Consider the following 44,902-nt stretch of genomic DNA (forward strand, 5'->3'; position numbering starts at 1 on the left):
ATAGACACCGGGCTAATTTACCATAGGGATTATTTTGAGGTTTTGCGTGGCGAGGTAGTTCCTTTGTTGGTAGCCAATACGGACGGTCATCGTGACCTCACCCGAGACATTCTATATGTATGCGGTAAACTAAACGGTGAAACGCTCCACATTTTTGTGAACCACTGGCCATCCCGTCGCGATGGAGAGGAGGCCACGGCCTATAAAAGGCTGGCAGCTGCAAAGGCAATTATAAGTAAGGTGAATCAACTAAAAGAGGAGGAAAAGGCACCCCATATTATTATCATGGGCGATTTTAATGATGACCCAGATTCTGCGAGCATCAAATTGATAATGGAAACAGGGCTTTTTATCAATCCTATGAAAAAATTGTTATCTCCGCATACCGGCAGTGCCAATTATAGGGGAGAATGGAGCCTGTTTGATCAAATCATCCTTTCCCATAGTTTTATCAATGTGGCACCGGGAACGCATAGCTTTCAGAAAGCCGCTATTTTCTCGCCCAAGTTCCTGAAAGAATGGAAAGGCCGTTATCAAGGTAATCCATACAGAACCTATGCGGGCAAAAAGTACATAGGAGGATATAGCGATCATTTTCCCGTATACGCGATCTTAAAATTCCACCCATAAAAAGAAAGAAATATCTTACACAACGAAAATTAAACTGTTCACAACAAGCGAATAGGTAATAAGCTGCCTTTCATCGAAATAAATGCATTTTTCATCGATGTTATTTTGATTCTCAAATATATTTGTAGTCCAAATCTTACTTATTTGAACTATGAATTGCATTTCAAATACCCAGAAATATAGTATCTTTTTACTCATCCTCATATGTTTTGGAAGTGTTTTGTCATTAAAAGCCCAGACTTTTAGAGAAAAACAGGAAATCAAAAAGAACACCAACCAAATGCAATTACAGGCACTCATCCAAGATTTTGAGAAAGAACAGGGTCAACTCCGCTCCAAGCTAATTGCCTCAGGAATGGAAAACGATTGGAAGGCCAACCAAAAGGTACTGGATGGAACCGTAGTAGCACCCAACGGTTTGGAACCGGATGGGACCTTGTTGTATTACAGCACACAGCTTAGCCATAGCGGAGAGGTTACCCGTGCCAACCAATTGTATAGCGGTGGTTCCCTAGAAGCAGCGGTTACCGGTAAGGGAATGCAAATTGGGATTTGGGACGCGGGTGTTGCCCTAGAGACCCACCAAGAATATAAAGGACGCCTCCAAAATGCAGACCAAAGTACGCTGGTAGACCCTCATGGCACCATGGTAACAGGGGCCATTCTTTCTGTGGGGATACAACCAAAAGCACAAGGCATAGCCTTTGATGCAAACGCATTGGGACATGATTGGACCCGTGATAAGATTGAGGTGGCGGAGGCCGCTGCCAATGGCCTTTTAGTATCTAACCACTCCTATGGCATTGCCACGGATCGGGTGCCAGATTGGTACTTTGGCAGCTATATAAAAGTGGCGCAGGATTGGGACAACATCATGTACCATGCGCCCTACTATCTTATGGTGACCGCAGCGGGCAACGCCCAACGCTCCAAAGACAATGAAGTACCCAACTACGGAAAATCGGTCGATGGTTTTGATCTACTGGTAGGTTTTACCACGGCTAAAAATGGTTTGGTGGTTGCGGCCGCCGATACGGACATAGACACTAGTGGGGATTTAAAACGTGCCATTGTAAGCAATTACAGTAGTCTGGGCCCAGTAGATGATGGCCGTATAAAGCCCGATATTGCAGGTGATGGCGGCATGGTAATGTCTACGGCAGCAACAGGTGACCAAAATTATCATAGTGCCATGGGAACGTCCATGGCGGCCCCAGGCGTGTCCGCCACCTTACTTTTGCTCCAACAGTACCATAAGGAACTCCATAACGGCTATATGCGCGCCGCCACCCTAAAGGGGCTCGCGTTGCACACTGCTGACGATGTTGCCTCCCCAGGTCCCGACTATAATATGGGCTGGGGGGTCATCAATGCCAAACAAGCAGGGGAAGTACTTAAAAACAAGGATTTTAGCTCCCTCATACGGGAGCAATCTATTGATGACGGCAAAACACTGTCCTTTAAGGTAAAGGCCAATGGGAAAGAACCGTTGTCCATTTCCCTTTCTTGGACCGATGTTCCCGGAGAAGTGGTGGCCCGTGGTGCCGTGAACAACCCAGCTCCCGTTTTGGTCAACGATTTGGATGTCCGGGTAGTCAAAGAAGGAGAGACCTATTATCCTTGGAAATTAAATCCTATGGACGCTACCAAGGCTGCAGTAAAGGGGGATAATAAGGTGGACCCTTATGAACGCATAGATATCCCAGAGGCCAATGGGGAGTATACCGTTATTGTTTCCAACAAAGGACGTTTGGCCAAGGGCACCCAAGATTTCTCCCTTATTGTTTCTGGAGTTGCCGTTACCGCCTGTACCTTGGATGCCCCCCACAATTTTAAGCTAGGTGAGGCTAATATGGAAAGCTTACAGTTGCAATGGGATGGCCTCCCAGAAACCTTATATGAAGTTCAAGTACAATCCATAGCTTTTGATGAATGGCAAACCTTTTACACCTGGGACACCTCCTATGAATTGGATGCTTTAGAACTTGGGGAGCGCTATGCGGCCAAAGTACGTGCGGTCTGTACTCCTAATGTAGTTTCTACATTTACGGAAACCATACATTTTGAGTTCAAGGGAGATGTTACCGAGGCAGAAACATACCAAACCTATACAGCGGAAGAATCCCTTAGGCTCCAAGTTTTTCCCAATCCTGCCATGAATGAACTTTATATTGATAGCACAATTGCGCCCAACAGTCCATACCAGATTACCAATACCAGTGGCGGTACGGTTGCCCAAGGTATGCTAAACGGCGGCATTGAGGTCTCCAATTTGGCAACAGGGCTGTATACCCTTGCCATTGGTGATGGACAAAAGCTTAGACGGGCTAAGTTTATTAAAAGATGACCACTAAGGAGGACTATTGATAGAAGCAGGTTTCCCCGCTACACTTTTTTAATGGCATCATGGGGCAGGAGCGCATCACCACGTAAACGCAGAAAGACCTGTGCGGTGGTCACTACGTCTAACTCGCAATAAGTAATGATCCTGTCAATATCCCCTTCCTCATAATAGACCTGTCTTACCATGCTGCCTTCCATATCATCTTTGGGAGAAGGGATACCCAACACATTTGCCATAAGTTTTAATGAGGTATAATGCTTGTAATCTCCAAACTTCCATAGCTCCATGGTATCCAAATGTGGAATTTCCCATGGTTTTTTGCCAAATAAGTCCAGTTTATAGGGCAGTTGAATGCCGTGGATAACCATCCGCCTTGCGATATAGGGAAAATCAAATTCTTTTGCATTATGGCCACAGAGCAGGTGCTTGGGTTGGTTAAAATGGGTTTCCAGTAGCTGTTTAAATTCCTTGAGTAGTTTGTCTTCCTCCCCATAAAAGGTAGTCACCCTAAAATTTCTGTTTTCCCCGGTATAGGTTAGATATCCAACAGAAATACAGACAATTTTACCAAACTCTGCCCAGATTCCCGCCCGCTCATAAAATTCAGCCGGTGTAAACTCATCTTTTCTGGCATACTTGGTTTTCTGTTCCCAAAGCAATTGCTTTTCTTCAGAAAGGGCATTAAAGGCCTCCTTTTCCGGTACGGTCTCTATATCTAGAAAAAGAATGTTGGAAATGTCTAAACGATAAAGCATATTACAAAATACAAATTCAATTTCATTTGCTGCACATTAGCATTTAATATGTATATTCAAGGGCTATGAAAAAACACTATCTCCCATGCCTATTGACATTTGTAATCTTGGTTTCCTGCGCCGGGGACGACACTGACTTTGAATTTGCAGAGGAAGCGACCCTACCTAGTTTTGTTGCCATTGGTGAGGACTTGGAAACCGTTTGGCAGCTCAATTATAACGGAGCCTCCCAAAATGCCCAAATAGAAGATATTGGCACCCAGTTAGCTATTGATCCAAATTACCTGACCCTAAGGCAGACCGGCAATCAGTTGTCTTTTTATTCGTTCGATTCTGGTTTTTTTGATCTTTCCCAGAAAGATGTGGTGACGGGGGACATTCAAATATTCGACCGGTTTTACCAAAATACGGACCAGCGTTCCGTGGTCTGGGGCATCAATAATGAGACCCAGGTGTTTTTTGGTTTTTTTGCGCCATTAGGGAGTACAAATTTGGCTATTCGGCAAATTGGACTCCAAGATTTGCAAGGACAAGACCTTTTATTGGAAGCGGACATCACAAGGTTATACCAACCAGTATATGAACGGAACAAGCTATTTATACCTTATGAAGATGGAAGTAATATCTTTAAGGTGGGCGTGTATGAGACCAACACCCAACAGCTTAGGGTCACCCTAAATTTTGGTACGGCGAGACCAAGTATTTTTATGAATGCCGATGGTAACCTGGCCGTATTAAAGTTCGATTCCAATACTGGGCTTTCGCTGGATATTTTTGATTTTGACAGCATTCAGTTGTTGCAGACCACTCCTTTGGATTTAAACCAAGTCTTCCCCGTAGGTGCCCTTGAGGCAGAACTGCAGGGCGATGCGCTTTATTACGAATATACTTTTGTACAGCCCTCTGCACTAAATTCCGGTCCTGCCATATTTAATTTGGGCAGCCAACAAAACCAAATTTTGGACCTCAGGGGCATTATTGAACAATTGGAAACGGAACCTACCAACGATTTCACCCTAACCACTCAGCGGTTTAGCCCAAAGGATAATGTGTTTTATGTTGGCTACGCCAATCTTGCGGAGAACAGAACGGATGAGGGTGGGATACTCATTTTATCTAGGGAAGGGGAGCTACTGCAAGACATAAGGTTGGACTTTGTACCTACCTATATCCTTAAGGATTAAAATAGGCTTTGCTGTTTTGCTGGGCTTTCATGCTCCAATAGCCATTTTTTTCGGTGAAGCCCTCCGGCATATCCGGTCAACCCGCCATTGCTGCCAATCACCCGATGACAGGGAACCACAATCCATAGTGGATTTTTACCATTGGCCGCAGCTACGGCGCGTATGGCTTTAGGATTTCCCAGCGTTTTGGACAGTTCTAGGTAGGAACAACTTGTGCCGTACGGAATTTGCAGAAGTGCCTCCCAAACACGTTTTTGAAAATTGGTCCCTCTAGGGTTTAATTTTAGATTGAATCGGGTTCGTTTTCCCTCAAAATATTCTTGAAATTGGGCAACAGCATCCTTTAGCACCTCAGGAACCATATCTATCGGCTGTTCCTCATCATGCACGGTAACGGAGACTAGGCCGTATGCATCCCCTTGCAGGTGGGCATACCCAATAGGGGTTTTGATGTAGGTGGATTCCATAAGTTACTCCACCTCATTAGAGCCTTCAATAATGCCCAATCTTTTGGCACGCGACTCCCAATTTTTACGGGCCAGTACTTGTAGGTCTTCCACGTTATCGGACTCGTCCATGATTTCAAGGCCCAAAAGGGTTTCAATCACATCCTCCATGGTCACCAGGCCGCTAACGGAACCGTATTCATCCACCACCAAGGTAAGATGTTCGTTTTTCTCCACAAATTTGGCCAAAAGCTCTGGAATGGGCTTAGATCTGTTGGTCACCAAAATTTCGCGCTTGATGGAACCTAAAGTTTCGGAGCCATTTTTATTGATGATGGCCTCCAACATTTCATCCTTGAGCACAAAGCCAGTAATGTTATCTGCACGTTCATGGAAAACCGGTATCCTAGAAAAACGCAGCGGCCTATTGGCCTCAAAAAAGTCTTTGATCAAGGTTTCCTCCGAGGCAATTTTCATCACCGTTCTTGGCGTCATAATGTCCTTGGCCTGTATCTCATCAAAAGAAAGTAAATTGCGTATTACCTTGGATTCCGATTCTTGGAACACCCCCTCTTCTTCCGCAATGTCTGTCATTGCCGTAAAATCTTCTCGGCTTAATACACTTCCATGCCCTCCTTTTTTACCGATCAGTTTGGTGAACAACTGCAAAATCCATAACAAGCCCGTCCATCTCATAAAGAAGACCATGGCATTTAAGGCTTTTGCCGTAAAATTAGATAGTTGTTTCCAATACGTAGCCCCAATGGTTTTGGGAATAATTTCTGAGGCCACTAATATTAAAACGGTCATTACGGTAGACACCACACCTACCATAAGGTCTTCTGTGAAAGTAATGCCAAGAACCGTTTTTGTTTCACTGCCATACAGTTCTGCATAGGCCACTTTTGCCTGGACCCCCACCAAGATGGCACCAACGGTATGGGCTATTGTGTTTAAGGTTAAAATGGCAATTAATGGCTTGTCCACATCCTTTTTAAGTTCCTCCAATTCCTTTGCGTAGGCCTTACCCTCATTTTTTTTGACATTTAAAAACGTTGGGGTTATACTTAAGAGCACCGCTTCCAAGATGGAACACAGAAAAGAGAAGAAGATGGAGATTACCGCATAAAAAATAAGAAGTCCCATAGGTTATATCTAGTGCATACTAAGGTAAACAATACCCGCAAAACTAAACAAACTATTATTCAAGGGCTTGGAAACAAACATTTGATTGGTTTTTGGATACTGGTAAATTTAAGTGGAGTTGCGTTGTTAAGACATTAACGCTACCGCTTCTTTGGCAAAATAACTGGCTATAATGCTGGCCCCCGCCCTTTTAATGCTGATCAATTGCTCCATCATCACGGAATCATGGTCCAGCCAGCCTTTCTCTGCGGCTGCCTTTAGCATGGCATACTCCCCCGATACCTGGTACACTGCAACCGGAACATCCACTTCATTTCTAATTTCCCTCACGATATCCAAGTAGGCCAATCCTGGCTTTACCATCACAATATCTGCGCCTTCTTCAACATCCATTTGGGTTTCCCTTAGGGCCTCAAAACGGTTGGCGGCATCCATCTGGTAGGTTTTTTTGTCCTTGGGGACGTCAAGGGCATCAACCGGGGCAGAATCCAGGGCATCCCGGAAAGGGCCATAAAAAGCACTGGCATATTTGGCGCTATAGCTCATGATGCCAGTATCCGTAAACCCCTCGTCCTCCAAAGCTTCACGGATGGTCAAAATACGTCCATCCATCATGTCGCTTGGTGCCACAAAATCAGCCCCTGCCTTGGCGTGGCTTACGCTCATTTCAGCGAGCACTTCTGAGGTTTCATCATTTAGAATGGTACCCGCACCTACAATGCCATCGTGGCCGTAGCTGGAATAGGGATCCAAGGCCACATCGGTCATTACCAACATATCTGGACAGGTATTTTTTACCGTCTTAACGGCACGTTGCATCAATCCATCCTTATTGAGGGCCTCGGTACCTTTGTTGTCCTTTAGGTTGTCCGGTACTTTTACAAAAAGGAGTACGCCGCAAAGTCCCATGCCCCAAAGTTCCAAAACTTCTTTTTCCAATTGGTCCAAACTCATCCGGTAATAGTTGGGCATGGACGGAATTTCTTCTTTAATGCCTTTACCCTCTACCACAAACAAAGGCACCAAAAAATCACTCGGGGTTAAGATGGTTTCCCTGACCAAATGCCTAATGGCATCGTTCTTACGTAATCTTCTATTTCTGATTAGTGGGTACATTGTCCTGAATCTTTGTAGCAAAGATAAAATAAGGTAAAGAATAGCTCGCGTGGTTTTACGTATTCTTTTATTTTAGTAGCACACAATAACCCGTGGAAAAAAAGACCTCACCACCTCTATTAAGTGCGTTAAATTTTTCGCTGGTTTGGCGGGACTATCAGCAGCGGTTTTTAGCGCACTTTAAGGAACACATAACGGACAACCACCTGCATGTGGTTGCGCCACCGGGTTCTGGCAAGACCATTTTGGGTCTGGAAATGCTGCTGCGCATCGGTGAGCCAACCTTGGTGCTGGCTCCAACGCTTACCATAAGGAACCAATGGAAGAACAGGCTCATAACCTTTTTTAACCAAAACAGGGAATATTCAGGGATATCCTTGGATATCAAAAAACCAAATCTACTTACTTTCTCAACATACCAGTCGTTATTTTCATTACATAAGTCTTTTGGTGAAGCTGCGGACCAACAACTGTTGGCCTACGTGAACCAACACAACATCAAAACTTTAGTGCTAGATGAAGCGCATCATTTAAAGAATGGCTGGTGGAAATCTTTATTTGCCCTTAAGGCAATACCTAACCTAACCATTATTGCACTTACCGCAACACCGCCATACGATAGTTCTGCACATGAAATTGAACGTTATTTTAAACTTTGTGGTCCCATAGATGATGAAATTGCCGTTCCTGACCTGATAAAGAATGGAGATTTATGCCCGCATCAAGACTACATCTATTTCTCAAGACCACAAGAGTCGGAAATACGATATATTGTTGCATATCGGGAAAAAATCATGGTTTTTTTAAACGGTATTTTAGAGCATAGGGGTTTCATCGAGTTTATTAAAAATATGCCCATGTTTATTGATCCCCAGAATCATTTGGAGGAAATCTATAAGGACCCTGCTTTTTTTTCAGCAATTCTGATTTATTTAAAAGATGCAGGTGAGGTCATACACGAAGCAAAATTGGAATTGCTTGGATTTGGTAAGGATGATGTAAGCTTTCCGAGCTTTGGTTATGAATGGGCAGAGGTATTGTTGCAAAAAATCGTGGTAGATGACCGTGAATCTTTTGCAACTAGGGAAACTTTGCTGGAACCGATTGAAAAAAACCTTCGTGCTATTGGTGTTTTGGAAAAAAACCGAATCAATTTTATCGGGGATGCCAACCTTTATAGAAATTTGGCAAGTAGCCCTAGCAAATTTGAAAGTATTTACGCCATACTGGATGAAGCGTCCACCAGTTTACAATCGGATTTAAAAGCTGTGGTATTGACAGATTTTATAAGGAAAGAGTACCTAACGTTTAAAGGAAAAGATACTAGTGGCTTAAGTAAAATAGGGGTGGTATCCATATTCCAATATCTTTTGGCCAAGAGCCAATTAGGGCATCAGTGCGCCGTGCTTACCGGCTCCTTGGTGATTTTGCCCAATGCTGCAATTACCTATTTTAAACAGTGTCTTGGAAACGAAGGCTTAAAGTTGGATGGTGTTGTTTCCAGTGAGGCACACCAAAGTATTAGGGTACGGTCCGGTATTAAAAATAAAATGGTGGCGGCGGTGACCAAATTGTTTGAGGAAGGCAAAATAAGAATATTGATAGGCACCAAATCATTATTAGGGGAAGGATGGGATGCCCCAAGCATCAACACGCTGGTGTTGGCATCTTGTGTGGGCTCTTTTGTCTCTTCCAATCAGATGCGGGGCCGTGCGATACGGATAGACCCAAACACAAAACAAAAAGTGGGTGCCATTTGGCATTTGGTATGTCTAGATCCTACAGTAAAAGATGGTGGTAGGGATTATGCGATGATGAAGCAACGCTTTCAGGCTTTTACTGGGGTTTCCCTACAAGGCAAACCTTATATTGAGAATGGTATATCACGTATGCAACTACCAGAAAAATGGGATGATGTATCGGATGTTTCCAACATGAACAATAACATGCTTTACATAGCAAAAGCCCATTACAATCTTAGACAACGTTGGCAAACTGCCATTGCAAATGGTGAGTATTTAGTGCAGGAACTAAGGGTGCCTTTCGCTAGGGAAACTTCCTTTGGGAAAAGAAATCGATTAAATGCGGTAAATATTGTCAAATACTTATTAGTTCAGATTATAGCTGGGATTGGACTGTTCTTGCCAGAAGCGATGGTAAAAAACTGGACCGTTTTGCTGCGTAAGGGTTGGTTGGGTATGGTATACATTATTCTGGCCGGTATATTTTTAGGTTTTGGCCCTGCCACTTTTAAAGCCCTAAAAACTTATTTCCTATTTGGTAATCAATTTAAGCGATCAAGGAAAATCGCCTCAGTACTTTTTAACTATCTTAAAGCATCTGGGCAGTTCACTTCAGTTGATACCATAACTGGCATTGTGGCAAATCAAAAGACCAACGGCACCTATTCCATTTATTTGGATGGTGCCAACCAGCATGATGGAAGTCTATTCATTTCTTATCTTGAAACTATTATAGCACCAATAGACAACCCGCGATATCTTATTACAGTAACCAGTTTCTTTAAACGTTTTTTAGGATATCGAAATTACTATCCCGTACCTCAAGAAATCGGAAGAAACAAAAAGGAGGCTTCCACTTTTTTTAAATTATGGCAACAAGAGATAGGAGGTTCCAAATTGTGGTTTACCAGAACAGTGGGGGGCAGAAAATTATTGTTAAAGGCACGGTTCTCGCACGTGCGCTATCTTTTTGAGGAAAAACCGGAAAAGACCAATGCTTGGAAGTAGAAAAAAGTGCGTATTAAATTTCAATCTCCCCCTTCAAATAAAGTGCGGCCTGCCCAGAAATCTTTACCCGTTCTCCCAAATAGGTGCATTTAAGGGTCCCTTTTCGTTTGGATAATTGCATGGCCGTCATGCTGGCCTTCCCCAATTGGCGCGCCCAATAAGGAATCAAGGTCGTATGTGCGGAGCCTGTGACCGGGTCTTCTGGGATACCGCATTGGGGCGCAAAGAAACGGGATACAAAATCTACTGAATCCCCTGGTGCTGAGACAATAATGCCGCGGCAGTCCAATTGATGTAAGAGGTGGAAATTAGGACTAATTTTCTCAATCTCAAGCTGTGAATTGTAAATTAAAAGGTAATCCGTCGCGCCCTTGTAAATCCTATTTGGTATTAAACCTATAGCTTCAATAAGCGCTGTATCTTCTTTAACTTGAGAAATATGGTCCGATGGAAAGTCTAAGGTGAGCCAGCCATCTTGCTCTTTTGTTACCCTAAGCTCACCACTTTGGTTTGAAATAAAACGAACGGTATTTGTATTGTACTTAAAGTAGTTGAAAAGTACAAAGGCCGATGCTAGGGTTGCATGCCCACAAAGGGCTACTTCTACTTCCGGGGTAAACCATCTGATGTGGTAACCATCGCCATGTGGTATTACAAACGCTGTTTCGGCTAGATTATTCTCTTGGGCAATACGCTGCATCAATCCCTCCTCCAATGTATGGTCTAATATACACACAGCTGCGGGGTTGCCCCCAAATACCTCAGCGGTAAAGGCATCTACCTGATAAAGGGTTAATTTCATGATGGGATAGATACTGGCTTAAAAGTTAGGTTGGGTGCTGCCCCGGAAAACAATACTATCATTTTTAAAATGTTTTGGATGGGACAATTCCTTTGCCAAAAATTCCAATAGGGTACTCCTATTGTCTTTGATAGCAACGGAATCAAGACTTACCTCGGTATTCCCTACGGTAATATGGTCCTGTAACTCCTCTAAGGTTTTGCTGGATGCAACAGTGGTAAACAACGCCTTGTTGTACCCATAAAGTAATAGGCTGGAATCATTCAGGAATTTGCCGTAGACCAGTGATATTTCCCGTTGTCCATCCTCCCAAGAGGTGATTTGTATAAGTCGTTTATCATGCGCCACCTTTTTGGTCCTGATGTATATAGGAAGGTCTTTTTCGGTTTTTGGATACGAATCCATCAACCAAATTTTTTGTTGTCTTCCTTTTTTAAAACCCCTGAATTCAAGGATGCTTCCGCCTTTTTCGTCCAGTTCCGCCGATTGCCAATAACGGTATTTTGGGGCAAAAAGGTCTGCATTATCATCGGTAAGCATGTAATCCCCAGTAGTAACTGTATTGCAGGCGGTAATCAACACGATAAAAATCAAATATAAAGCTGCTTTCTTCATAAGGCATAGGGTTTTCCTTAAAGTTAGGGGTTTAAACCCATTCCCGTGGTGTTTTTAACACCTGCAACAAGGTATCCTCTTCGCTTCCCTTCTCTGGGTGGTGGTCATACCTCCATTGCACATGTGGTGGTAAGCTCATTAAAATGCTTTCTATACGTCCATTGGTGCGTAAACCAAACAAGGTGCCTTTATCGTGAACCAAGTTAAACTCCACATAGCGACCCCGCCTTATTTCTTGCCAATTGCGTTGTTCTTGGGTAAAGCTAAGGCCTTTTCGTTTTATAACAATCGGTATATAGGCGTTTAAAAAACTATTGCCCACTTCAGATACAAACTTGAACCAAGCTTGCATATCCATCTCCTCGTTGGCTTTGCAGTAGTCAAAAAAGAGTCCTCCAATACCCCGGGCCTCTTGGCGATGTGTGTTCCAAAAATAGTCGTCGCAGCGTTTTTTATAGGTGTTGTAAAACTGGGGATGGTGCTTGTCACAAGCCGCTTTACATACTTGATGGAAATGTTGGGCATCCTCTTTAAAAAGATAGTAGGGCGTTAGATCCTGCCCACCACCAAACCATTGGTCTACAATGGCCCCTTCTTTATCATACATTTCAAAATAGCGCCAATTGGCGTGTACGGTAGGTACAAAAGGATTTTTAGGATGTAAAACAAGGCTAAGGCCGCAGGCAAAAAAATCGGCATCCTTAACCCCAAAATAGTCCTGCATGCTTTGCGGGAGTGCTCCGTGGACCGCAGAAATATTCACCCCACCCTTTTCAAAAATATTCCCGTTTTCAATGACACGGGTCCGTCCGCCGCCGCCTTCGGGCCTTTGCCAAATATCTTCTTGAAATGTAGCGAGGCCATCAATCTCTTCCAATTTGTTGGTAATCCTGTCCTGTAATTGTTGGATATAGGTGTAAAAAGTGTCTTTCATCAATCGTCCTTTAAATGCACCAATGCATTAGGGTGCCTTGTCGTTTCCATTACTGTTCTTATTCTTACGGATTGGGCCGTCATTTTCAAAAGTAGTTCCAGGATATTGTCCAGGGAACTGGTGCGATGTTCCTTAAATAAGGCCCTTCCTATGGCGTTGTTATGAAAATCCATCACTCGCGCCATTTCACGGTTCCTAAACGCATTTTCATGCCAATCGGTTATCAGTTTGGTCCATTGTAGAATTCTGTCCTCATTTTTAGACCAATAGGTACATTCTTTGGCGATGGCATAGTTCCAATAGGCATGTCTAAAGGCATTGGCTTGCCCATTCAGATAGTGTTTTCTGTCAAAATATGCTGTTGCCGTTCGCATACATTTCTTGGTCGCTTTATATGTTGGGTACAAAAAAAGTGGATGTTGCACCCCTAAGGTAAGCAATAACCAAAAGGCCTTGACATCTATTCGTTTGAGGGTCTTTAGGATATTCAAACTGTGATGTTGGATTTATAACGTTGGTACAACTGCATATTCACCAGCTCACCATTAAACCTCCTATGGGATTTGGGCAATTCTTTCTGATAAACAAAACCGTTCTTTTCCGCAATACGGATACTGGCCGTATTGGTTTCATGGGCGATGATCTGCAAGGCATGTAGTCCTAAATCGTTAAAACTCCAGGCGGTAATCTCTGAAACCACCTTAGAAGTGATGCCTTTTCCTTCATGGTCATAACCGATGCAATACGCCAATTCTCCTTGGCCTTTTACCTTGTGAAGCTCCTTCACGTACACCAGACCAATAATGGCACGATTGGTATTTTCCTTGACCGTAAATAGAAATTCTGTTTTGTTTTGAAAAGAATTCACCTGGTCATTGACAAAAATCCGAGACAAGGTAGGATTTAGGTTTTGCTTTAAGGTTTCAGGAAAATCTTGTTGAAACCTACGTTCATTGGCCACCATAAAATCACATAAGCGCCATGCATCTTTATGATGAATAGGGGCAATGCTATAGTTGTCAAAAGCTATTTGCATATATAGGGCTTTGGTGGCCAGTGCTGTGTATTGTTGAAGTCTTGGTTTAAGAAGGTCTAAGCACTACTTTGGTTAATGGAACTTATATTTATTCCTTAAACTCCTTTACCGCTTCTACAAATGCGCCTGCGTTTGCTATAGGGATATTGGGCAAAATCCCGTGTCCTAAATTTACAACATACCTATCTTTCCCAAAAGCCCTAATCATATCATGGACCATTCTTTTGATTTCAGCAGGTGGGGAGAGTAGTCTGGAAGGGTCAAAATTACCTTGCAGGGTAATGTTGCCACCACTTAAATACCTCGCATTTTTTGGAGAGCAGGTCCAGTCTACCCCTAAGGCAGAGGCTCCTGATTTGGCCATGTCTCCCAACGCAAACCAACAGCCTTTACCAAAAACGATAACGGGTACCTGCTCTTTAAGGGCATCAATGATTTGCTGAATGTATTGAAAAGAAAATTCTTGATAATCAGTGGGAGATAGCATCCCGCCCCAAGAATCAAAAACTTGGACGGCATTGACGCCGGCCTTTACCTTGGCTTTTAGATAGGCAATGGTGGTGTCCGTAATCTTTTGTAGCAGTTGGTGCGCTGCTTTTGGCTGCGTAAAGCAGAAGCCTTTGGCCAAATCAAAATTTTTGCTGCCCTGTCCTTGTACACAATAACATAGAATGGTCCAAGGGGAGCCAGCAAAACCAATTAGGGGAATGTCATCGTTTAGTTTTTCCTTGGTCATGGCAATGGCATCCATTACGTAGCCCAAAGTGTCCTGGATGTCCGGAACTATGACCCGGTCTACATCTTTTTGGCTTCGGATGGGCGCAGGAAGGTAAGGCCCAAAATTGGGTTTCATCTCTACGTCTATAGCCATGGCTTGGGGGATTACCAAAATATCACTAAAGAGTATGGCGGCATCCATCCCATACCGGCGTATGGGCTGCACCGTTATTTCAGAGGCCAGTTCTGGGGTTTGACATCTTGTGAAGAAATCATATTTGGCCTTTATCTCCATGAACTCTGGCAAGTAACGCCCTGCTTGGCGCATCATCCAAACGGGAGGCCGTTCCACGGTCTCTCCTTTTAAGGCTCTTAGAAATAGATCGTTTTTAATCATAGGTTGATATTTTCATGGTTCACGGAAGTAGAAAAATTCATGGGTTTTTAGCTGTACTAGAATACTTTACCGCTTGTACAATGACATTTTCCACCGTTGGTTTTGTTGCTTGTATTACCTTATGGGTATATTTTTTTGCTTCTGCCAAAGTGGTAGGCCCAATACAAACAGCGGTGGTGTTCGCCAGAGCGTTCAGGGCTACATAGCTTTGCACCCCACTGGGGCTGTAAAACAGGATGGCATCAAATTTTCGTTTAAATAGCCTTGGCCGTAAAGTGGTTTCATATGCTACTACTTCTTTATACCGAATGTTATGTTTTTGAAATAAACAAGGCAAGTACTCCCGCCTTAAATTTCCACATACAAATAAAAAGGAAGTATCTGGAAACTTTTCTAAAATAAGTTGCCCTAATGTTTTGGCATTCGCTGCGCTGGCCAGCACTTCCACTCCATTCCGCTCCAGTAACAAGGCTGTTTTTTCACCAACGCAAACGGCCCTATTCCCAACTGTCCCTTTTAAGGTGGGTGTTGCCAATTTCTTACGTCTTACATAGCTTAGAACCGCATTTTGGCTGGTAAAGACAAGGCAGTCATATTGGCCATTGAAATTAAAATCCACCAAGCGAATGTGTATGGCGTCATATTCCACTAAACCTAGGTTTCCGTGGAGCACCAATTCTTTTTGCGCTAGGCTCAAGCGTTTAGTGGACAGTATTGTTGAGCTCATTTTTTATGTCTTCCATCAATTGTTTGCCACCGCGCTCCAATACCTCATAGGCACAGCTTTTGCCAAAACCAGCTACCTTACCCAATGGGCGTTCTTTAATGACCTCTACAAAGGTACTGCCATCCAGTGCGTGAAGGCATCCCTTAAAATATACCGTATCGTCTTTTATAGTGGCCAAAGCCCCAATAGGTGCCGTACAGCCACCTTCCAGGGTTCTTAAAAATTCCCTTTCTATGGCAGTGGCGATGTCACTGGCTGTATGGTTGAGGCTAGCGGTGGCTGCTACAACTTCAGTGTTCTTTTCCAGTGCTACCACCAACATGGCACCCTGCGCGGGTGCGGGTACCATCCAATCCAGGGCAACTGCGTCCTTGGGCAATAGTTTTATGCGTTCTAAACCTGCCTTGGCAAAGATGGCTCCGTTCCAATCATTTTCAATGAGTTTAATCAAACGGGAATTTACATTGCCCCGCAAATCTACCATTTTGTGTTTTGGATATTTGGCTAGCCATTGTGCTTTTCTTCTAAGGCTACCTGTAGCAATGGTGCCCTTTCCTTCTAAAAAATCCGTTCCCTTATGCACCAAGATATCGGTGGATACCGCGCGTTCCAAAACAGCGGTCTTCACCACTCCTTTTGGGAGTTGGGTAGGGACATCCTTCATGGAATGGACGGCGATGTCAATATCACCCTTAAGGAGCGCAATATCCAAGCTTTTGGTAAAGATACCGGTGATTCCCATGTCATAAAGGGGTTTGTCCAACACTAAATCCCCAGCGGATTTTACCGGAACCAAGGTGGTATTGTGCCCAAGTGTTTCTAACTTTTCCTGTACGGTGTTGGCCTGCCACAGCGCCAATTCGCTATCGCGTGTACCTATACGAATCACCTTGCTCATTTTTCTTGAAGTTCTAATTGAAATACCCGTTGTATCAGTGCCAAACTATCTTCTGTGTCCATTTCGGAAGTGCGTAGGTGATTGGCAAATTGTTTGGTTATCTTTTGGATGATGCGCTCAGAGACCAATGCGGCCTGTTCTTCGTTAAAATCTTGGAGCTTTTTGGACTGAAAATCCAACTCCTCATCCTTCATTGTCATTAATTTGGCCTTTAGTGCATTGATTACCGGTGCAAATTTTCTGGTTTCCAGCCATTTTACAAAATCTGTTTTCACATCTTCAATGATGGCTCGCGCTTTGGGGATATAGGCTTTGCGTTTTTTTAGATTGTTATCCGTAATTTGGGAAAGCTCGTCTAAATGTACCAAGGAGACATTGGGTAACTCCCTCACGTCGTCGGAAACGTTTTTTGGAATGGAGAGGTCTAAAATCAACAAAGGTTTTTTGGTATGGAGCAGGGATTTGGATACCGTTGGCAGCTGCGCTCCCGTTGCGACCACTAAAATATCCGTTTTGCGTATCTCTGTTTGTAAATCCCCGTAATCCTTAACGATCAATTTAAACTTCCCTGCAATGGCCTCTGCTTTTTCCTTGGTTCTATTGATGAGGGTAATATGGGAATTATCTGTATGTTTTACGAGGTTTTCACAGGTGTTTCTGCCTATTTTGCCCGTCCCAAACAACAAAATGTTCTTTTTGGACACCTCCTGTACTTCATTGAGGATATACTTTACAGAAGCAAACGATACCGAGGTTGCGCCGGTAGAGATTTCCGTCTCGTTTTTAATGCGTTTACTGGCTTGTATGACAGAGTTGCAAAGGCGTTCTAAAAAAGGGTTGGTCATCCCATGTTTTTTGGAGCGTGAAAAACTTTGCTTGATTTGACTGATAATCTCAAAATCTCCCAAAATCTGGCTGTCCAAGCCGGTACCCACACGGAATAAATGGTCTATGGCGTCGTGGTTTTTGTAAATGTAGGCAACATCCTGAAATTCTTCCACAGACCCTTGGGTGTGATCGCACAGTAATTTGATAAGTTGGTAAGGATGCTGGGCAAAGGCAAACAATTCGGTTCGGTTACAGGTAGAAATCGCTAAGAGTCCTTCAATTCCCTTGGCTTTGGCGTCCTGTATGATGGCATCGATTTTGGGCACGTCAAGGCTAAACTTTCCGCGCACATCCGCTTCTGCCTTTTTGTAACTTAGTCCCACAGCAAAAAAGGAACTATGTCTAGAAAGGTTATAATTCTTCATTATACTCAAACCTGATTGCAAAAATAGAAGCAACGAAATTTAAAAAATAACGCTTGCGGTACAATTTGTATCATGATAAGGATGAACGGGCTATTTTTTGGAAAAATAGCCCTAAAACCTTATGTTTATTGTCTTTAAACAAAATATGGAGTACTGTTTAGAGCGATTCTAAATAGCTTCCTCCGTAGTAAACAAATACGGTTATGAAAGAAAATGTCGTTATCGGTTCTTACGAGGAAATATTGGTGGATGATGGCTTTTATGTGCTTAAGATTCAAAACGATACCCAGGATACCGATAAGTATGTTAGGGATATTGATAGCTCCTACATCCAATTTCATTTTTCCCTCAAGGGGAAGGCTAGATTTTTGTTCAATAATGGGGCATACGCGTTGGAAGTCTCTGAGGAAAATTCGCTCCTGTTGTACAATACCCAAAAAGATTTACCCCTAAATCTGGTATTGCAACCCAATTCCTGGATGCTTTCCGTGGTCATGTCCATCAGGAAATTCCATTCGCTCTTTTCCAAAGAGGCCTCCTATATTCCAATATTAAGTGATGTCTCCGGGGAAAAGAAATACTATACACAAGAAGTGCTGTCACCGGCCATGGCTGTGGTGTTGAGCCAGTTAATGAACTACAACCTGCACCCTTCCATCAAAACCCTTTATGTCAAGGGAAAAATTTATGAATTAATTTCCCTCTACTTCAATAAAACGGAGGACGCCGATATTGAACAATGTCCCTTTTTGGCGGACGAGGATAACGTAAGGCGTATCCGCAAGGCCAAGGAAATTATTATCTCCAGAATGGCAGAGCCCCCTACCTTGGCAGAGCTTTCTGAGGAAATTGGTTTGAGCCTTAGAAAACTAAAAGAAGGTTTTAAGCAGATTTATGGGGAATCTGTTTTTGGTTTTTTGTTTGATTATAAGATGGAATATGCCCGGAATATGTTGGAAACCGGCAAGTATAATGTAAATGAGGTGGGGTTAAAAGTAGGCTACAGCACGGCCAGCCATTTTATAGCCTCCTTTAAAAAGAAATACGGTACAACCCCCAAAAAATATTTAACTTCAACCAATTAAACTATAGTTCCATGCACCTTTTACAGCAATGTACCTTGTTTGTTTTACTGGCCACGTTTACCCTATCTGCCCAAAATTATACAGAACCGCCGGGGCTACCAGTAACGGCCGCCATACCGGAACTGGTATTGGTTTTTAGCAAAACGGAGGGCTTTAGGCATAAGTCGATAGAAAAAGGGGCGTTGACCTTAAAGCAGCTGGGGCGGGCCAATGGGTTTATTGCGCTGCGGACAGAAACGGCTTCAGATTTTAATCCAGAAAATCTAAAGAATTACAAGCTCGTTGTGTTTTTGAGCACCACACAAGATGTACTCAATGAATCACAGCAAAAGGCGTTTGAAAGTTATATCCAAAATGGAGGGAGTTTTTTGGGAATCCACGCCGCCGCAGACACGGAATATGAGTGGCCTTGGTACGGCAAATTGGTAGGGGGTTATTTTAACGGGCATCCCAATAATCCCAATGTTCGTACCGCGAGTATCCAACGTATAGACAAAACACATGCCTCTAGCAAACATCTGCCAGATACTTGGGTACGCACCGACGAGTGGTACAATTACAAAAACTTGAACCCTGATATGCAGGTGGTACTTAATTTGGATGAATCCAGCTATGAGGGCGGCACCAATGGCGATAGCCACCCTATTGCATGGTACCATGAATTTGATGGGGGACGTGCATACTATACAGGAGGCGGGCATACAGAGGAGTCCTTTGATGAACCAGAATTTCGCCAGCATTTGTTGGGTGCCATTGAGTGGTGCTTAAATCGCGATTAACGGGTGGGCCTGGCCACTAGAATGCCAATATTGTTTTTTACCTTGTTGAGGTAGTCCACTAAAGGCGCTTCGCTAATTGTCACTTCGCCAGAAATGGATGCATGTAACAAATGAATACGCCCAGAGGGCTGGCGTATCGCAAAACCGGTATGGGTAACGTCCAAACCTTTTATGGATGTGGCCAATGCTATGATATCACCAGAACGCAATTGGTTTTCCACTGCTATAAGTTGTGCTGTGGGCAGGTAGCAAAACGGCTCTTTGGCCAGTTCCATTTCTGTTTTCAAAATCTGTCCAAAGTTTTCGTCATTCTGCAGAAAAGGGTACAACTCCCGGTGGGTTCCCATGAAATTGATGTTCTTGTCCATTGCATTTCCGCCTAAATCTGTGGTAATATCACGCACCAATCCCTTGGTTTCGTTATTTCTTATCCAATCCGTAAAATAATGCAAACGGGAGGCGTAACCGTCTAGAACCCCATTTCTGTACCTAATGGCCCTTAAATTTTTGGTAAAATCGTCAAATGTCCAGTTCCCTTGTTTTTGAAGCAGCCCAAAGGCCAAAACATTCTCCACAAAGGTGGTGCAGTCCAAACCTTGCAGGTTCACCACCAAGGACTCGGTTTCACCAATTTCTAAAGTCTTGGCCACATAGGGCGTCCCCAGAAATGTTTTGGCGATGGTAATGATTCCATCGTTGGTCTCAGCAATATCTAGCTGGTTGAGCTGTTCTATTTTTTGCAGCACTAGCGCTTTATCCGTATCCGTACAGTTAACTTGGGCCACAAGCAGCATTGGAAAAAACAGAAGAACCAACCCAATGTAATACCTTTCCATAGCATCAAAGTTATCTATTTCACCATAATAAAAGTTATTCCATTCCTTAAAACCAAAATGGGAGCCATATCGTAACTTTGCACCCAAATGGGGTCAACGGTTTTGGCTTAAGGTGAACAGAACTATTTTTTTGATGGTTCCCGGTCTTTTTTCGCTTTTTCAGCAAAGGTTACGGAAGGATAAAAGGCCGATATTTAGTTGAAAGATCCAACTTTTTAACCTGCACCAAACAACGTACCATTTCACCTAAAATATTTGCTGTGAAAAAAGGAGTATTACTGGTCAATTTGGGCTCACCGGACAGCCCTACCGCTAAAGATGTAAAGCCATATTTGGATGAGTTTTTAATGGATGGACGTGTTATAGACGTGCCGCCCTTGTTACGAAATCTATTGGTTCGTGGAATTATCCTACAAACACGACCCAAAAAGTCGGCTAAAGCCTATGCCAAAATTTGGTGGGAGGAAGGCTCTCCTTTGATCGTCATTTCAGAACGCTTTGCGGACAAGGTTAAAAAGCATACGGAGCTCCCAGTGGCGCTTGGCATGCGCTACGGCAGCGGTAGTATCAAGGAAGGTCTGCAACAATTGGCTGACCAAAATGTGGATGAGGTGCTATTGGTACCGCTCTATCCGCATTATGCCATGTCTTCTTATGAGACGGTGGTGGTGAAGGCCATGGAAGACCAGCAAAAGTATTTTCCAAAGATGCGTATGACCACCATGCCCGCTTTTTATCGTAGTCCAGACTACATTAAAGTATTGGGGGATAGCATTGCCGAGGGATTGGAAGGTTTTGCCTATGACCATGTACTGTTTTCATACCATGGGATTCCCGAACGCCATATCCGCAAATCCGACCCCACCAAATTCCATTGTAAGATAGATGGCAGCTGTTGTAGCATCAATTCAGTGGCCCACCATACCTGTTACAGGCACCAATGCTACGACACCACAGAATTGGTGAAAGCCTATTTGGGTCTGCCCGATGACAAGGTAAGTAGCTCTTTCCAATCCAGATTGGCAGGTGACCCTTGGTTAAAACCATATACCGATTATGAGTTTGAACGTTTGGCCAAGGAAGGAAAGACAAAATTGGCCGTGATTACGCCAGCTTTTGTTTCTGACTGTTTGGAAACCTTGGAAGAAATTGCCATGGAGGGCGAAGAGGAATTTAAAGAAGCGGGTGGGGAAGAGTTTAAGCACATCCCTTGTTTGAACGACCGTGACCAATGGGTGGCCCTAATGGCAAAGTGGATTAAAGATTGGCAAGACAAGGCCATGTTGCCAGTGTAATATAAAACCTGTGTAATAACTATTAAAAGGTAGAATAGAATGATGCTCGATAAAATCAATAATGAACTAGCGGGTCTCCGTGCCGAAATCAAGAATCATAAGGTTTATCAAGAACTTCAAACAGTGACTGATATCACCGTGTTTATGGAAAGCCATATCTATGCCGTCTGGGATTTTATGTCATTGTTAAAAGCACTACAATTAAAGTTGACAGGGCAAACACTGCCTTGGAAACCGGTTACCAATGCAAATACGGCCCGCTTTATCAATGAAATAGTTCTTGAAGAAGAGACAGACATTGATGAACAAGGGTTGACTAAAAGTCATTTTGAGATGTATCTTGACGCCATGAATGAGGTTGGCGCAGACACAAGACCAATTCATGCGTTCTTGCAATCCGTTTCGGACGTGAACACCATCAATAAAGCGATTAAAAAAGCAGGGCTGCCAGAATATATCGCTGATTTTTTGAATTTTACCTTCAGCATCATTAGTACTGGTGAGCCACATAAAATAGCGGCTGCCTTCACTTTTGGTCGTGAAGATGTCATACCTGACATGTTTTTGGGCATTCTAGAAAAAAGTAATAAAAATTATAGGACTGACTACCGCAAATTGACCTACTATCTGCAACGGCATATAGATTTGGATGGGGAGGAACATGGACCTTTAGCATTAAAAATGATTCAGGAACTCTGTGGGAATGATACTAAAAAATGGGATGATGTACTTATTGTAGCGAAACAAGCCTTAACCTCCAGGATTAAATTGTGGAATGGAGTTTATGACAACATTGCAAAAGAAAAACTAGAGACCGCATAATGGCGCCATAGAGGTAATACCGTATGCCTAACGTATCATCAGAACAATTGGGCACCGCGCCTATAGGAAAACTGCTTGTAAAACAGGCCGTACCCGCTTCTATCGGCATTTTGGTGATGTCTCTAAACGTGTTGGTAGATTCCATTTTCGTGGGCAATTGGATTGGTTCCATTGCCATTGCGGCCATTAATGTGGTCTTGCCGGTCTCCTTTTTTATCGCTGCCCTAGGAATGGCCATCGGCATTGGTGGGTCCAGTATTATATCCCGGGCATTGGGTGCCGATAACAAAGAAAAGGCCCTTCACACTTTTGGCAACCAGATTACCTTAACGCTTTTGGTCACTATAAGTATGGTCTTTGCGGGACTATATTTTGTGAATGCCCTTATTCCCGCATTTGGTGGTAAAGGAGCCATTTTTGAACCAGCCAAGGTGTACTATACCATTGTGCTGTACGGAGTCCCTTTTTTGGCCCTTTGTATGATGGGTAATACCGTGATTCGCGCAGAGGGCAAGCCCAGATTTGCCATGATTGCCATGATCATTCCATCTGTGGGCAACTTATTTCTGGATTACCTTTTTATTTATGTCTTTGATTGGGGCATGCACGGTGCCGCTTGGGCTACCACAGCCGGATACCTGCTTTGTCTGGCTTATATTACCTATTTCTTTCTGTCCAAAAACTCTAGCTTAACCCCTAATCTCTCTCATTTCTCGCTAAAGCTGCCCATTCTAAGGGAAATAGCCTCCTTGGGTTTTGTTACCTTGGCAAGACAAGCGGTGACCAGTGTTATTTACCTGTTGTTGAACAATATTTTATTTGGTCTTGGCGGCGAGGCGCTGGTAGCGGTCTATGCCATTATAGGTCGTATGTTGATGTTTGCCTTGTTTCCAGTGTACGGTGTTACCCAAGGTTTTTTGCCCATTGCCGGCTATAATTATGGCGCAGCAAAGAAACAACGGGTAAAAGCATCCATTTACACCGCTATCAAATACGCCGCCCTCGTGGCTACCATGGTATTTATCATCCTAATGGTGTTTCCGGCAGAACTGGCCGGTCTGTTTTTAAGTGACCGTGCCAATTTGCCCCAAAAAGAAATATTGGCCAATGCGTATGTGTTGGAACATGCCCCTTTTGCCATGCGAATGGTCTTCTTGGCAACGCCCATCATCGCTTTGCAATTGATTGGGGCAGCATATTTTCAGGCCATAGGGAAGGCACGCCCTGCCCTTTTGCTCACCTTGACACGCCAAGGGTTTTTCTTTATCCCCCTTATTCTGGTCTTACCAAATTTTATGGGGACCTTAGGGGTTTGGTTATCTTTTCCGATAGCCGATGTGCTGGCTACGGTGGTCACAGGTTGGTATTTGCACCGGGAGATAAAGAGCACTTTGTCTAATTGAGCTGCTTTGAAATTTCCTGCAAGGCTCGATCTAACTGGGGTTGGTTTCCGTCCAAGCGGTCTTTAAAGGTTTCTTTCACTAAAATATCGGGTTGCACACCTTCTTTCTCTAGGTTTTTACCATCAAGGGTGTAGCAACCCCATGAAGGTAATCGATAAAAAGAGCCGTCAACCAATCCACTGCCAGAGGTAAACACAATCCAACGATAGGTTTCTGTACCTATCAGAGTCCCTAAACCTAGTTCTTTGAAACCTGCCGAGGTCATTTCAGCATCGCTTAAGGATTGTTCATTGATTAAGACAATGATAGGTTTAGCAGCGGGTCCAAAATTAGGTTGAGGCGCCAATTTTCCTTCACGATATTTCCATTTTAAATACGGTTTTTGCGATAGAAACTGCAACACTTCGTCATGCACATTACCACCTGTATTATATCGTAAATCTAAAATCAGGGCTTTTCTTTCGTTGGCCTCAGATACCATTTCGCGTTTAAAACGTTCCAATTCTCGCCCAGTCATGTTTTTCATGTGGATATAAGCAACTTCTTTGTTACTTTTTTGGTCCACGTAGTTTTGATTGGCATCCATCCATTCGTCATACATAAGCGTGCGAGCAGTATTGGTGCTTGTAGGATGTACTTTAATGGTTATGGGATTATCATTTCTTGAAAAAGTCAAGGTCATCTCCTTGTCGCGTGAGGGCAACACAAAATAGGATTCTCTGTTCAATTTTTCGTCTATTTCTTGGTCATTGACCTTAATTAAACGGTCTCCTTTTCTCAGGGTCATTCCGGTAATGTCTGCCGGACCGTCGGTTAAAATTCGTTCTACCAAATAAGGGTCATCATTTGAAAATAGGATTCCCGTATGCATGGTAGCATTTTTGTAAAACGCACTTTCTTCCTTTCCGTTGGAATAAAATCCAAAGTGAGAGGTGTTGAGCTCGCCCAGCATATCATTGAAGAGTAGTCGTAATTGTGACCGTTTAGTGATGTAGGGCAAATACTGGGCATATTGATCCCGCAATTTTTGCCAGTCTTCCCCATGAAAGTCTTTATCATAAAAATTCTCTTCAAAACCAGCCCATGCTTCATAGAACATTTGGTGGAATTCTTCTGATAAGTTTCTTCTAAATGTATTTGAAATCTTGATTTTTTCGGTTTTGTTGCCTTTAATATCAAGGGTATGAATGGCACCTTTAACCAATAGGTAGTATTGGTCTTTTGCAACTTTAATTTGATAACCCTGAACCTTCTCGTCCACCACTATTTCCGTCTTATCTTCTTCAAAAGGCTCAAAAGTGGTTTTCCACAGCTTCATCTTACCTTCATCGTGGTCACTTACATAGAACAGGTATGTTGCTTTATCTTTTGAATGGGCCACAGGGTTATACTGGGAGCCAAAGGATGGACTCACCCGTTGCAACCGTTCCATTAATCCTTTTTTATTGATACGGACGGGAACCTCATCTTTTTTTCTACCGGTTTCAGCTTTCTTATCCTTCTTCTTATCTTTCGTTTCGATTTCCTTCTCCTCCTCCTTAAAAAGCTTTTCAAACTCATCCAGCACATAAGGTTCTTCATACTTGTCCAATGCCATACTATAAATCTTTGGGTTTTGCAGGCCGTATGGATAGCTGGGTTTGGTCAGGTTTGAGGCAAAATAAATATACCTCCCATCCGGAGACCATGCCGGACTGGTTTCGGTAACCCCGGTTTGGGTGAGATTGTTTACCCTTTTATCACTTAACCGTATGGTAAAAACATCGTTTTCAAAATTCCGGTAGGCAGTAAATACCACATACTTTCCATCTGGTGAAAAATGGGGTTGTGGAGCATATAGCGCCCAAAACTCATCTTTGACCAAGACCTCACTCCTAAAGTCTGTTAAGTCCAATAACCGAAGTTCATCGCGGCCACTGATGTACACCGCTTTGGTCATATCTGCATTCAAGCTAAGGTTAAGGTTGTTTCTTGCGTCTTTGGTGAGTTGCTTTTCTTGTTCCTTGGAATTTATGGTCTTGGTAAAAAGATTGGTATATCCCTTAACTGTCCTTGTAAACAGTACCGTATTGTTGTCTTTTAACCAGTGGACTTCCTTTATTCTTTCCTTGTTTTTAAGGGGTATTTGTTTTATGAACTTCCCTTTGGTATCAGACACAAAAAGTTCACCCCTAGAAATAAATGCCAGCTTTTTGTTGTCCGGAGAAACAGAGAAATAGGTAATGTTACCCATGACATCAAAGTCTTGATGGTTGTCCAAGGTACTTTTATTGCCCAATTGAATGGGTACTATATTCGTTTGTTTGTTGGCAACATCGTATAAGAAAATTTGATAGTCTTTGGAAAAGACCACAGCCTCTCCATTGGCACTGGCCTGCGGTCTGCCAATAGACGTTTTAAAGGAAGTAAGCTGTGTTTTGATGCTATTTTCAAAAGTATAGAGGTTATATTCCCCATTGGCCTGATCAGACACAAAGAACAGTTTTCCGTTGCGATCAAATGAGGCCCACATATCTTTTCCGTTGTAGGAGGTATACTCTTTATAGGTTCCTGATTTGGAGTCATACGATTTGATATCGGGATTGTAGGCGCCCTTGTATCGCTTACGGTTGGTGAAGTTTTTACTTTCCCAACTTTCATTAAAGAACAATTCATTGCTATTGGGGCGTATGGCAAGATTATGCACGGTATGAAAATAATGGCCAAAAAGACGTTTTGGGGTTCCTCCCTCCTTGGAGACCGTATATCCAGAATAGCGATTTTCCCTATTGGAGGTAAAATAAATAGTCTTTGAATCCCAAGACCAACTGTCTACTTCATCAGATCCGTCATGGAATGTCAGTTGTTTAATTTCCCCACCCGTCATGGGCATGACATAGATGTTTCTATTGCCAAGGGCATTAGAAGTAAAAGCAAGCCACATACCATCTGGAGAAATCCGTGGCAGTGTCTCCTCTCCAGCCATAGCGGTGATGCGGGTTGCCAATCCGCCGGTGGCACTTACCTTCCAGAGATCACCGTCATATGAAAAAACAATGGTCTTGGCATTTGGCGAAATTGTTGGGTCCAATAAAAAATAAGGGGATTGTGCGTTGGTCTTCATAAAAAGAAAAGCCATTAAAAGCAGGGTCATCGTTCTTTGTATCATAGTGTTGGTCATTTTGATAGAACTTGAAATTACGAAATTATACTTTTGGTGCAGCGGCTTTGGATTTGGCAAAATAATCTGGAGGAGTTGTGTATTTTTATAACCTTACAATACTGGATTATGAGATGTAATTTTAGTTTTTGCCTTATTGTCATCACTTTTCTTATGGGGTGCCAAGAAAAACGACTACCTATGGAAACCTATGATGTATTTGTTGGCACGTATACAGACGGCACAAGCAAAGGGATTTACAAGCTTACATTCGATGCGACCCAAGGCACTCTTGGTGCCAAGGAGCTCATGGCAGCGTTGCCCAACCCTTCTTTCTTGGCTTTGACAGAAAACAAAGACTATTTATATGCCGTGCAGGAAACTGCGGATTTTGACTCGCTAGGTGGTGGGGTAACGGCTTTCTCCATAAAAGATGGTCTTTTCAAGGAAATAAACAGCAAAGGCTCTGGCGGCGCGCACCCCTGCCATGTGGCAGTTTCTGGGAATGGCCAATTGGCCGTATCCAATTATACCGGAGGAAATTTAGCGGTTTTTGACCTAGCGGAAGATGGAGGCTTGGCAGACAGGCAGGTGTTGGACCATAAAACAGAGGATACCACGGTTGCTCCGCACGTGCACAAGGCCCACTTTAATTCTGACGGTCTTTTTGTGGCCGATTTGGGGCTTGATGCCATCAAACGATATCAAAAACAACCCTATGGGTGGATTCCTGCCAACCAGGCCTCCATTGCAATGGTAAAGGGAGCAGGGCCTAGGCATTTTGTGTTTAACGGCAATCAACAGTTCTTGTACGTCATTAATGAACTAAATTCCACTATTACAGTGTTGCAGCGTGACAAGGAGGGCAATTATCAGCCCCAGCAAACCGTACCCACATTAGCGGCCGACTTTAACGGTAAAAATTCTTGCGCAGATATCCATTTATCCCAGGATGGAAGGTTTTTATATGGTTCCAATCGCGGTGAAAATACCATTGTGGTCTTTGCTGTAAACCAAGAAAACGGAAAACTAACCCAAGTGGGGCGCACCTCGGTTGGTGGAGAACAGCCAAGAAATTTTACCTTGGACCCATCCGGGAATTATCTTTTGGTGGCCAACAAACGCAGCAACAACATAACGGTATTTGCCAGAGATAAGGAAAAAGGCACCTTATCGTTTTTACATGAAGTGGAAATAGGCAGTCCGGTATGTTTGGTTTTTGGTTAGGGTTACTTTTTAACCTTAGCTGGTGTGGTAACCAGACTATTGGGAACCTGCTTCCGGATAGGCAGGCAAGCCACGCAAACTAAGCTGCTAAGGAAACTCCCTATTCCAAATTTTAAAAACGTATATCTGGTATACTTTGTGCCATAATATACTATTCCCTTGGCCTACCCAAAAAATAACTCGTGCAAATAGCGTCCTGGGGACAATGTAAAGCCACCCGCAATAAGTATAGCGCCCACATAAAGTAATACCATTTTACGTTGGTGGGCCCTAACATTTCCTTTTCTAATGGCCGTATATGCCGTGGGTACGGTCCACAGGGTTAGAATACTAAAAAGGTGAATCCATCCAAAATGATTTAAAAATTGAGGTCCCACTACGGCCGGCATCAAAAGGGTGATTACAGCGGTAAAAAGCATTAAGACCATATACAGCTTACCTAGCGTTCTATGGGTCTGGGTTCCTTTTTTACCTAAAAGACCGTATGCTCCCAAGATGATACAGGGTAAGACGGTCATTAAATGGGTGTACATTAAAAAATCATACATCTTTTAAAGATACAATATCCAAGTATAGCCCCGGGGATTCATTGGGATTTCACTGTATCTTTTAAGGACTTGGTTCTGGTGATGTTTTTGGGCCAGCATCCGCAAAGTACTATTTCTTTATTGCCTTAAAACCAACCTCTGGTGTTATACGTCACATTTTGGGCTTGGTTGGTGCCAAAAGCGACGCCGATAGCCCTAGCTGCCTCAATCTCGCTTTTATCAACCTCAAGCTCCATCAATTGGTATTCCCATCCGCGATCGGATAACTCCATTACCCGATCACTAAGCTTTTGATAAAAAGACTTTACTTCCGAAAAACAGGAAGCCCTAGGCTCAATACTTGCTAACAGTTCCCCAATAGTGTTTGCGGTCCCTAAATCTTGATTTCCCGCCCACAGGGCCTTTGCAGCGTTTAATTTACGACTACAATCCTCATTAATGGCCTTTTTGTACAAGCTGGCAATTTTTCTGTTCTGTTGGTTAAAACAGTTGGATGCCTCTGGAATATTTAAAATGGTGATAAGTGCTTTGGTGGTTTGCCCGCTGGCCTCCAGAGCCGCCGCTTTTTTTCCAATGGCATCACATTGCTGATCATAATACGCCAAGATTTCATTTTTGCCGTCATTGATCAGTTTTTTAATTTTTGGATGTGATGTGTTGATGCTTCTTATGGCTGAGGTATATGCCTTTAGTTCATTGGTCCCAACCCCTTTTGCCATTATGCTTTGCGATTGGAAGAGGTTTCCCCCAATACCGTCCCCTATGTACAGCGTTACCTCCAGTGCATAGGCTATCTTAGGAGGAGCCGTGGGAGTTATATTTTTAGAGAGCACCGTTACATTGGGCACTAGGATAAAGCGGGGATTGTTTACATCATCGCTTATGCCATTATCGGTTATTATTTTTCCGAGTTTGTTCAACAAGAATTGTTTGGCCCCTTGTGGAATGTCTTCTGCCTGTGCGGGGATATGCGCCCCAAGTGTAATCCCATAGTTGTCTTGTTGTGCCACGGTGGTACACCAGGTTATGGCACATAAAAGAAATGTGATTGTTTTCATAGTCTTCATTGTTATTTTCCTCCTAAGATTAATGTTGCCCTACCAAGACCCCGCATGACCAATTTATTGGGAACTGCATAGGGGCTGTTTTTTAAAAACTTGCTCAAATCCCTTAGGTACCTTCGGGCATCGGTGGGTCTGCCAGATTTTGTGTACAAGGGGATCCTCACCTGCTCAAACAATGCCATGGATGCCGTCATATCCGTAGTGCTAAATCTTCCGGCTACGGTATTGTCTGCCAGCCAATCCTCAATAATATAACCTAGTTCTTCCCCGTTGTACTCCGTTTCCAGGTCATTGTCCCAGTCTTCCCAAGTCTGAATGCGGACAACGATTTCACGGCCGTTTTTGAACATATCCTCAAAATGATCCTGTAGGGTGGCCGTAAAATTGTCTATATGTGCTATTACCGCCTCGGACAATAATACGGGAAGCTCCGCCGCAAATGAGGGTTCGCCCGTCCCTGTTGCTGTTGCTACCTGTTTGTTGGTGTAGGCATCAAGTCCTTGAAGGTTAAAATTGACCGACTTTTTTGGCCCTACCTTATTAAGGGTCCAAGTGAGTTGTATAATGATATCCGCTTTGGCAACTTTCTTCAGGGCATCTATGGGAGACTCACTAACATCGCTTCCAGTGTTTTTTGAGGTGCGCATGGCATCCTCTGCACTGTCCATTTCCAGTGAGCGTATCACGGATTCCATGTTTTTTAAAGGAAAATCGCGCTCCGCCATCATGCCGTTGATTTGGCTGATGACTTGCAAGACTTCCGTATTTTCTTGGAACACCCTTTTATAATCCGGTATTTTTATGGTGTTGCCTTGGTCATTGAACATAAGATAGTATCCATTGGTAATGCACCAAGCATCACTAGGCACAACCATGAGCGTAGGCTTTTTTGCCTGTGCAGTAACACCTATGGTAAACAGCGTTACTGCTATTAGGAATAAAGTTGTTTTTATTTTCATTGTTCCAGTTTTAAAATCCGTCAGATAGTGCACTAATAAACCCTTCTTGCTCCAGCCTTTTACGCAGGGCATCTGTATGTACATTAACTACGATACCTATTTTGTACAGCTTCTTATTCACTTTTAACACGTCCCGTGGGTCAATGAGCCCATCAGCGGCATCCGTGACATATTGGTTGTAATCTCCACCATCCATAAAGAATTCTTTGAAAAATTCCTTGTATTGTTTTTCTGTCATGGCCTTGTTCATTAACGGCCTAAAACCTGTACAGCTTCTGCCGGTACCGGAGAATCCTTTAAAAATGATTCCGTGTACGGCGTTTTTCCAAGATTGGGAAACCGCTAATTTTGGCTTTTTGGCATAGGACCAAATCTTGATTAGCTTAAAACCTTGTTTTCCCGTATTTACGCACTCAATATCATACCGCCAATCTTTGGTTGCTGCATCTGCCTGCCTTTGGTTTCGTTGCCCGTTTGCCTTAGTCAAGGCCAATAGGGAAACGATTAAAATAAATAAGAGCCCTTTGTGCTTCATAATTTTGCTTTTTAGTTGATTTGACGAATTAACATCCCTTGATAATATTTGTTCTTTGCCCCAGAGAAGGTGGTATACTCCAAGGAAGAGGGATTTTCTTCCGCTGCTGCATACCTGTTATCCCAAATATGGTATTTGTCCACTTTGATAACCCCAACTTTTTTGTAACCCACGGAACCGTCTTTTTGTAGATACTGTTCCAAGACCTCAAACTTGTCCCCTTTTTCAAGTCCTTCCTTTAACCCAATTTTTGCGGCAAGGGGCTCGGTGCTGATCAATGGGGTTTTGGTCCTAAAGATTTCATATTTGCGCTGTAGTTTGGCAATGGCCTGGTCCGTTGCCTTAATTGTGGCCCTTTGTATCAATTCTGCATCAGATTTATTGGTAAATGCAGAGGACTGAACGTCGGACCAGTCGGTTTCATATCCAATAAGGGCCAATTGAAAAAGATCGGTAGTGTCAAAAGCCCGTTTTTTGGAGTCGTCAAAGTTGTTTTCATCTACCCACATTTCATTATAGAAGGTATTCGCTATCCTTTCGTTCCAAACCAATCTGTACAGGTAGGAAGTTGCTTTTACAATATATCCCTTCCCGGCAATGGCGGTGCCAACGGTTACGGCATCTGCCACCAAGGCAACATCACCTGCGCCGGCCATGTTGGCCGCTGCAGAAACCATGCTGGACAGAAATCCTGTCTTTTTGGCAACTACCTCTTTATTGGTGTATTTGTAGTCCGTTACTATGACAAAGGTGTTGCTTATAAGTTGTTCCCCGGCATCGGCCAACATGGCTAGTCCGCGTTCCGATTTTTTGGCGATATTGACATCAAAAACAGTGGCGTTATAGTGGCCCCTTTCTGCAATTAAATCCATGTTGAACTCCCCTCTTTCATTTCTGTTGAACCATTTGGCCACCAATTCACGGGCTACCGCATTTCTATTTAAATAGTCCGTTATCACCTTGTCTTGTTTTCTGGCCTTTCTGGCCACCCTGATAAAATTCTTGGGAATGTGGTGGGTGTTGAATTTTTCCGGGAGTGGTCTTTCCAAAAAAGTCTGCTGTATTACTTCTGCCTGTTCCGCACCGGGGTTTTGGATCATCATGGAGTGCAGGGAACTACGTTTGTACTTACTTAGGTCGCTGGAGAATTCAAAATCCGATTTGCCGAGTTTTTTGGCTTTTTTTGAATTTTTTTTGGGTACGTTGGAAACGATAGCGGACAAAGCGCTGGGATTTTCTTTCGTATCCTTGTCAGGATGTTCCGTTAATTGTGCTAGGGTGCTGTCTTCCGTTTTACCGCCTATTAAGGTGCTAAGGGAAGGTGTTTTTTCTTGAGTCACATCCGATACCGCGGTAGGATTTTCTGTAGGATGCGTTGTCATTGTTTGGGATTCTTGTAGCTCTTGCTCCTCTTCTACCATCGCGGGAACCTTTAATTCTGTTACCCTTACGGTTGCATCCATTATGGGTTCTTGGCTGTTTTCTTTAGCATTACAACCCTCTTTAATATCCTGGATCAATGCTTTAAAACTTGCGGCCGCCAAATAATCCTCATCTGCCAAAGCGTTTTTCTTTCTGGCCTCAAGCGCAGCTAGTTGTTGTTCGCAGTTACCGGAATGGGTGGTTGTTTCTTTTGCTTCCGGTATTGCCTCCATTTGGTCTTGGTTGGGGTTCAACGGTAACGTACCATTGCTTTTAGGCATGTTGGTTTTGGAGCTGATTGGGGTAAAACGCCCTTCCCTAACGGCCAGCAATAGGCTGTCCGGACGTTTTTTGTCGTAGAAACTGGAACGATTGGCATAGATTTTACCCTTCCACTCACTTTGGGGCACCGTTGCCAATTCCTCTAAAAGCCTATCCATTTTTTCTTGATCTACGGTTCTTTGCCCGTATCTTTTAACCGCACTGATGGCCTTGTTTAATTCTGTACCATCTGCAATCAATACGTCAATGTTAGAAATGACCGTGTTTTTTTCCCAATCCCTCTTAGCTTTTTGATACGCTTCCTCTTCCTCTGGTACAGGGGAAGACATTTTTACGGTGACGATATGGTTGGGAGATACTTTGGTATCAAATTCAAAGGGGAGGGTGGGGCCACTTGTTGTGCCTTTAATTTGTAAGGAACAATCAGCACAATCAAACGGAAAAGTGATGCCCTCTGCGTTGAGGTCGTCCTTGGAAAATTCCCCAAGGGAGGTTGTTAATTGGGTGATTTGAACTTCTTTTATATCTATTCTTAACTTGTAGAAATTTTCTAGCGCGTAGGAAAACTCAAAAGTGGCCTGCCCCGTAAACCCATTGGTCGTGGTAAATGGAATTTTAATTGGGTCATTGGATTGTGCCAGGCCATTAAAGCCCAAACAGAGGGTCATAAAAAGACAGCGGAGGGATTTTGATGTGTGCACAGGTTGGGTTGGTTTAGTTGTGGGTAAAACTAAAACCCAATCATTGGGTTTAAAATACCCATTAGTGGGTATTTTAATCTAGGTACGCCGAAAAATCTGTAGTAAAAAGGCGAAAAATATAGGGATTGCAATTAGTTATTTCTTGCAAGGATTACGATTGCTGCAATCAGCAGTAATACCAAGACCACGGTAAAAAAGATTTTCCAAAAACTATAGGGTCGTGAACCAGAGATATTTCCGTTTTCACCGTTAATAAAGAAGTTGTATTCTTTACCGTTGTAACGGTATGCGCTTACATATACGGGCAGTAATATGTGCTTAAATGTTTCTTCCGATAAGCTCATGTCCATATGGGTAAGGCGTTGGGTATCACCACCAATATCTTGTCTGCACCAACGTTTCGCAATTCTTTCTGCTTCGCCCTTGGCGGTAAGATGGCCCTGCTTTAAAGGGATGGTATATTTTTCGGTCACAAAACCCCGTAAAAAACTAGAGTTAAAGGGTTGTAACAGTTTTAGGTTCCAATGGGCAATTTTGGTGGGGATACGTCCCTGTCTTTGTTGGGATGCCTTTACCAAGGTGTCGTCCACAAAACCTGCTATTTTCCCGGACGCTGGATACCAACGGGTCCTACGTACCCTTTGGTTCACCATTTTTCCCTGGCTGTTCCTTACCCGTTTGTTTTCATAATAATACACACCGCGTTGGCCGGAATACGTGGCCTTTAGTTGCGCATCAAAAGTCCAATAGGGGAGATATAACCCTTTGGTGAACTGGGGGTCAAGAGCCGCTTTTTTAAGTTTGTTGGGGGCGAACCAAAGGCCTTTCACCCACTGTTGAAAAATTTGGAAAGACCTTTTTTGGTCTATTTGGAATGGGAGGACGGCTCCTGGCAAAATCCAGTCTTCTTTATAGGCGTCCTCCAGTACTAAGGGCATACTGCAGTACACACAGTGAAGCGATTTGTAGTTTTCCTCAATATGTTGGTTGGCCCCACAGTTTTTACAGTTGAGCATAGAAATCTCCTCACTATGCTTTTGCGCGCCCATCTCTTTTAAGTAAGGGTACAGTTCCAACTCTTTAAACCCATGCTCGCCCAAGGCAATTTCCTCAAGATGCCCACAATACTCACAACTTATATTTTTGGTTCCAGGTTGGTACCGCAATTCTGCCCCGCAATTGATGCAGGGTTTTTTCAATTCCGTGTTTTTAATGGTTTCTTCCAAGGGAATTTGCGTCTTGATTTCTAGTTTCTACCTTAAGTAAAACGAAGGTGGTTTTCGCCGTATGGGAGACAAAATGCTTGCTTACCCACCGTCTCCACATGCGGTCTATCATGCGGTCTAAAGTCAATTTTCTCCGAACATTTTGGGCTTATGCCCCAGGTAGTGGCGGTGGCGTATTGCCCCCCAAAAATGATTTTAATTCTTCCACCTCTTGCAGTGCCGTCCAGTTGGCCATTCCTTGTTTCCAGACCAGGCTGTCCCTATTGATGGTGCGGTTGGCAAATAAGGTACCCAATTGTTCAAAAGAAACTGGGCCTTGTTGTGTGCCGTTAACCGCATAAAAGTACTGTACTGCTGCGGGTATCGGTGGTGGGACAGCGGTTCCGCCAGCCTTAGGAAAACCTTGCTGTTGCCCCATGTTCATGTTTCCTCCCATCATTCCGCCCATTTGTTGGGCAAGTACAAAGCCCATGCCCATGCCCATGCCCGCACCGGCCGTACCCCCTTCGTTCTTGGCGGCTGCCTCAATGGCTTTGGCCGTTTTGAACTTGGTGAGTTTGTCCAAGTCCAACTTGTCTATACGGCTGTACTCAAAAATCTCTTTCTTGAGGTCTTCTGGCATCGAAACATTTTCGATATAAAACTTTTCCAAAGAAATCCCCACGGATAAAAATTCAGGCTTCATTACCTCTTGGCAAGTCTCTGATAGCTCTGAAGTATTGGCGGCATAAAGCTCAATGGGCAGGTTGGCCTCCCCAACGGTATCCGTAAAACGGGTGGCAATCAGGCTTTTTAAATGCTCGTTGATTTCAAAATTGGTGAAGTTATTGTCCGTTCCTACTATATCAATAATAAACTTTCCCGCATCTGCAATTTTAAAGGCATAGGTGCCAAAAGCACGGATTTCCACAAGGCCAAAGCGCTCATCACTCAGGGTTACAGGATTTTTGGTGCCCCATTTTTCATCCGTAAATAAATGGGTGTTCACAAAATAGACTTCGGCCTTAAAAGGAGAATTAAATCCATATTTCCAACCTTTTAGGGTAGTTAGGATGGGAAGGTTCTGCGTGGTGAGGTCATAAGTGCCAGGGGTGAACACATCTGCCAATTGTCCTTCATTGACAAAAACGGCTGTCTGTCCCTCGCGCACAATAAGTTTTGCACCATTTTTAATTTCATTTTGGTAGCGCTCAAACCTATGCGCAATGGTGTCGTCACTATAATCTAACCATTCTACAATATCAATAAACTCATGACTCAGTTTTTCTTTGATTTTGCTAAAAATATCCATGAATACGATTTTACAAGTTTGCGTTTTAAAACTACTAAAAACTATGCAGCTTTTGGGATATAGGTGTGCAAACGGCCAAAGAAGTTACAGGGCTTGCCCAAAAAACAGGTCAAAGGACGGACATACAGCTTGGGAACTCTATAATAAGTACCATTAAGGTTGATGTCTTACCATGGTACATTTGTCCTTACCAATGTCCAGTACCCGGATCGCCCTTAAACGGGCCGGAGAGGTTATCAGTAATCCAACCCGCATAAAATTGACCTGGCTGCGGACGAACCTTCTCCTTTCCAATAAAGCAATTGAGGTGCTGCGGATAAAATGCGATGTGCTGCTGCAGTGCTTCAAAAGGTGGGAACGGATGGGCGTAACTCCAACCAACGGCAAGATTTGGGTTGTCCCTTAGGGCCCAATACCCAGCAGTTCCCTTCCACTCGCATAGGCTTTTTTTTCGTGGCATTTTCAGTAGATGTTGCAGTTCCACATCTTGGATGGGAATATAATAGGTAGGAGGGCTAGCCGTTTCACAGATGGCAAGTGCGCCCTTGGTGAGGGCCAAACGCTTGTCCCCGCAGAAAATAGAGATTTCCTCCGTAACCTTTTCTATGGCCGGAGGCCTTGGAAAATCCCAAACGGAAACCTGACCTTCTTTTGGTTCCTCCGCAAATGGCGGCCTAGTGGTACCGTTAAAGGTCCATTTGTCCCGCGCTTTTGACAACCAGTTTGGAATTTGCCGCTTCTGTTTAGACATCCCAAGAGGTTTATAGGTTTCCGGAACTATGTAAGATAAGAATGGCGGAGAGCAGTAAAAATATGAAAGCGGGCAATGATTTTTTTAAGGCATCATTTATCTTAAAGTGCATTCCAATGGCTCCCATCATCAAAACGGCCATTAAGATGGCGGGGTATACGGTGAGCTTTGGCATAGCTATGGAAATCAACAACAAGGTAGCACTGGTCACTTTTAAAAACCCAATGGCGTACATCATAGTTTTGGATAGCCCATAAGCACTAAATTCTTCTTGCATGCTCCCGGCTTTGGCACCGCGCCAAGGGGTTTTCTTGTTAAACCTAAAAAACCAAACGTTGATGATGCTGATAAACAGTACTATTTTTATGCCCCAAATAAGATATTCCATTATGTTTAAGTATTTTTATATTTTAATTAAACAAAATCTACTACAAATTTGTGGGGAATCCAAATCTAATCGCTTTTTCTTTTGAGATTAAGGTACTCGTTATTTTTAGCTCAGTGTCATTTTTGGTATTTGGGTTAAGTTGTTTGTTTGCACCGTATATGGTATTGGAATTTAAGCGTTATGGACTCGCTAATTTTAGGACGCTCAATGGGCTGCTTCAGATTTTGGGCGCGCTTGGCCTTTTATTGCTTTTTTACCAACCTATTTTTGCGTTGGTGGCCAGTGGTGGACTCGGTATTTTAATGGTTTTGGGCTTTTTGGTCAGACTTAAAATAAAAGATGGGTTTGTAAAATCCTTTCCTGCTTTTTTCTATGCGGTCTTAAATTTCACCATCTTATTTTTGCTCATTAAAGAGGACCTATGGTGACTATGGGCTTAGTTGAAACTGTTAATGTAAAATTAGTGATTGGAAAACAGCCACACATCAAAAAAAAACATGGATAAAAACGTATTGGGCACAGCACTTAAAGCCTGTTGTTATGCCCCAAAGACAGGCTTTTATCGGGACGGTTTCTGTAAGACTGGACCAGAGGACGTAGGTACTCATGTGGTCTGTGCCATCATGACGGAAGAATTTCTGGTCTACACCAAATCCCAAGGCAATGATTTAAGCACTCCCATAAAAATGTATCAATTTCCCGGGCTAAAGCCTGGAGATAAATGGTGCTTGTGCGCCTCTAGGTGGAAACAGGCCTATAGGGCAGGTAAGGCCCCAGATGTGCTGTTGGAGGCCACTCATGAAAAGGCCCTTGAAATCATAGATTTTGAACTTTTGCTAGAGCATAAATATAGCGAAGACCAACCCTAACATAGCCCCGTCCCCATATCACAGCTGGTCGTGTTATCATCCTCTTTTATGGGGGATAGTTTTTCAAAAGCTTCCAAAAAAACCTTTGCCGGTTGTGCGCCGCTTATAGCGTACTTGTTGCTAATGATAAAAAAGGGTACGCCGCTTACCCCCAGTTGTTGGTAATGGGCAATTTCTTGTTGTACGGCAGTGGCAATAGCTTTATCGGCAAGAATTTCTTGGTTGTTGAAGGTTCCCAGCCAAATTCGCCCATAATCCCTTGCAAAACCTCCAGATTGTTTAAAGGAAGATTTTCTTCAAAATACGCCTTAAAAAAGCGTTCTTTTAAGAGCGTGCCATAACCGGCGTCACGGGCAACGTGGAGTAATTGATGCAAGGCCAAGGTGTTTACTGCAAGCCATTTGTCTCCAAAATTAAAGTTAATGCCCTCAATGGCACCCAACGCCTTAAGCCGCTCCGTCATTTCATGGATGCGTTCCAAATCACCAAATTTACGGAGTAGGTACGTATGTCCGTCCAATCCACTGGCAGGGATATTGGGATCTAGTTGATAGGGGCACCAGGTAACCTCTACGGTTTTTCCCTTCCATTGTTCCAAAGCGGTTGCCAGCCTTCGTTTTCCAATATAACACCATGGGCAGGCTACGTCCGATACCACATGTACCGTAATCACATCTTTTTTCATAGCAAATAGCTTTAAGGCCATGTCAAAATTAGTCGTAAAATATTGGGTTATTGACTGAGCAAGCAAAAAAAGTATGGTCTTTAGGTTTTGTGTTTAGCACATCTATGCGCTGCAAACTAGCTTGTAGCAAATGGTACCTAAGTGGAAATAAATAATGCCTTTTTACACGTATCCAACAAGAAACGCTAGGCAGTCCTTATCTTAGCCTAAAAATTGGGGATGCGGTTTAAAGCGGTTTTGTTTGATATGGATGGGGTAATCATAGATTCTGAACCTTTACACCGTAAGGCCTATTTTTCCATGTTCAAAGAGGTAGGAATTAAGGTATCCAACCCCTTGTTCGAAAGTTTTACCGGTCAGGCTACCTTGCACATTTGTACCCAATTGGTCAATCATTTTAAGATATCCCAATCCCCGGAGTCTTTGGTTGCCATCAAACGGAACTATTTTAAAGAACTCTTTTTTAATGACCCGGCATTGGATTTAATCCCTGGTGTCCATGACTTAATTATGGATTATTATGCCAATGGTATGACCTTGGTCCTTGCAAGCTCCGCTTCCATGCCCAACATCAACAATGTGTTTGCCCGCTTTGATTTGGACAAGTACTTTGTGGCCAAATTAAGCGGGGCGGATTTAAAGGCCTCCAAACCACATCCCGAGATATTTTTAAAGGCTGCCCAAGCATCGGGTTACGACAAAAGCCAATGTTTGGTCATAGAGGACAGTACCAATGGTATTAAGGCTGCCCACAACGCAGGAATTTATGCCGTTGCCTATAACAGTCCAAATTCAAAGAACCAAGATTATCTTTTGGCAGATAAGGTGATTGTAGATTTTAACGAGATTACCTTTGATAAGCTTGGCAAAATACCCACTTAACTCTCTTGATCACCTTAGCTTAATTACGCTTGTGGTATATGGGAACCCTAAGCCCTGCATATATGTTGGCTGCATTTGCAGTGTCCGTAAACAAATTGGACACAAGGGTTCCAGAACCAATGACCAAGGGGCCTAAACGCAGACCAAAACCTATGTTGGTTCCGCCCAGTTCACTAAAGGTCACTGGCACATAGGTTGCAAAACCACGACTTTCATAACGTGGGGTAAATGTGATGAAATTAAGACGTTGATTGGCCAGTGCATCATTTTGATCGGTGACATTTTGTGCCAAGTCCAAGTTCAGGTATACTTTGGGCACCACATTATAATCTAGCTGTAAGCGTAGGGTGGTAGGTAAGGAAATGGTGACATCCCCCGTGGTTACGGTCTCTTGAAAGCTATCCTCAAAGGTTTGTTCAAAGTCGTCCTCCAAATCTTGGGCATTTACAGTACCGTTAACCGCATAAGCGTTTGTGGTAACATTGTTGTAGGTGATGGAGCCAATGTCCAACAACGCCAGACCCACCTTAAATTTATACAAATTAAAACCTCTTGGATTGCGGCCATTGGCAGCTGCCACGGAGGAGTTGTTCCTGTATTCATAAACAAAACCAATATCGGCTCCAAAACCCCCGGTGAGCTCATTAAAAAAATCCGTTGAGGTATCCTCATCAATATTGGTGGCGTAGCTAAAATCACCGTTTAAACTTACCGTGCCCACATTAAAATCATAGGCTCCATTTAATGTATTGGAGTTTCCTTGGGCAAAACCTCCTCCCAAAAGGTACTTTAAGGTGACGCCCCCTTTGAGAAAACTGTTATTGGTCTCGGGGATAAGCACACGGGCGTAGGAGAGCCCCAACTCTCCCCAGGCATGTATGGTTTGATTAAAATTATCTTGGGAGAAGACAAAGTTTTCATCCGTAAAACCGTCATAAATACTTTCAAAAAGATTCCCGTTGATGTTGTTGATATTTCCTGCAAACCGCACACGACTGAGCAGGGCGATGGATTGTTTTTCACCTAAGGATATTTGGACGGACGGCCCATTGATATCTACTCCCACCAAAAAACGATTGTTATCTGCCGGAAAGCGTTCCAAACCGGTAAATCCTTCTTCACCTAATAGATCGATGATATTGCCAAGGGTAAGGTTGGTATAGTCCGTGCCCAGAACCGTCTCTGTGGTCAAAACATTGACGTCTACCTTGGTTCTGGAATCTGCACTATTGGCCGGGTTGATCACGGTGCCGTGAATACCGTTAAAATTGTCCGATGCGTACCCCAAAAATGATTGGCCCTGCACACAAATAACAGAGAGTAGGGTAAAAAGGATACCGTATTTTTTCATTGGATTGGCTTTAATTGGTTTTTATGAACCAAAAGTAGCGGTTAGGCTGCCATAAAAGAATACCCATAGTTAGGTATATTAACTGCGGTAACTTACCCTACTTTTTAGTAGAGGTAAGGGAATAGGCCAATAAGACGGTTTAATCCTGCACAAAATCCCTTACCACTGCCTCTGCGGCAGCTTCCCCGGACGCCATGGCCGCGTTCAATGACCCGCTTAGCAAATGGTCTCCGGCAAGATAGACCCCTTGCTCATTTCTGATGGAATTGGGGTTGGGCTGCATCCCTAGGTTGGTGATATCCGGTAGTGCCTGTTTAATAGGATAGGCCCTTAGGAAAGACTTTACTTGGATTTGGCAATGTTGCCTAAGTTCTTCCATAACTGTTTTAATGAGTTCCTCTTGGGTTTTTTCATGGTTTTTGACCACGGTTACCGAAAGTACAGGGTCACCATTGAAAGTTTGTCCAAAGGGATAATATAAGTTGTTGGTAAACGTATCCTTATGGGCCACCAGACCAATGATACCCTCCTCAAAGGTTCTGTTATGAACGGTAAAATAAAGGTTGTCACAGCTTTTCCAAGTTACTTGCTGGGTGCGGATGTTACCTTTTTCATCAACGGGCAAGGTGCTGATAACGGCATGGGCCTCTACCGTTGCGCCATTTTTTATTGCTATTTTATGGGCATGGACTTGGGATACCTCGGTTTCAAACTCTAATGGGCCAACGGTTTTGGCAAGCTGTGCAGGAATCGCCCCAATGCCATTGGCGGGTAGGGCCGCATAACCCTCACCGAACATTTTAAACACAAACTCAAACAACCTGGAAGAGGTTTTTAAGGTGTCTTCTAAAAATATTCCGGTAAAAAAAGGCTTAAAGAAATTGGCAATGATGACGTCTGAAAACCCATAGGCTTTTAAATATGCCAAAGTAGTGGTTTCAGTATCGGAAAAAATTGTTGAAATGGACTTTGCCTTTAGCTGACGCGTTAGGGCATAGATTTTGAACTTGTCCTTAACGGAACCTATTGTGGCTTTCACCGTAGGCCAAAATGAAGAAGGATCCCTTAAAGGATCACCAATACGCTGGGTTGTACCGTCCTTAAAAATTAACGCCCCAGGTTTAAAATAGTGGAGTTCAAGCGCCTTATAGTCCAGGTGCTTTTTTGCCTGTGGGTAATCCGTCAGCAATACTTGGAAACCATGGTCAAACTGGACTCCGTCTGCGGTATCTGTCTTTACCCTGCCCCCAGGACTTTGGGTAGCTTCTAAAAGCACGGGTAAAAACCCATGTTCCTTCAAGGTTTTGGCTGCAACCAAACCACTGACGCCCGCCCCAATGATGTAAATTTTATAGTCTTTTTTGTCCATGGTATTTCTTCACTGTTGACGCTGCAAAAATACATATTTGAACCATAGTGGGGGAATGCCCCAGGTAACTGCATGCCCTCCTTTTCCAATGGGTATGGTTTACTTGTGCACTAACAATAGACGATTTGGGTCCTCCTTGGAAATAACGCAACTGTGATGTGGAGCTTGGGTACAATCTACCAGAACAAATTTAAGGTAGCAACCATCTTGATATTTGGCTTTGACCACCTGAAAGGCACCAAAATCCTTACTATTTTCATTGATAAGCGTGCCAAATTTGGAAAGCCAATGTGTATTTATTGTCAATTGTCTGGGATGGGTAGTGCCCAATAAAAAATGATAATCCAAATATTGGCTATCTTGCTGTTGTCTTTGCAAGTCGGTTTGTATTACATAGCGAATCGTTGCATGATGTTTCCCCCAGTTTTTGACGTTTTGTAGGATATCTTGGACCATGTTTTAATCAAAACCTCAAGTTCTTACAGTTAATTAAGATTTTTATAGCGTTTTAGGTACTATTTGGCATTTTGTACCAGATTTATGGATATTCCGTAAGCCTAAGACACCGTAAGGCTTGCATCACAACCATTGGGTATGCCTTAAGAGTGTTTTAAATGCTTGGCCTTAGGCTACGAACGAGCAATATATGTTGAACGATTTTTTGTTTGCAGGGAGTATTTTGGTTTCCATGGCCACGGGCTTGGTGTTGCTCTTTAAGATTGGGGCTAGGCAAAGAAGAGCTGTGCAGCTGCTGGCGTTCTATTTTATGGGTAACGGAATATGTTTTGGTTTTTATCTACTGATCAAGTACGGTTGGATTTCCATGGCACCCTATTTGTTTAAATGGCCTGTTCCGTTGGGATATTTAGTTTCGGTAGCGGCTTATCTACATGTTAGGACGGTGTTGAGACCCCAACGGGCATTTACTTGGAGCGATTTGTTGCATGTGTTGCCCGCTGCATTGGTTGTCATCAATTACATGGGTTTTTACAGTATGGACCTAACGGCTAAAACGGATTTGGTCCAACGCGTTAGTGCCAATATGGACTTGGTAAACCAAGGTGCGTATGGGATACTTCCAGAATATGTTGTTTTAATGTTCCAGCTGTTTATGGGCACTGCATATCTCATTGGCCAATGGAGGTTGATCATCAAATTTTACAGTAACAAAACTACCCATTTGGGCAAGGGACAAAAGGTGATTAAAAAATGGCTCTATGATTTTGCCCGTTTGCAGACTTTTTACGTGGTGGCCTTAGTTTTAATTTATGTGGTTTCTGCGTTTGCCATGTTTTCAGTTCTGGATGGGGGCAACCTAGCGGTACCAGCATCACAATTACTAATTTCAATAAGCTTTTTGTTTTTATCGGGTTACTTGTTTTGGAACCCCAATGTACTTATTGGATTGGCAAAAAAGGTTTTGCCAACGGTGGCCCATCCACAGGAGCAAGGTCACTTTTTCCAGGATATGGTAGCTAGCATTTCCAATGAAGGTTGGTACTTGGATACGGAGTTAACAGTGGTGATCCTTTCCCAGAAACTTGGGATACCCGTAAATAGGGTTTCCAAGGCGATCAACCAGTCCAATCATACCAATTTTAATAACTTTATCAATGGTTTTAGGGTAGCTCATGCCCAAAAATTGATACATCAAGGGTTTTTGGAGAAGCATGCTATTGAAGGCCTGGGCAAGGCCAGTGGATTCCATTCCAAGAATGCCTTTTACAGGGCCTTTAAAAAAGATATGGGAACAACACCTAAGGCCTACCAGCAGCAAATTACGTCAGGTACTGATAAGAGTTCTTGATATGATAGCGGGAATTTTGTCGCATCAAAGTATCGTATTGTGGTTAAAAGGGTACCGTATTACAGATGTACATCAGGGGTTTTTATCCAAAAATCACTACGGTGTTTTTGTTCATCCGGTTAATTGGGTGCAGTCTGTATTACCGCTACGGCCTCAATTTCCACGCCCCACTCCGGCAGGCCTAAGGCGTCCACGCCAACCAACGTGCTAGCGGGCATATCCGTATCGCCAAGCAATTCTTTTCTAATGGTTCTAAAAGTATCTAGATATTGCGGTTGATAGTCAACGATATAGGTGTTGTATTTGACCACATCATCAAAGGACGCCCCGGAGTTTTCTAAAGTTTTAAAGAGATTTTCAAGCGAGTTTCTAAACTGTGTTTCAAAATTGGGTCCGCTACCTACCTGACCTGAAATATAGATGGTCTTGATACTAT

Annotated in this window: 42 protein-coding genes and 1 pseudogene (1 of these 43 running past the window's edge); 14 read left to right on the forward strand and 29 right to left on the reverse strand. The window is 43.3% G+C overall.

The features are described 5' to 3' along the window. Together I595_RS13900 and I595_RS13905 are read left to right on the forward strand one after the other, a co-directional pair. Positions 1 to 630: the 3' portion of an endonuclease/exonuclease/phosphatase family protein gene (locus I595_RS13900; RefSeq protein ID WP_054560034.1), read on the forward strand. It extends 321 nt beyond the left edge of the window; only the last 630 of its 951 coding nucleotides appear in the window; the start codon falls outside the window, past its left edge; the stop codon is at positions 628 to 630. A gap of 151 nt (positions 631 to 781) precedes the next feature. Continuing rightward, a complete protein-coding gene (locus tag I595_RS13905) occupies positions 782 to 2,977 on the forward strand; it encodes a S8 family serine peptidase (protein ID WP_083467608.1) in 2,196 nt (731 codons plus the stop codon). A 38-nt stretch (positions 2,978 to 3,015) separates the two neighbouring features. On the opposite strand, the gene I595_RS13910 is transcribed toward I595_RS13905, so the two are convergent. Then, positions 3,016 to 3,729, reverse strand: a complete 714-nt coding sequence (locus I595_RS13910; protein ID WP_054560035.1) for a 3'-5' exonuclease — start codon at positions 3,727 to 3,729, stop codon at positions 3,016 to 3,018. Between the two features lie 65 nt (positions 3,730 to 3,794). On the opposite strand from I595_RS13910, the gene I595_RS13915 reads away from it, so the two are divergent. Next, positions 3,795 to 4,913 carry a hypothetical protein gene (locus I595_RS13915; protein WP_054560036.1) on the forward strand — a complete coding sequence of 373 codons (1,119 nt, stop codon included), beginning with the start codon at positions 3,795 to 3,797 and terminating at the stop codon, positions 4,911 to 4,913. Here I595_RS13915 and I595_RS13920 read toward each other — a convergent pair. From I595_RS13920 to hemB, 3 genes are all read right to left on the reverse strand, one after another. Beyond that, complete coding sequence (locus I595_RS13920) at positions 4,910 to 5,380, reverse strand: methylated-DNA--[protein]-cysteine S-methyltransferase (protein ID WP_054560037.1); 471 nt, start codon at positions 5,378 to 5,380, stop codon at positions 4,910 to 4,912. The two genes, I595_RS13915 and I595_RS13920, sit on opposite strands and share 4 nt — an antisense overlap. Positions 5,381 to 5,383: 3 nt before the next feature. Further along, positions 5,384 to 6,505 (reverse strand): CNNM domain-containing protein, encoded by a 1,122-nt coding sequence (locus I595_RS13925; RefSeq protein WP_054560038.1) that lies wholly within the window; start codon positions 6,503 to 6,505, stop codon positions 5,384 to 5,386. A 126-nt stretch (positions 6,506 to 6,631) separates the two neighbouring features. Beyond that, the gene (gene hemB / locus I595_RS13930) at positions 6,632 to 7,621 is read right to left on the reverse strand and encodes a porphobilinogen synthase (RefSeq protein WP_054560039.1); all 990 of its coding nucleotides are present in this window, start codon (positions 7,619 to 7,621) and stop codon (positions 6,632 to 6,634) included. A gap of 92 nt (positions 7,622 to 7,713) precedes the next feature. Here hemB and I595_RS13935 point away from each other — a divergent pair, with 92 nt between their 5' ends. After that, the gene (locus I595_RS13935; protein ID WP_054560040.1) at positions 7,714 to 10,371 is read left to right on the forward strand and encodes a DEAD/DEAH box helicase family protein; all 2,658 of its coding nucleotides are present in this window, start codon (positions 7,714 to 7,716) and stop codon (positions 10,369 to 10,371) included. A gap of 13 nt (positions 10,372 to 10,384) precedes the next feature. On the opposite strand, the gene I595_RS13940 is transcribed toward I595_RS13935, so the two are convergent. The 9 genes from I595_RS13940 to hemA all read right to left on the reverse strand — a co-directional run bounded on the left by I595_RS13940 (position 10,385) and on the right by hemA (position 17,750). Beyond that, positions 10,385 to 11,173: a PhzF family phenazine biosynthesis protein gene (locus tag I595_RS13940; RefSeq protein WP_054560041.1), complete on the reverse strand. Its 789-nt coding sequence runs from the start codon at positions 11,171 to 11,173 to the stop codon at positions 10,385 to 10,387. Between the two features lie 18 nt (positions 11,174 to 11,191). Continuing rightward, a complete protein-coding gene (locus tag I595_RS13945; RefSeq protein ID WP_054560042.1) occupies positions 11,192 to 11,788 on the reverse strand; it encodes a hypothetical protein in 597 nt (198 codons plus the stop codon). A 31-nt stretch (positions 11,789 to 11,819) separates the two neighbouring features. Beyond that, on the reverse strand, positions 11,820 to 12,722 hold the full coding sequence (gene hemF / locus I595_RS13950) for an oxygen-dependent coproporphyrinogen oxidase (protein WP_054560043.1): 903 nt from the start codon (positions 12,720 to 12,722) through the stop codon (positions 11,820 to 11,822). Then, entirely contained in the window at positions 12,722 to 13,213 is a 492-nt protein-coding gene (locus tag I595_RS13955; protein WP_054560044.1) for a DUF6973 domain-containing protein, read from the reverse strand. The genes hemF and I595_RS13955 overlap by 1 nt, the downstream gene beginning before the upstream one ends. Continuing rightward, the gene (locus I595_RS13960) at positions 13,210 to 13,758 is read right to left on the reverse strand and encodes a GNAT family N-acetyltransferase (RefSeq protein WP_054560045.1); all 549 of its coding nucleotides are present in this window, start codon (positions 13,756 to 13,758) and stop codon (positions 13,210 to 13,212) included. Before I595_RS13960 ends, I595_RS13955 begins: the two co-directional genes overlap by 4 nt. 88 nt (positions 13,759 to 13,846) lie before the next feature. Next, positions 13,847 to 14,872, reverse strand: coding sequence for a uroporphyrinogen decarboxylase (gene hemE, locus I595_RS13965; protein WP_054560046.1), 1,026 nt, complete (start codon positions 14,870 to 14,872; stop codon positions 13,847 to 13,849). 37 nt (positions 14,873 to 14,909) lie between these two features. Next, entirely contained in the window at positions 14,910 to 15,599 is a 690-nt protein-coding gene (locus I595_RS13970; RefSeq protein WP_054560047.1) for a uroporphyrinogen-III synthase, read from the reverse strand. Next, positions 15,574 to 16,497 (reverse strand): hydroxymethylbilane synthase, encoded by a 924-nt coding sequence (gene hemC, locus I595_RS13975; RefSeq protein WP_054560048.1) that lies wholly within the window; start codon positions 16,495 to 16,497, stop codon positions 15,574 to 15,576. Before hemC ends, I595_RS13970 begins: the two co-directional genes overlap by 26 nt. Then, positions 16,494 to 17,750: a glutamyl-tRNA reductase gene (gene hemA, locus I595_RS13980; protein ID WP_054560049.1), complete on the reverse strand. Its 1,257-nt coding sequence runs from the start codon at positions 17,748 to 17,750 to the stop codon at positions 16,494 to 16,496. The genes hemC and hemA overlap by 4 nt, the downstream gene beginning before the upstream one ends. A 203-nt stretch (positions 17,751 to 17,953) precedes the next feature. Here hemA and I595_RS13985 point away from each other — a divergent pair, with 203 nt between their 5' ends. Both I595_RS13985 and I595_RS13990 read left to right on the forward strand, forming a co-directional pair. Then, positions 17,954 to 18,835 (forward strand): AraC family transcriptional regulator, encoded by an 882-nt coding sequence (locus I595_RS13985; RefSeq protein ID WP_054560050.1) that lies wholly within the window; start codon positions 17,954 to 17,956, stop codon positions 18,833 to 18,835. Positions 18,836 to 18,846: 11 nt separating this feature from the next. Continuing rightward, entirely contained in the window at positions 18,847 to 19,614 is a 768-nt protein-coding gene (locus tag I595_RS13990) for a ThuA domain-containing protein (protein ID WP_083467609.1), read from the forward strand. Here I595_RS13990 and I595_RS13995 read toward each other — a convergent pair. Next, positions 19,611 to 20,537 carry an N-acetylmuramoyl-L-alanine amidase-like domain-containing protein gene (locus tag I595_RS13995; protein ID WP_245628294.1) on the reverse strand — a complete coding sequence of 309 codons (927 nt, stop codon included), beginning with the start codon at positions 20,535 to 20,537 and terminating at the stop codon, positions 19,611 to 19,613. The genes I595_RS13990 and I595_RS13995 overlap by 4 nt on opposite strands. A 173-nt stretch (positions 20,538 to 20,710) precedes the next feature. Here I595_RS13995 and hemH point away from each other — a divergent pair, with 173 nt between their 5' ends. The 3 genes from hemH to I595_RS14010 are packed head-to-tail and all read left to right on the forward strand — an operon-like array spanning position 20,711 to position 23,970. After that, positions 20,711 to 21,745 (forward strand): ferrochelatase, encoded by a 1,035-nt coding sequence (gene hemH, locus I595_RS14000; protein WP_054560051.1) that lies wholly within the window; start codon positions 20,711 to 20,713, stop codon positions 21,743 to 21,745. A gap of 39 nt (positions 21,746 to 21,784) precedes the next feature. Beyond that, positions 21,785 to 22,567: a DUF3050 domain-containing protein gene (locus tag I595_RS14005; protein ID WP_245628295.1), complete on the forward strand. Its 783-nt coding sequence runs from the start codon at positions 21,785 to 21,787 to the stop codon at positions 22,565 to 22,567. Positions 22,568 to 22,590: 23 nt separating this feature from the next. Further along, positions 22,591 to 23,970, forward strand: a complete 1,380-nt coding sequence (locus I595_RS14010) for an MATE family efflux transporter (protein WP_054560053.1) — start codon at positions 22,591 to 22,593, stop codon at positions 23,968 to 23,970. On the opposite strand, the gene I595_RS14015 is transcribed toward I595_RS14010, so the two are convergent. Beyond that, on the reverse strand, positions 23,963 to 27,118 hold the full coding sequence (locus I595_RS14015) for a S41 family peptidase (RefSeq protein WP_054560098.1): 3,156 nt from the start codon (positions 27,116 to 27,118) through the stop codon (positions 23,963 to 23,965). The two genes, I595_RS14010 and I595_RS14015, sit on opposite strands and share 8 nt — an antisense overlap. A 120-nt stretch (positions 27,119 to 27,238) precedes the next feature. On the opposite strand from I595_RS14015, the gene I595_RS14020 reads away from it, so the two are divergent. Continuing rightward, positions 27,239 to 28,336: a lactonase family protein gene (locus I595_RS14020; protein ID WP_083467610.1), complete on the forward strand. Its 1,098-nt coding sequence runs from the start codon at positions 27,239 to 27,241 to the stop codon at positions 28,334 to 28,336. A gap of 164 nt (positions 28,337 to 28,500) precedes the next feature. Here I595_RS14020 and I595_RS14025 read toward each other — a convergent pair whose 3' ends face one another. The 9 genes from I595_RS14025 to I595_RS14065 all read right to left on the reverse strand — a co-directional run bounded on the left by I595_RS14025 (position 28,501) and on the right by I595_RS14065 (position 37,503). Then, positions 28,501 to 28,884, reverse strand: coding sequence for a DUF2306 domain-containing protein (locus I595_RS14025; RefSeq protein WP_054560055.1), 384 nt, complete (start codon positions 28,882 to 28,884; stop codon positions 28,501 to 28,503). A gap of 125 nt (positions 28,885 to 29,009) precedes the next feature. Continuing rightward, entirely contained in the window at positions 29,010 to 29,942 is a 933-nt protein-coding gene (locus I595_RS14030; RefSeq protein WP_054560056.1) for a hypothetical protein, read from the reverse strand. Positions 29,943 to 29,953: 11 nt separating this feature from the next. Continuing rightward, positions 29,954 to 30,907, reverse strand: coding sequence for a DUF6175 family protein (locus I595_RS14035; protein ID WP_054560057.1), 954 nt, complete (start codon positions 30,905 to 30,907; stop codon positions 29,954 to 29,956). A 10-nt stretch (positions 30,908 to 30,917) separates the two neighbouring features. Beyond that, a complete protein-coding gene (locus tag I595_RS14040) occupies positions 30,918 to 31,442 on the reverse strand; it encodes a hypothetical protein (RefSeq protein ID WP_054560058.1) in 525 nt (174 codons plus the stop codon). An 11-nt stretch (positions 31,443 to 31,453) separates the two neighbouring features. Beyond that, positions 31,454 to 33,847 carry a hypothetical protein gene (locus I595_RS14045; protein WP_157449753.1) on the reverse strand — a complete coding sequence of 798 codons (2,394 nt, stop codon included), beginning with the start codon at positions 33,845 to 33,847 and terminating at the stop codon, positions 31,454 to 31,456. 131 nt (positions 33,848 to 33,978) lie between these two features. Next, positions 33,979 to 35,073: a TFIIB-type zinc ribbon-containing protein gene (locus tag I595_RS14050; RefSeq protein WP_054560060.1), complete on the reverse strand. Its 1,095-nt coding sequence runs from the start codon at positions 35,071 to 35,073 to the stop codon at positions 33,979 to 33,981. A gap of 148 nt (positions 35,074 to 35,221) precedes the next feature. Further along, the gene (locus I595_RS14055; protein ID WP_054560061.1) at positions 35,222 to 36,364 is read right to left on the reverse strand and encodes an SPFH domain-containing protein; all 1,143 of its coding nucleotides are present in this window, start codon (positions 36,362 to 36,364) and stop codon (positions 35,222 to 35,224) included. Between the two features lie 187 nt (positions 36,365 to 36,551). Next, positions 36,552 to 37,115: a DUF427 domain-containing protein gene (locus tag I595_RS14060; protein ID WP_054560062.1), complete on the reverse strand. Its 564-nt coding sequence runs from the start codon at positions 37,113 to 37,115 to the stop codon at positions 36,552 to 36,554. A 10-nt stretch (positions 37,116 to 37,125) separates the two neighbouring features. Beyond that, the gene (locus I595_RS14065) at positions 37,126 to 37,503 is read right to left on the reverse strand and encodes a DoxX family protein (protein WP_054560063.1); all 378 of its coding nucleotides are present in this window, start codon (positions 37,501 to 37,503) and stop codon (positions 37,126 to 37,128) included. A 50-nt stretch (positions 37,504 to 37,553) separates the two neighbouring features. Here I595_RS14065 and I595_RS14070 point away from each other — a divergent pair, with 50 nt between their 5' ends. Then, complete coding sequence (locus I595_RS14070) at positions 37,554 to 37,931, forward strand: hypothetical protein (RefSeq protein WP_245628296.1); 378 nt, start codon at positions 37,554 to 37,556, stop codon at positions 37,929 to 37,931. A gap of 69 nt (positions 37,932 to 38,000) precedes the next feature. Then, positions 38,001 to 38,372, forward strand: coding sequence for a DUF2237 family protein (locus I595_RS14075; protein WP_054560064.1), 372 nt, complete (start codon positions 38,001 to 38,003; stop codon positions 38,370 to 38,372). Here the strand turns inward: I595_RS14075 and I595_RS14080 are convergent. Beyond that, a pseudogene (locus I595_RS14080) lies at positions 38,369 to 39,078 on the reverse strand (DsbA family oxidoreductase). The gene I595_RS14075 and the pseudogene I595_RS14080 overlap by 4 nt on opposite strands. 198 nt (positions 39,079 to 39,276) lie before the next feature. Here I595_RS14080 and I595_RS14085 point away from each other — a divergent pair. Then, entirely contained in the window at positions 39,277 to 39,939 is a 663-nt protein-coding gene (locus I595_RS14085) for an HAD family hydrolase (protein ID WP_054560066.1), read from the forward strand. A gap of 19 nt (positions 39,940 to 39,958) precedes the next feature. On the opposite strand, the gene I595_RS14090 is transcribed toward I595_RS14085, so the two are convergent. The 3 genes from I595_RS14090 to I595_RS14100 all read right to left on the reverse strand — a co-directional run bounded on the left by I595_RS14090 (position 39,959) and on the right by I595_RS14100 (position 43,115). Then, on the reverse strand, positions 39,959 to 41,290 hold the full coding sequence (locus I595_RS14090; RefSeq protein ID WP_054560067.1) for a DUF5723 family protein: 1,332 nt from the start codon (positions 41,288 to 41,290) through the stop codon (positions 39,959 to 39,961). Between the two features lie 139 nt (positions 41,291 to 41,429). Beyond that, positions 41,430 to 42,659, reverse strand: coding sequence for an FAD-dependent oxidoreductase (locus I595_RS14095; protein WP_054560068.1), 1,230 nt, complete (start codon positions 42,657 to 42,659; stop codon positions 41,430 to 41,432). Between the two features lie 99 nt (positions 42,660 to 42,758). Continuing rightward, on the reverse strand, positions 42,759 to 43,115 hold the full coding sequence (locus I595_RS14100) for a hypothetical protein (protein ID WP_054560069.1): 357 nt from the start codon (positions 43,113 to 43,115) through the stop codon (positions 42,759 to 42,761). Positions 43,116 to 43,305: 190 nt separating this feature from the next. Here I595_RS14100 and I595_RS14105 point away from each other — a divergent pair, with 190 nt between their 5' ends. Next, positions 43,306 to 44,466 (forward strand): helix-turn-helix domain-containing protein, encoded by a 1,161-nt coding sequence (locus I595_RS14105; RefSeq protein ID WP_054560070.1) that lies wholly within the window; start codon positions 43,306 to 43,308, stop codon positions 44,464 to 44,466. Between the two features lie 119 nt (positions 44,467 to 44,585). Here the strand turns inward: I595_RS14105 and I595_RS14110 are convergent. After that, the coding region (locus I595_RS14110) for a Rid family hydrolase (RefSeq protein ID WP_054560071.1) at positions 44,586 to 44,902 on the reverse strand (317 nt) is incomplete at its 5' end.

This window comes from Croceitalea dokdonensis DOKDO 023, assembly GCF_001306415.1.
Classification (GTDB): domain Bacteria; phylum Bacteroidota; class Bacteroidia; order Flavobacteriales; family Flavobacteriaceae; genus Croceitalea; species Croceitalea dokdonensis.

What these genes read in the sequence shown, in the direction of transcription:
- I595_RS14020 (WP_083467610.1), top strand. Translation starts at nt 27,239, where the DNA reads ATGAGATGTAATTTTAGTTTTTGCCTTATTGTCATCACTTTTCTTATG.
- I595_RS13915 (WP_054560036.1), top strand. Translation starts at nt 3,795, where the DNA reads ATGAAAAAACACTATCTCCCATGCCTATTGACATTTGTAATCTTGGTT.
- hemF (WP_054560043.1), bottom strand. Translation starts at nt 12,722, where the DNA reads ATGAAAGACACTTTTTACACCTATATCCAACAATTACAGGACAGGATT.
- I595_RS13970 (WP_054560047.1), bottom strand. Translation starts at nt 15,599, where the DNA reads ATGAGCTCAACAATACTGTCCACTAAACGCTTGAGCCTAGCGCAAAAA.
- I595_RS13990 (WP_083467609.1), top strand. Translation starts at nt 18,847, where the DNA reads ATGCACCTTTTACAGCAATGTACCTTGTTTGTTTTACTGGCCACGTTT.
- I595_RS14035 (WP_054560057.1), bottom strand. Translation starts at nt 30,907, where the DNA reads ATGAAAATAAAAACAACTTTATTCCTAATAGCAGTAACGCTGTTTACC.
- hemC (WP_054560048.1), bottom strand. Translation starts at nt 16,497, where the DNA reads ATGAGCAAGGTGATTCGTATAGGTACACGCGATAGCGAATTGGCGCTG.
- hemE (WP_054560046.1), bottom strand. Translation starts at nt 14,872, where the DNA reads ATGATTAAAAACGATCTATTTCTAAGAGCCTTAAAAGGAGAGACCGTG.
- I595_RS14010 (WP_054560053.1), top strand. Translation starts at nt 22,591, where the DNA reads ATGCCTAACGTATCATCAGAACAATTGGGCACCGCGCCTATAGGAAAA.
- I595_RS14015 (WP_054560098.1), bottom strand. Translation starts at nt 27,118, where the DNA reads ATGATACAAAGAACGATGACCCTGCTTTTAATGGCTTTTCTTTTTATG.
- I595_RS14065 (WP_054560063.1), bottom strand. Translation starts at nt 37,503, where the DNA reads ATGGAATATCTTATTTGGGGCATAAAAATAGTACTGTTTATCAGCATC.
- I595_RS14025 (WP_054560055.1), bottom strand. Translation starts at nt 28,884, where the DNA reads ATGTATGATTTTTTAATGTACACCCATTTAATGACCGTCTTACCCTGT.
- hemB (WP_054560039.1), bottom strand. Translation starts at nt 7,621, where the DNA reads ATGTACCCACTAATCAGAAATAGAAGATTACGTAAGAACGATGCCATT.
- I595_RS14090 (WP_054560067.1), bottom strand. Translation starts at nt 41,290, where the DNA reads ATGAAAAAATACGGTATCCTTTTTACCCTACTCTCTGTTATTTGTGTG.
- I595_RS14100 (WP_054560069.1), bottom strand. Translation starts at nt 43,115, where the DNA reads ATGGTCCAAGATATCCTACAAAACGTCAAAAACTGGGGGAAACATCAT.
- I595_RS13910 (WP_054560035.1), bottom strand. Translation starts at nt 3,729, where the DNA reads ATGCTTTATCGTTTAGACATTTCCAACATTCTTTTTCTAGATATAGAG.
- I595_RS14005 (WP_245628295.1), top strand. Translation starts at nt 21,785, where the DNA reads ATGATGCTCGATAAAATCAATAATGAACTAGCGGGTCTCCGTGCCGAA.
- I595_RS13940 (WP_054560041.1), bottom strand. Translation starts at nt 11,173, where the DNA reads ATGAAATTAACCCTTTATCAGGTAGATGCCTTTACCGCTGAGGTATTT.
- I595_RS14030 (WP_054560056.1), bottom strand. Translation starts at nt 29,942, where the DNA reads ATGAAAACAATCACATTTCTTTTATGTGCCATAACCTGGTGTACCACC.
- I595_RS14055 (WP_054560061.1), bottom strand. Translation starts at nt 36,364, where the DNA reads ATGGATATTTTTAGCAAAATCAAAGAAAAACTGAGTCATGAGTTTATT.
- I595_RS14060 (WP_054560062.1), bottom strand. Translation starts at nt 37,115, where the DNA reads ATGTCTAAACAGAAGCGGCAAATTCCAAACTGGTTGTCAAAAGCGCGG.
- I595_RS14105 (WP_054560070.1), top strand. Translation starts at nt 43,306, where the DNA reads ATGTTGAACGATTTTTTGTTTGCAGGGAGTATTTTGGTTTCCATGGCC.
- I595_RS13985 (WP_054560050.1), top strand. Translation starts at nt 17,954, where the DNA reads ATGAAAGAAAATGTCGTTATCGGTTCTTACGAGGAAATATTGGTGGAT.
- I595_RS13960 (WP_054560045.1), bottom strand. Translation starts at nt 13,758, where the DNA reads ATGCAAATAGCTTTTGACAACTATAGCATTGCCCCTATTCATCATAAA.
- hemA (WP_054560049.1), bottom strand. Translation starts at nt 17,750, where the DNA reads ATGAAGAATTATAACCTTTCTAGACATAGTTCCTTTTTTGCTGTGGGA.
- I595_RS13920 (WP_054560037.1), bottom strand. Translation starts at nt 5,380, where the DNA reads ATGGAATCCACCTACATCAAAACCCCTATTGGGTATGCCCACCTGCAA.
- I595_RS14075 (WP_054560064.1), top strand. Translation starts at nt 38,001, where the DNA reads ATGGATAAAAACGTATTGGGCACAGCACTTAAAGCCTGTTGTTATGCC.
- I595_RS13905 (WP_083467608.1), top strand. Translation starts at nt 782, where the DNA reads ATGAATTGCATTTCAAATACCCAGAAATATAGTATCTTTTTACTCATC.
- I595_RS13945 (WP_054560042.1), bottom strand. Translation starts at nt 11,788, where the DNA reads ATGAAGAAAGCAGCTTTATATTTGATTTTTATCGTGTTGATTACCGCC.
- I595_RS14095 (WP_054560068.1), bottom strand. Translation starts at nt 42,659, where the DNA reads ATGGACAAAAAAGACTATAAAATTTACATCATTGGGGCGGGCGTCAGT.
- I595_RS14085 (WP_054560066.1), top strand. Translation starts at nt 39,277, where the DNA reads ATGCGGTTTAAAGCGGTTTTGTTTGATATGGATGGGGTAATCATAGAT.
- I595_RS14040 (WP_054560058.1), bottom strand. Translation starts at nt 31,442, where the DNA reads ATGAAGCACAAAGGGCTCTTATTTATTTTAATCGTTTCCCTATTGGCC.
- I595_RS13925 (WP_054560038.1), bottom strand. Translation starts at nt 6,505, where the DNA reads ATGGGACTTCTTATTTTTTATGCGGTAATCTCCATCTTCTTCTCTTTT.